50 protein-coding genes and 1 tRNA gene (1 of these 51 cut by a window edge) are annotated in these 56,796 nt (G+C 62.6%); 38 read left to right on the top strand and 13 right to left on the bottom strand.

Features of this window, described 5'->3' with window-relative positions; translation table 11 throughout:
- The 12 genes from rplE to ACFO3E_RS01340 form a co-directional block, all read left to right on the top strand.
- Positions 1-213, top strand: the 3' end of a protein-coding gene (gene rplE / locus ACFO3E_RS01395) for a 50S ribosomal protein L5 (RefSeq protein WP_066525408.1). Its footprint begins 360 nt before the window's first position; the window shows 213 of its 573 coding nt (coding positions 361-573); the start codon falls outside the window, past its left edge; the stop codon is at positions 211-213.
- Positions 214-266: 53 nt separating this feature from the next.
- Positions 267-572, top strand: coding sequence for a 30S ribosomal protein S14 (rpsN, locus tag ACFO3E_RS01390; protein WP_007686564.1), 306 nt, complete (start codon positions 267-269; stop codon positions 570-572).
- 12 nt (positions 573-584) lie between these two features.
- A complete protein-coding gene (gene rpsH, locus ACFO3E_RS01385) occupies positions 585-980 on the top strand; it encodes a 30S ribosomal protein S8 (RefSeq protein WP_066525405.1) in 396 nt (131 codons plus the stop codon).
- Positions 980-1,513 carry a 50S ribosomal protein L6 gene (gene rplF, locus ACFO3E_RS01380; protein ID WP_066525402.1) on the top strand — a complete coding sequence of 178 codons (534 nt, stop codon included), beginning with the start codon at positions 980-982 and terminating at the stop codon, positions 1,511-1,513. The genes rpsH and rplF overlap by 1 nt, the downstream gene beginning before the upstream one ends.
- Position 1,514: 1 nt before the next feature.
- Positions 1,515-1,868: a 50S ribosomal protein L18 gene (gene rplR / locus ACFO3E_RS01375; RefSeq protein ID WP_066525400.1), complete on the top strand. Its 354-nt coding sequence runs from the start codon at positions 1,515-1,517 to the stop codon at positions 1,866-1,868.
- Positions 1,869-1,870: 2 nt separating this feature from the next.
- Positions 1,871-2,599: a 30S ribosomal protein S5 gene (gene rpsE, locus ACFO3E_RS01370; RefSeq protein ID WP_082919562.1), complete on the top strand. Its 729-nt coding sequence runs from the start codon at positions 1,871-1,873 to the stop codon at positions 2,597-2,599.
- 6 nt (positions 2,600-2,605) lie between these two features.
- Positions 2,606-2,782, top strand: coding sequence for a 50S ribosomal protein L30 (gene rpmD, locus ACFO3E_RS01365; protein ID WP_066525397.1), 177 nt, complete (start codon positions 2,606-2,608; stop codon positions 2,780-2,782).
- Between the two features lie 194 nt (positions 2,783-2,976).
- Positions 2,977-3,510, top strand: a complete 534-nt coding sequence (gene rplO / locus ACFO3E_RS01360; RefSeq protein ID WP_066525395.1) for a 50S ribosomal protein L15 — start codon at positions 2,977-2,979, stop codon at positions 3,508-3,510.
- Between the two features lie 187 nt (positions 3,511-3,697).
- Entirely contained in the window at positions 3,698-5,062 is a 1,365-nt protein-coding gene (gene secY / locus ACFO3E_RS01355) for a preprotein translocase subunit SecY (RefSeq protein WP_066525393.1), read from the top strand.
- A gap of 43 nt (positions 5,063-5,105) precedes the next feature.
- On the top strand, positions 5,106-5,762 hold the full coding sequence (locus ACFO3E_RS01350) for an adenylate kinase (protein WP_066525391.1): 657 nt from the start codon (positions 5,106-5,108) through the stop codon (positions 5,760-5,762).
- 43 nt (positions 5,763-5,805) lie between these two features.
- Positions 5,806-6,348 (top strand): SRPBCC family protein, encoded by a 543-nt coding sequence (locus tag ACFO3E_RS01345; protein WP_066525389.1) that lies wholly within the window; start codon positions 5,806-5,808, stop codon positions 6,346-6,348.
- Between the two features lie 98 nt (positions 6,349-6,446).
- Positions 6,447-7,487 (top strand): acyltransferase family protein, encoded by a 1,041-nt coding sequence (locus tag ACFO3E_RS01340; protein WP_066528832.1) that lies wholly within the window; start codon positions 6,447-6,449, stop codon positions 7,485-7,487.
- Between the two features lie 91 nt (positions 7,488-7,578).
- On the opposite strand, the gene ACFO3E_RS01335 is transcribed toward ACFO3E_RS01340, so the two are convergent.
- Entirely contained in the window at positions 7,579-8,313 is a 735-nt protein-coding gene (locus ACFO3E_RS01335; protein WP_066528826.1) for a CsgG/HfaB family protein, read from the bottom strand.
- 243 nt (positions 8,314-8,556) lie between these two features.
- Between ACFO3E_RS01335 and lepA the strand changes: the two genes are divergently transcribed.
- The 4 genes from lepA to ACFO3E_RS01315 all read left to right on the top strand — a co-directional run bounded on the left by lepA (position 8,557) and on the right by ACFO3E_RS01315 (position 11,909).
- Positions 8,557-10,362, top strand: coding sequence for a translation elongation factor 4 (gene lepA, locus ACFO3E_RS01330; RefSeq protein ID WP_380801884.1), 1,806 nt, complete (start codon positions 8,557-8,559; stop codon positions 10,360-10,362).
- A 56-nt stretch (positions 10,363-10,418) separates the two neighbouring features.
- On the top strand, positions 10,419-10,625 hold the full coding sequence (locus ACFO3E_RS01325) for a hypervirulence associated TUDOR domain-containing protein (RefSeq protein WP_066525379.1): 207 nt from the start codon (positions 10,419-10,421) through the stop codon (positions 10,623-10,625).
- A 54-nt stretch (positions 10,626-10,679) separates the two neighbouring features.
- Positions 10,680-11,066, top strand: a complete 387-nt coding sequence (locus ACFO3E_RS01320) for a PH domain-containing protein (RefSeq protein WP_066525376.1) — start codon at positions 10,680-10,682, stop codon at positions 11,064-11,066.
- A 144-nt stretch (positions 11,067-11,210) separates the two neighbouring features.
- Entirely contained in the window at positions 11,211-11,909 is a 699-nt protein-coding gene (locus ACFO3E_RS01315) for a hypothetical protein (RefSeq protein ID WP_380801880.1), read from the top strand.
- A 2-nt stretch (positions 11,910-11,911) separates the two neighbouring features.
- Here the strand turns inward: ACFO3E_RS01315 and ACFO3E_RS01310 are convergent, their stop codons facing one another.
- Genes ACFO3E_RS01310 through rnd form a run of 3 tightly spaced genes read right to left on the bottom strand, consistent with a single transcriptional unit; the run spans position 11,912 to position 13,781 of the window.
- Positions 11,912-12,307 (bottom strand): DUF1801 domain-containing protein, encoded by a 396-nt coding sequence (locus ACFO3E_RS01310; RefSeq protein ID WP_066525374.1) that lies wholly within the window; start codon positions 12,305-12,307, stop codon positions 11,912-11,914.
- Between the two features lie 2 nt (positions 12,308-12,309).
- On the bottom strand, positions 12,310-12,603 hold the full coding sequence (locus tag ACFO3E_RS01305; protein WP_066525371.1) for an I78 family peptidase inhibitor: 294 nt from the start codon (positions 12,601-12,603) through the stop codon (positions 12,310-12,312).
- 11 nt (positions 12,604-12,614) lie between these two features.
- Entirely contained in the window at positions 12,615-13,781 is a 1,167-nt protein-coding gene (gene rnd / locus ACFO3E_RS01300; protein ID WP_066525367.1) for a ribonuclease D, read from the bottom strand.
- 128 nt (positions 13,782-13,909) lie between these two features.
- Between rnd and aspS the strand changes: the two genes are divergently transcribed.
- The 5 genes from aspS to ACFO3E_RS01275 all read left to right on the top strand — a co-directional run bounded on the left by aspS (position 13,910) and on the right by ACFO3E_RS01275 (position 19,719).
- Entirely contained in the window at positions 13,910-15,694 is a 1,785-nt protein-coding gene (gene aspS / locus ACFO3E_RS01295) for an aspartate--tRNA ligase (RefSeq protein ID WP_066528824.1), read from the top strand.
- A 114-nt stretch (positions 15,695-15,808) separates the two neighbouring features.
- The gene (locus tag ACFO3E_RS01290; RefSeq protein ID WP_066528823.1) at positions 15,809-16,591 is read left to right on the top strand and encodes a polyphosphate kinase 2 family protein; all 783 of its coding nucleotides are present in this window, start codon (positions 15,809-15,811) and stop codon (positions 16,589-16,591) included.
- An 87-nt stretch (positions 16,592-16,678) separates the two neighbouring features.
- Positions 16,679-17,998, top strand: a complete 1,320-nt coding sequence (locus ACFO3E_RS01285) for a methyl-accepting chemotaxis protein (protein WP_380801876.1) — start codon at positions 16,679-16,681, stop codon at positions 17,996-17,998.
- Positions 17,999-18,075: 77 nt separating this feature from the next.
- The gene (locus ACFO3E_RS01280; protein ID WP_066525361.1) at positions 18,076-18,261 is read left to right on the top strand and encodes a hypothetical protein; all 186 of its coding nucleotides are present in this window, start codon (positions 18,076-18,078) and stop codon (positions 18,259-18,261) included.
- A gap of 108 nt (positions 18,262-18,369) precedes the next feature.
- On the top strand, positions 18,370-19,719 hold the full coding sequence (locus ACFO3E_RS01275) for a S41 family peptidase (protein WP_066525359.1): 1,350 nt from the start codon (positions 18,370-18,372) through the stop codon (positions 19,717-19,719).
- Positions 19,720-20,131: 412 nt separating this feature from the next.
- Here ACFO3E_RS01275 and greB read toward each other — a convergent pair whose 3' ends face one another.
- A complete protein-coding gene (gene greB / locus ACFO3E_RS01270; RefSeq protein WP_380801872.1) occupies positions 20,132-20,614 on the bottom strand; it encodes a transcription elongation factor GreB in 483 nt (160 codons plus the stop codon).
- A gap of 88 nt (positions 20,615-20,702) precedes the next feature.
- On the bottom strand, positions 20,703-22,739 hold the full coding sequence (locus ACFO3E_RS01265) for a lytic transglycosylase domain-containing protein (protein ID WP_380801869.1): 2,037 nt from the start codon (positions 22,737-22,739) through the stop codon (positions 20,703-20,705).
- 154 nt (positions 22,740-22,893) lie between these two features.
- Here ACFO3E_RS01265 and dapA point away from each other — a divergent pair, with 154 nt between their 5' ends.
- From dapA to recA, 6 genes are all read left to right on the top strand, one after another.
- Entirely contained in the window at positions 22,894-23,772 is an 879-nt protein-coding gene (dapA, locus tag ACFO3E_RS01260; RefSeq protein WP_066525358.1) for a 4-hydroxy-tetrahydrodipicolinate synthase, read from the top strand.
- Between the two features lie 45 nt (positions 23,773-23,817).
- A complete protein-coding gene (smpB, locus tag ACFO3E_RS01255) occupies positions 23,818-24,300 on the top strand; it encodes an SsrA-binding protein SmpB (protein WP_066525357.1) in 483 nt (160 codons plus the stop codon).
- Positions 24,300-24,893: a DUF2062 domain-containing protein gene (locus ACFO3E_RS01250; RefSeq protein WP_066525355.1), complete on the top strand. Its 594-nt coding sequence runs from the start codon at positions 24,300-24,302 to the stop codon at positions 24,891-24,893. Before smpB ends, ACFO3E_RS01250 begins: the two co-directional genes overlap by 1 nt.
- A 45-nt stretch (positions 24,894-24,938) precedes the next feature.
- Entirely contained in the window at positions 24,939-27,365 is a 2,427-nt protein-coding gene (locus tag ACFO3E_RS01245; RefSeq protein ID WP_066525353.1) for a hybrid sensor histidine kinase/response regulator, read from the top strand.
- Positions 27,366-27,446: 81 nt separating this feature from the next.
- The gene (locus ACFO3E_RS01240) at positions 27,447-27,803 is read left to right on the top strand and encodes a response regulator (RefSeq protein WP_066525352.1); all 357 of its coding nucleotides are present in this window, start codon (positions 27,447-27,449) and stop codon (positions 27,801-27,803) included.
- Between the two features lie 101 nt (positions 27,804-27,904).
- Complete coding sequence (gene recA, locus ACFO3E_RS01235) at positions 27,905-28,978, top strand: recombinase RecA (protein ID WP_066525351.1); 1,074 nt, start codon at positions 27,905-27,907, stop codon at positions 28,976-28,978.
- 156 nt (positions 28,979-29,134) lie between these two features.
- On the opposite strand, the gene ACFO3E_RS01230 is transcribed toward recA, so the two are convergent.
- Positions 29,135-30,484, bottom strand: coding sequence for a sulfotransferase domain-containing protein (locus ACFO3E_RS01230; RefSeq protein ID WP_082919560.1), 1,350 nt, complete (start codon positions 30,482-30,484; stop codon positions 29,135-29,137).
- Between the two features lie 162 nt (positions 30,485-30,646).
- Between ACFO3E_RS01230 and ACFO3E_RS01225 the strand changes: the two genes are divergently transcribed.
- The 4 genes from ACFO3E_RS01225 to ACFO3E_RS01210 all read left to right on the top strand — a co-directional run bounded on the left by ACFO3E_RS01225 (position 30,647) and on the right by ACFO3E_RS01210 (position 37,122).
- A complete protein-coding gene (locus ACFO3E_RS01225; protein WP_066525348.1) occupies positions 30,647-31,450 on the top strand; it encodes an ImuA family protein in 804 nt (267 codons plus the stop codon).
- Positions 31,350-32,942 (top strand): Y-family DNA polymerase, encoded by a 1,593-nt coding sequence (locus ACFO3E_RS01220; protein WP_380801863.1) that lies wholly within the window; start codon positions 31,350-31,352, stop codon positions 32,940-32,942. Before ACFO3E_RS01225 ends, ACFO3E_RS01220 begins: the two co-directional genes overlap by 101 nt.
- Positions 32,939-36,550 carry an error-prone DNA polymerase gene (locus ACFO3E_RS01215; protein WP_380801860.1) on the top strand — a complete coding sequence of 1,204 codons (3,612 nt, stop codon included), beginning with the start codon at positions 32,939-32,941 and terminating at the stop codon, positions 36,548-36,550. Before ACFO3E_RS01220 ends, ACFO3E_RS01215 begins: the two co-directional genes overlap by 4 nt.
- 110 nt (positions 36,551-36,660) lie before the next feature.
- Entirely contained in the window at positions 36,661-37,122 is a 462-nt protein-coding gene (locus tag ACFO3E_RS01210) for a GFA family protein (protein ID WP_066525341.1), read from the top strand.
- Here the strand turns inward: ACFO3E_RS01210 and ACFO3E_RS01205 are convergent.
- Both ACFO3E_RS01205 and ACFO3E_RS01200 read right to left on the bottom strand, forming a co-directional pair.
- The gene (locus ACFO3E_RS01205; RefSeq protein ID WP_380801857.1) at positions 37,116-41,327 is read right to left on the bottom strand and encodes a translocation/assembly module TamB domain-containing protein; all 4,212 of its coding nucleotides are present in this window, start codon (positions 41,325-41,327) and stop codon (positions 37,116-37,118) included. The genes ACFO3E_RS01210 and ACFO3E_RS01205 overlap by 7 nt on opposite strands.
- Positions 41,327-43,429, bottom strand: coding sequence for an autotransporter assembly complex protein TamA (locus tag ACFO3E_RS01200; protein WP_066525334.1), 2,103 nt, complete (start codon positions 43,427-43,429; stop codon positions 41,327-41,329). The genes ACFO3E_RS01205 and ACFO3E_RS01200 overlap by 1 nt, the downstream gene beginning before the upstream one ends.
- Before the next feature lie 131 nt (positions 43,430-43,560).
- Here ACFO3E_RS01200 and recJ point away from each other — a divergent pair, with 131 nt between their 5' ends.
- The 5 genes from recJ to ACFO3E_RS01175 all read left to right on the top strand — a co-directional run bounded on the left by recJ (position 43,561) and on the right by ACFO3E_RS01175 (position 47,776).
- Positions 43,561-45,327 carry a single-stranded-DNA-specific exonuclease RecJ gene (recJ, locus tag ACFO3E_RS01195; RefSeq protein ID WP_380801854.1) on the top strand — a complete coding sequence of 589 codons (1,767 nt, stop codon included), beginning with the start codon at positions 43,561-43,563 and terminating at the stop codon, positions 45,325-45,327.
- 101 nt (positions 45,328-45,428) lie between these two features.
- Positions 45,429-45,503, top strand: a tRNA-Glu gene (locus tag ACFO3E_RS01190).
- A gap of 68 nt (positions 45,504-45,571) precedes the next feature.
- Positions 45,572-46,372, top strand: coding sequence for a histidine phosphatase family protein (locus tag ACFO3E_RS01185; protein WP_380801851.1), 801 nt, complete (start codon positions 45,572-45,574; stop codon positions 46,370-46,372).
- The gene (locus ACFO3E_RS01180) at positions 46,369-47,262 is read left to right on the top strand and encodes an NAD(P)H-hydrate dehydratase (protein ID WP_380801849.1); all 894 of its coding nucleotides are present in this window, start codon (positions 46,369-46,371) and stop codon (positions 47,260-47,262) included. The genes ACFO3E_RS01185 and ACFO3E_RS01180 overlap by 4 nt, the downstream gene beginning before the upstream one ends.
- Before the next feature lie 46 nt (positions 47,263-47,308).
- Positions 47,309-47,776, top strand: a complete 468-nt coding sequence (locus ACFO3E_RS01175; RefSeq protein ID WP_066525326.1) for an MgtC/SapB family protein — start codon at positions 47,309-47,311, stop codon at positions 47,774-47,776.
- A 6-nt stretch (positions 47,777-47,782) separates the two neighbouring features.
- On the opposite strand, the gene rlmN is transcribed toward ACFO3E_RS01175, so the two are convergent.
- Positions 47,783-49,042, bottom strand: coding sequence for a dual-specificity RNA methyltransferase RlmN (gene rlmN, locus ACFO3E_RS01170; protein ID WP_066525323.1), 1,260 nt, complete (start codon positions 49,040-49,042; stop codon positions 47,783-47,785).
- 133 nt (positions 49,043-49,175) lie between these two features.
- The gene (locus ACFO3E_RS01165) at positions 49,176-49,646 is read right to left on the bottom strand and encodes a hypothetical protein (protein WP_066525320.1); all 471 of its coding nucleotides are present in this window, start codon (positions 49,644-49,646) and stop codon (positions 49,176-49,178) included.
- Between the two features lie 169 nt (positions 49,647-49,815).
- Between ACFO3E_RS01165 and dnaN the strand changes: the two genes are divergently transcribed.
- Entirely contained in the window at positions 49,816-50,928 is a 1,113-nt protein-coding gene (gene dnaN, locus ACFO3E_RS01160) for a DNA polymerase III subunit beta (protein ID WP_066525317.1), read from the top strand.
- A 114-nt stretch (positions 50,929-51,042) separates the two neighbouring features.
- On the top strand, positions 51,043-53,652 hold the full coding sequence (locus tag ACFO3E_RS01155) for an EAL domain-containing protein (RefSeq protein WP_066525315.1): 2,610 nt from the start codon (positions 51,043-51,045) through the stop codon (positions 53,650-53,652).
- Between the two features lie 71 nt (positions 53,653-53,723).
- Here ACFO3E_RS01155 and ACFO3E_RS01150 read toward each other — a convergent pair whose 3' ends face one another.
- On the bottom strand, positions 53,724-54,143 hold the full coding sequence (locus ACFO3E_RS01150) for a response regulator (RefSeq protein WP_066525313.1): 420 nt from the start codon (positions 54,141-54,143) through the stop codon (positions 53,724-53,726).
- Positions 54,144-54,205: 62 nt separating this feature from the next.
- Positions 54,206-56,701, bottom strand: coding sequence for a TonB-dependent receptor (locus tag ACFO3E_RS01145; RefSeq protein WP_380801843.1), 2,496 nt, complete (start codon positions 56,699-56,701; stop codon positions 54,206-54,208).
- Positions 56,702-56,796: the final 95 nt, after the last annotated feature.

Below are 56,796 nucleotides of genomic sequence, written 5' to 3'. Positions count from 1 at the left end.
GGTCTCAATCCGAAGAGCTTCGACGGCCGTGGCAACTATGCCTTCGGCATCAAGGAGCAGATCATCTTCCCCGAGATCAACTATGACCGCATCGACAAGGTGCGCGGCATGGACATCATCGTGACCACCACGGCGAAGACGGACGAGGAAGCGCGCGAATTGCTGCGTCTCTTCGGCTTCCCCTTCCCGCTCGAAGAGAAGCAGGCGGCCTGAACGGGTCCCGCTTCTCTCCCAAACGCTAAAAGCTAAGGAAGAGAACTTAAGTCATGGCGAAACTGAGTTCGATCAACAAGAACGAGCGCCGCAAGAAGCTGGTGAAGAAATATGCCGGCCGCTATGCGAAGCTCAAGGCGATCGCGAATGATACGACCGCTGATGACAGCGATCGTCTGATCGCGCGTCTGAAGATGGCGGAGATCCCCCGCAACGGCAACCCGACTCGCGTGCGTAACCGCTGCGAGCTGACGGGCCGTCCCCGGGCCTACTACCGCAAATTCCGTCTCTGCCGCGTGCAGCTGCGTGATCTGGCCAACAAGGGCCTGATCCCCGGCGTCACCAAGTCGAGCTGGTAAGGATCATTTGAGATGGCATTGACCGATCCCCTGGGTGATATGCTCACCCGCATCCGCAACGGGCAGCAGGCGAAGAAGGACAGCGTTGTGTCCCCCGCTTCGAAGCTTCGGGCCCGTGTGCTCGACGTGCTGCAGCGCGAAGGTTACATCCGTGGCTATTCCGAGGAAACGCTCGGCAAGCATCCCGGCCTGCGCATTGAACTGAAATATTTCGAGGGCCAGCCTGCGATCAAGCATGTCGCTCGCGTGTCCAAGCCTGGTCGCCGCGTCTATTCGGGTTCCAAGGAACTGCCGATCGTGCGCAACGGCTTGGGCATCACCATTGTCTCGACGCCTCGCGGCGTTCTGTCCGACGCGGAAGCGCGCGAGCAGAATGTCGGCGGCGAAGTGCTGGCGGAGGTGTTCTGATGAGCCGCACGGGTAAAAAGCCGATTGCCGTGCCTTCGGGCGTGACGGCGTCGATCGAAGGCGGGCTGCTGTCGGTCAAGGGCCCCAAGGGCACCTTGGCGCTGCCGCTGCGCGACGAGATCAGCTACACGATCGAGGACGGCAGCATTCTGGTGAAGCCGGCCAATGACACCAAAGCCGCACGGGCTTTCTGGGGCATGCAGCGCACGCTGATCCAGAACCTTGTCACCGGCGTGACCGAGGGTTTCTCGAAGAAGCTGCTGATCACCGGCGTGGGTTACCGCGCCAACTCGCAGGGCAAGACTTTGAAGCTGCAGCTCGGCTATTCGCACGATGTCGATTTCGAGATCCCTGAAGGGATCGAGATCAAGACCCCGGATAACACCACGGTCGAGATCAGCGGCATTGACAAGCAAAAGGTGGGTCAGGTCGCCGCCGAGATCCGCCGCTGGCGCAAGCCCGAACCCTATAAGGGCAAGGGTATCAAGTACGCCGGCGAGTTCATCTTCCGCAAGGAAGGGAAGAAGAAGTAAGATGGCAAAGCTTTCCCTCTTCGCGCGGCGTCGTCGCCGCGTCCGCACCGCGCTCAAGGCAGTTTCGGGCCACAAGCCCCGCCTCAGCGTCCACCGTTCGGGCCGCCACATCTACGCCCAGGTCATTGATGATGCGCAGGGCAAGACCCTGGCCGCCGCATCGACCCTGGACAAGGACGTGCGTGGTAAGACCGGCGCCACTTCCGAAGCAGCCGCTGAAGTCGGCAAGCGTGTCGCCGCCGCGGCGACTGCTGCCGGCGTCACCCGCGTCGTATTCGACCGTGGTGGCTTCCTCTTCCATGGCCGCGTCAAGGCGCTGGCCGATGCCGCCCGCGAAGGCGGGCTGGAGTTCTGATCATGGCTGACGAAAACGATATCCAGTCGCAGGCGGGCGCTCCCGCTGCTGTCGAGGGCGGCGAAGCCGCACCGACCGAAGGTCGTGGTCCCGGCCGTGGCCGTGGCAACCGGGGTGGCGGTGACCGCAACCGTGGCGAGCGTGGCGGCCGTGGCCGTCGCGACGACCGTCGCGGCAACCGCGACGAGGAGCAGGGCGAAGAGCTGATCGAGAAGCTGGTTCACATCAACCGCGTCTCGAAGACCGTCAAGGGCGGTAAGCGTTTCGGTTTCGCTGCTCTGGTCGTTGTCGGCGACGGCAAGGGCCGCGCGGGCTTCGGCCATGGCAAGGCGCGCGAAGTGCCCGAAGCCATCAGCAAGGCGACCGCTTCGGCCAAGAAGGCGATGGTTCGCGTTCCGCTGAAGGAAGGCCGCACGCTGCACCATGATGGCCTTGGCCATTTTGGCGCGGGCAAGGTGACGGTCCGTTCGGCTCCGGCCGGTACCGGCATCATCGCCGGTGGTCCGATGCGCGCCGTGTTCGAAAGCCTCGGCGTGGCGGACGTCGTGACCAAGTCGAACGGCACGTCCAACCCCTATAACATGATCCGTGCGACCTTCGCGGCGCTGGGCGAACAGACCAGCCCGAAGTCGGTGGCGCAGCGTCGTGGCAAGAAGGTCGCCGACCTTCTGCGTCGCGGTGGCGCCTCGGCCGAAGTCGCGCAGGCTGATGCCGAAGCGATTGCGGAGTAAAGCGACATGGCGAAGATCAAGATCAAGCAGATCGGTTCGCCGATCCGCCGCCCTGCCGACCAGAAGAAGATTCTGATCGGCCTGGGCCTCGGCAAGATGCATCGAGTGGTGGAGTTGGAAGACACGGCGGAAGTCCGCGGTGCCATCAAGAAGCTGCCCCATATGGTGCAGGTGGTCGACTGACCCCTTGCCTCTCCCGCGTGCGGGGGAGGCAGCGAGACTTGGGTCCGCAGGGTGGGCCTTGGTTGCAGCGGTGAGGGCAGAAGCCCTCTCCCGCTTCGGCTAACCAGCAAGCTGGCAAGCCTCCATATCCTCTCCCGCGTGCGGGAGAGGATTACGTGTTTTCAGCGCGAACATAGCGAAAGCGAGTGCACATCATGAAGCTTAACGAACTCAACGACAATGCCGGCGCCCGCAAGGGCCGGATGCGCGTCGGCCGCGGTATCGGCTCGGGCAAGGGCAAGACCGCCGGTCGCGGCCAGAAGGGTGCCAAGGCACGCTCGGGCGTCGCCATCAACGGCTTCGAGGGCGGTCAGATGCCGCTCCACATGCGTCTGCCTAAGCGGGGCTTCAACAACATCTTCGCCAAGGATTACGCGATCGTGAACCTGGGCGCGCTGCAGAAGGCGATCGACGCCGGCAAGCTGGACGCCAATGCGACCATCGACCATGCGGCGCTGAAGGCTGCTGCTTTGTCGCGCGGCGGCAAGGACGGCGTCCGTCTGCTCGGCAAGGGCGAGCTGACCGCCAAGGTCAACCTGCTCGTCTCCGGAGCTTCGAAGGGCGCCATCGAGGCGGTCGAAAAGGCTGGCGGCAAGGTCGAAGTGATTGAGGTCGTGCCGGCGGCCGAGAAGGCAAAGGCCAAGAAGGGCACCGCCCTGGCTGCGAAGAAGGCCGCCAAGAAGGGCTGAGCCGACTTCCGAGGCTTGCAAGCATGACCCCGCTGTCCGATATGGGCCGGCGGGGTCATCTGTTTCAGGGAAGCTTTGTCGCGTGAAGCGCAACTCCCCGTTCGACAGGGCGGATCGCGCTCGCTAATGGGTTAGCGATTCACGCCGGGCCGTGACTCCGGCAAGAGTGTTTTGAAGGGCAGCCACCATGGCATCGAGAGCCGACCAGCTCGCATCCAATCTCAGCCTGGCGAAGTTCAGCCAGGCGACCGACCTCAAGAAGCGCCTGTGGTTTACGCTGGGCGCGCTGATCGTCTTCCGCTTTCTGAGCTTCGTGCCGCTGCCGGGCGTCGATCCGACCGCGCTGTCTCAGCTCTACAAGCAGACGAATGGCGGTATTCTCGACATCTTCAACACCTTCTCGGGTGGTTCGCTCTCACGCATGAGCTTGATCGCGCTCGGCGTGATGCCATACATCACGGCGTCGATCGTGGTTCAGCTCGCCGCCTCCCTTTCGCCGCAACTCGCGGCGATCAAAAAGGAAGGTGAAAGCGGCCGCAAGAAACTCAACCAATATACGCGTTACGGAACGGTCGGCCTGACCGCCGTCCAGGGCTATTTCATCGCTGTGGGCCTGGAAAGTTTCGGCGCGCAGTCGGGCGTTCAGGCCGTGGTCGATCCCGGCTTCCTATTCCGGATCGCGGCGGTCATCTCGCTGATCGGCGGCACGATGTTCCTGATGTGGCTGGGTGAGCAGATTACCTCGCGTGGCATCGGCAACGGCGTCAGCCTCATCATCATGGCGGGCATTGTCGCGCAGCTGCCTGTTACGCTCAGCAACCTGTTCAAGTCCGGCAGCGAAGGGTCGATTTCTGGCCTGTTGATCGTACTGGTCATTGCGATGGCCGTTGGCCTGATCCTGCTGATCTGCTTCATGGAGCGCGCGCAGCGCCGGGTGCTGATCCAATATCCCAAGCGCCAGACGCGCCAGGGATTGATGCAGGCCGATCGCAGTCATCTGCCGTTGAAGGTCAACACGGCCGGCGTGATCCCGCCGATCTTCGCAAGCTCGCTGCTGCTGATGCCGCTGACCATTTCGCAATTTGCCGGCCAGACCGTGGCAGGCGAGAGCAGGCTTGGCGACTTCGTGCTGACGCTCAATCAGTATCTGTCGCACGGCAGTCCCGTCTATATGGGGCTCTATGGCCTCGGCATCGTGTTTTTCTGCTTCTTCTACACGGCGGTTGTGTTCAATCCGGAAGAGACGGCCGATAATCTGAAGCGCAACGGTGGTTTCATTCCTGGCATCCGTCCTGGCAAGAACACGGAAAATTATCTGGATTATGTTCTGACCCGGATCACGGTGATCGGGGCCGCTTATCTGGCGATTATCTGCCTGGTGCCGGAATTTGCCATCGCGCGGGCGGGCATTCCCTTTTATCTCGGCGGCACCAGCCTGCTGATCGTCGTTAACGTTACGGTCGATACCGTGACGCAGATCCAGAGCCATCTGCTGGCTCATCAATATGGCGATCTGATCAAGAAGGCCAAGCTGAAGGGTCGCCTGCGCTAAAGGCGCATCACGTCAAGGCGCAAGAACAGGGGAGTATGCGCGCATGAATATCATTCTGCTGGGTCCTCCAGGAGCGGGTAAGGGCACGCAGGCCAGCCGTCTGGTTGAGAGCCGCGGCATGGTGCAGCTATCGACCGGCGACATGTTGCGTGCCGCCGTAAAGGCCCAGACGCCGATCGGCCTCAAGGCCAAGGCAGTGATGGAAGCGGGCGAGCTGGTTTCGGACGAGATCGTGTCCGGTATCATCGGCGAGGCGCTGGATGGTCTGACCGCCGGAACCGGTGTGATCTTCGACGGCTATCCGCGCACCGAGGCGCAGGCCCATTCGCTCGACGCCATCCTCGCGGATCGCGGCCGGACGTTGGATCATGTCATCGAACTCGACGTCGATGAGGACGCGCTGGTCGAGCGCATCACCGGCCGCTTCACCTGCGCCAGCTGCGGCGAAGGCTATCATGACAGCTTCAAGCAGCCGAAGGTCGAAGGCGAGTGTGACAAGTGCCACGGGCACGATTTCAAGCGCCGTCCAGACGATAATGAAGAAACCGTGCGGACCCGCATGGCTGAATATCGCGCCAAGACCGCGCCGATCCTTCCCATCTACGAAGCGCGCGGCATCGTGTCGCGGGTCGATGGCATGGCTGACATGGACGATGTGACGGCCGCGATTGCCGCGATATTGGACAGCAGCAAGTCCTGAGCTACTCTCCCCTCCCCGAACATGATTGGGGGAGGGGGCAGCCATGCGACGAATTTTCTCCGCGATCAGCGCTTTTGCCTTGTTAGGCGCGTCCGCCGCACATGGGGCCGTGACGTCGATCAAGGACAGCGGCTTCGCGATTGAAAACAGCGTCGAAATTGCTGCAGATGCCCAGAGCGTTTACGCGCTGCTCGCGGCCCCGGATCGCTGGTGGAGCAGCGCACACACCTATAGCGGCGTTGCGGGAAATCTCACCCTGGAGCCGCGCGCTGGAGGCTGTTTCTGTGAGCGCCTGCCGGGCCCCGGTGGCTCCTCCGGCAGCGTTGAACATGCCCGCGTCATTTTTGCCGCGCCCCATAAGCAATTGCGTCTATCGGGAGCCTTGGGACCGTTGCAGGCGGAAGGCGTCATGGGAACGCTCGATATCACCATTACCCCGACGAAGAAGGGCGTTCGGGTCACGGTGGGTTATGTGGCGGGCGGCTATGTACGCATGGGCATGGCCCCGATCGCGCCGATGGTGGATAAGGTTCTCGGGGAACAGCTTGCGCAGCTGAAACGGGTAGCAGAGGTTCGTAAGCCTTAGGTCCACCCAGCTGCTCCGCAGCACATGGAAATGCCATTCTGTTTCCGATTGGCGGTCATTTTAACGATTGATTGCTGTTTGATTGCTATTCCCGCCGGGTGAGTGGACCGCCTCATCGAACCCGCCTGTCGGAATTGGACGCCTTGCGCGGGATCGGCGCTCTCTGCGTGCTGGTTTTCCATTATTCGACGCGCTTTCATGAGCTGTTTCCGCAGGCAGCGCATGTGCCGTTCAGCTTCCCGGGAGGCAATTACCGGGTATTGCTGTTCTTCACGATTTCCGGCTTTGCCATCTTCTTCACGCTCGATCGGATTGGCAGCGTCGCCGACTTTGTAGTGAACCGCGTTGCGCGGCTCTACCCCGCCTATCTCGTCGCGATGCTGCTGACGCTGTCCGTCGAATATCTCGCCAAAGCGTCCCAATTGCTGATTGGCCCTGCAGCGATCCTGGCCAATATCACCATGCTTCAGGGCTTTGCCTTCTTGCCGGAGGTGGATGGGGCCTATTGGACGTTGACGGTCGAGATCGCCTTTTACTTCTGCATGATCGCCCTGTGGAAATGGGTGGGGATGAAATGGCTGGAACCCATGCTCGCGCTTTGGCTGGTGCTGCGCGGGATCTACGGGTTCTGGCCGGACATGCCCGAACGCATCGTGATGCTCTTCGTGCTGCGCTATGTGCCGTTTTTCGTCATCGGCATGCTGTCTTATCGCGTCTGGGCGGGGCGACGCCGCTGGCGGCAGCAGATGCCTTATGCAGTGCTTGCGCTGTTGTCCGTTGCCGCGATGGAAAGCTGGGACGTGACGCTGATCGCCTGCCTGCTGCTGGCGGGCTTCGCCGCGCTGATTGCCGGCCGCCTGCGGTGGATCGCGGCGCGGCCGCTGCTGTGGATTGGCGGCATCAGCTATTCCTTCTACCTGATCCACCAGCATGTGGGCTTTGTCGTGATGCTGAAGCTGGCGGAGCTGGGTTACAGCCCATGGATCGCGTTTTCGACGGCCTTCCTCGTTGCCCTGACGCTCGGAACCGCGATCAATCGCTTGGTCGAGCGGCCCGTTGGCGAAGCTATTCTGGCCTGGTGGCGCAGGCGGCGTGAGAAGGTCAGGATACCGGGCGAGGTGGCGGTAGATCCCACCTGACCCGCTAAAGAAGTCGGCGCACCCCAGCCAATCGAAGACACAAAAAAGGGCGCCGCCTCTATCCGGCAGCGCCCCTTCCTGATCACTGTTCTTACTGCGCGCGCGGAGCCGCCGCAGCAGCATTGGCGGGCAGGCCGCCCAGCTGCGTGACAAGCTTGGTATAGGCGTCGAGATAGGCGAGCACGATGACCTGGCCGATCTCCGTATTCTGGTAACCGCTGCCGCCGGCGGCCGCAAAACCGCCCCACCAGCCGCCACCCGCGCCGCCGCCGAAGCCGATATCGGTCTTGCGGGCGTAGCCCTCGGTCAGCGCCTCTTCCTCGGTCGTGCGGGCGTTCACGATCGACAGCGTGACGTTGGCTTCTTTCTTCTTGATGTTGAGTCCGCCCAGGACCGCGCCGCCAAAACCGCCCATCAGGCCGCCCAGCATGCCGCCGACATTGCCACCGCCCGAATTGCGGTTGGAAGAGACGATGTCGGGCTCCAGATAATAGTCGGCGGCCTTCACCTGGCCCCGACCCAGGTTGGAGCCGGCCTGGAGCTCGCCCGAATCAGCCATGGCGCGTTCCATCGCGCGGCTTTGCATGGCGCGACCGCGGTTGACGAGACCGAAGCAGCCAGACTGCTGGATGAACACCTTCAGGATCGCCTCCGGGCTACCCAGGTTCAGCTCACGCCACCACTGATTGTCCGGCTCGACGATAGCGACGGTGCCGATGCGGCGGGTGCAGCGTGGGATTTCCTGGGTGGCGCGCTCCTGTGCGCGGCGGCCGGACGAAGCCCCCTTGGTAGTGCCATCCTTATACGTCTTGCCGGACGAACTCATGTTCGTCTGCGCACTTGCCGCGATCGGCGTCACCGCCACCGACACCGTAACGAGCAGCGCGGAAACCGTCTTCAACATTGCCCCAATTCCCCTGTTTGTGCGGATGAAAAGCCATTTCTGATTATGATGCGAGCCCGCGAAGAACAAGCGGCCTTTAGCATAGCCCACCGCTCTTGCCTACAGACGGCGCGCGCCCTTCGCTGCACTGCTGACAGGCCGGCAAATGGCTGCTAGGGCGCGGCCATGACCGACCTCTCGCATATCCGCAATTTCTCGATCATCGCCCATATCGACCATGGCAAATCGACGCTGGCCGACCGGCTGATCCAGCGCACCGGGGGCCTCACCGACCGCGAGATGAGCGCGCAGGTGCTCGACAATATGGATATCGAGAAGGAGCGCGGCATCACCATCAAGGCGCAGACCGTGCGTCTCGACTATGTCGCGAAAAATGGGGAAACCTACGAACTCAACCTCATGGACACGCCGGGCCATGTGGACTTCGCCTATGAAGTGAGCCGGTCGCTTGCCGCGTGCGAAGGCGCGCTGCTGGTCGTCGACGCCGCGCAGGGTGTGGAAGCGCAGACGCTGGCGAACGTCTATCAGTCGATCGAGCATGATCATGAGATCGTGCCGGTACTCAACAAGATCGACCTGCCCGCTGCCGAGCCGGAAAAGGTGCGCGCGGAAATTGAGGAAGTGATCGGCCTCGACGCATCCGAAGCGGTGCTGGCGAGCGCGAAGTCCGGCATCGGCATCGACGAGGTGCTCGAAGCCATCGTCGCCAAGATCCCGCCGCCCAAGGGTGATCGCGACGCTCCGCTGGAAGCGATGCTGGTCGATAGCTGGTATGATCCTTATCTCGGCGTCGTCATCCTGGTGCGCGTCGTCAACGGCGTCATCAAGAAGGGCCAGAACATCAAGTTCATGATCGGGGGCACGGAGCATCTGATCGATCGCGTTGGTTGCATGCGGCCCAAGATCGAAGCGCTGCCGGAACTGGGGCCCGGAGAGATCGGCTTCATCACCGCGCAGATCAAGGACATCAGCCAGACCCGCGTCGGCGACACGATCACAACGGTCAAGAATCCGGCCAAGGCGCCGCTGCCAGGCTTCAAGGAAGTGCAGCCGGTGGTTTTCTGCGGCCTCTTCCCGGTCGATGCCAATGATTTCGAAAAGCTGCGCGACAGTATCTCCAAGCTTCGCCTCAACGACGCCAGTTTCTCCTTCGAAATGGAAACGTCGGCGGCGCTCGGTTTCGGCTTCCGCTGCGGTTTTCTGGGCCTGCTCCACCTGGAGATCATCCAGGAGCGGTTGACCCGTGAATATGATCTCGACCTCATCACCACCGCGCCGTCGGTGGTCTATGAGATGCACATGAAGGACGGGACGGTGCGCCATCTGCACAACCCGGCCGACATGCCCGATCCCAATCATATCGAGATGATCGAGGAGCCGTGGATCGAGGCGGTGATCTATTGTCCTGACGAATATCTCGGCTCGATCCTGAAGCTCTGCCAGGACCGGCGCGGCATCCAGAAGAACCTGACCTATGTCGGCGGGCGCGCCCAGGTGACTTACGAGCTGCCGCTCAACGAAGTGGTGTTCGACTTTTACGATCGCCTGAAATCGATCAGCCGGGGCTATGCGAGCTTCGACTATCACCAGATCGGCACGCGCGAGGGCGACCTCGTCAAGATGAGCATCCTCGTCAACAATGAGCCGGTCGATGCACTCAGCATGATCGTTCACCGCAGCGCCGCCGAAGCGCGCGGGCGGCATATGTGCGAGCGGCTGAAGGACCTGATCCCCCGCCATCTGTTCAAGATTCCGATCCAGGCAGCGATCGGCGGCAAGGTGATCGCGCGCGAGACCATCGCGGCGATGCGCAAGGACGTGACCGCCAAATGCTATGGCGGCGACATCACGCGTAAGAAGAAGCTCCTCGAAAAGCAGAAAGAGGGCAAGAAGCGGATGCGCGAATATGGCAGCGTCCAGATTCCGCAGGAAGCCTTCATCGCCGCGCTCCGTATGGGCGACGAAAGCTAGGGCCACGCGCAACCTGCGTCATGCTGCTGGGTTCTCGTTCGTGAGGAGGATGCAGCATGAAGCAGGAACCCAAGCCCGGTGACAAGGTAAGTTGGAAAAGCCATGGGAGCGAGGCGCATGGCAAGGTTGTGAAGAAGCAGACCAGCCCTACGCAGATCAAAGGGCACAAGGTTGCGGCGTCAAAGGATGATCCGCAGTTCATCGTCGAAACCGGCGATGGCAAGCGCGCCGCCCACAAAAAGGATGCGCTAGCCAAGGATTGACGCAGGCACGCCATCCATGATCATGTCCGGCTGCATCTTTGGACGGGGCGACTGATGAGTGAAGCGTGGCTGTATGACGAGCATCCTGCGATGTTCCGCGCGCATCCTTTTCTGTTCATTCTGCTGCTGATATCGGTTGTCGGCCTGCTCGCGATCGGCGTGTGGTGGCTGCGGGCCAAGGGTGAGCGGTTGGCGCTGTCCGACCGCGAAGTGCTGATGGAGCGCGGTCTGCTGTCGAAGCAGCGGACGGAGATTGCGCTGTCGAGCATCCGGAGTGTGCGCATCACCCAGACTTTCGGTCAACGCATCTTCGACGTTGGCAATGTGGAGCTTTTCAGTGCTGGCGACATTGCGGAAATTGCGATCAAGTCCATGCCGCGCCCTGGGCGCATTCGCAACATAGCAGCATCCCGCAATCTGGACCTGCTGCCGCAGCGCTGATTCGCAATCCTACTTGACTTCGCGCCAATTATTTTAACGATGTACAGATGAAGGGCCTGCCAGAGCCCCGACATGGGAAGGACGCCTCCAGGGTAACGCCGATCCGCAATGAAGCGGGGCGGCGCTGCAAGGGGATTTTCGTCCATGAGCTTGCCCGTGATGCCGCCGTTGCCTTTGCTTTCGAGCCAGCAGCGAGAAGATATCCGGCAGGCATGCGGCTTCGCCTGCGTCCGTTGCGGCGTCACCATCTACCGCTATCTGCGATTGCCCGAAAGCAACGGCGCGACGTTGCTCTGCCCCACATGCCATGGGTTGGTGGAGGAGGGGCGGCTGACATCCACGCAGGTGCACAGTTTTCATACCAATCCGGTGGTGCGGCAGCGCCATTTCGCCCGCGACCGCCTGCCTTTTTCGCCTGAGCTGCCGACCCTGATCCTGGGCGGCTCGCGGCAGTTGCGTGACACGCCCATTCCTCTGACGCTGGATGGCGAGCCGATCCTGATCTTCGCGCCGCCCCGGCGCAGCAATGGCGCGACCCGGATCAGCCTGCGCATGGGCGCGGCCGACGGGGCGCCGGTGCAGGTGATCGACGGCAATGAATGGCTGCCAACCGATGGCAGCTGGCACTTTCTGCTCCGAGGCGACCGCTACAGCGTCATGGCGGCGCGCGGCGATGGCATGGCGGTGCTGAGGATCGTGGCGCGCAACCGTATCGCGGTGGAGCATCTACGCACCACGATCCGGGGACGGCGGTTGGAAGTGACGCCCGACTGGTTGGAAATCGATGGGAAGCGCCATGTCGGCCGCGTCGGTGGCGGCACGCTGATCGGGCTGGAGTGCTGAGGCTACGCCTGCCGGCCTGCCTTGCTCTTGGCTGCGTTCAGTTGCGCTGCGGTGCGGATGAGCGCCTTCAGCGCTTCCGCATCGACGTGGTCGCCTTCGTAAATGTCGATCGCGCGTCGGGCATTGCCGTCCAGGCTGGCGTTGAACAAACCTGACGGGTCAGGGAGCGCGGCACCCTTGGCGAAGGTCAGCTTGACCTTGTCCTTGTAAGTCTCTCCGGTGCAGAGGATGCCGCCATGCGACCAGACCGGCACGCCGCGCCATTTCCATTCTTCGACAACTTCGGGCACCGCCGCATGGATCAGGCTGCGGACATGCCCAAGCATGTCGCCGCGCCAATCCGGCAGTTCGCGAATCCGCCCGTCGATCAGCTCCGACGCCGTTGTCCCGCTCTCCATGATCAACCGCACCGCGCCGAAGTGATCGTCATCCCCTCATCATAGCTGACGGTCAGCCGATCCGCGCGAAAGTCCATCGTCATGGCCATCCCCGGCGCACCCCAGCGCAGCGTGCGGGCTCCCGAGGCGGCAAGAAGTTGCGCCCCCACCTCCGCACTTGCCTTCTGTCCGACAAAGCGGTCCAGCCCGTCATTCCGGCACGCCCCTTCGACAGGCTGCGGGCCGGCGGGGCCCTGACCGCCAGCTCCCGAGCAAGCCGCCAGCAGGGCGAAGGGAAGAAGCGCGGCGATCCGCATATCATCTGCTCCTATTCGGTGCGTGTCATCTTGAGGCGCCCGCCCTTGACCGCAAAGGCTAGGCGGCCTTCGACCAGATCAACGGCATCGCGGCCGAATTGTTCGTAACGCCAGCCTTCGAGGATGGAGAGGTCGTCGCGAACCCCCGCCGCCAGCGCATCGATATCATCGGACCGGGCAATCAGCCGCGAGGCCACATTGATGTCGCGCGACCGGATCTTGAGCAGCAGCTTGAGCAAGTCGGCAACCAGCGCGCCGTCCTTCCCCAGGCCGGGGCGCTTGGGATCGCGCTCGGGCATTTCGTCCTTGTCCAGGGGCTGGTGGCTGGCGAGCGCCTGCATCAACCGCGCGCCGATATCATTCGTCTTCCAGGTGGCGGACAGGCCTCGCACCTTGCCGAGATCCTCCTGCGCGCGGGGCGGGTGGCTGGCGATGTCGGCCAGCGTCTCGTCCTTGACGATGCGGCCGCGGGGGAGGTTCTTGTCCTGCGCTTCGATCTCGCGCCAGGCGGCGAGCGCCTTCAGGCGGCCGAGCACATCGGCCTTGCGACTGGCGATGCGGACGCGCTTCCACGCTTCGGCGGGCTCATTCACGTAATTTTCCGCGTCGCTGATCCGCTCCATTTCCTGGTCGAGCCAGTCGCCGCGTCCCGTGCGCTTCAACTCTTCCAGCATCTTCGGGAAGATTTGGATGAGGTAGGTGACGTCGCCGATGGCATAGTCGATCTGCCGCTTGTCGAGCGGACGGCGCGCCCAATCGGTGAAACGCGCGCCCTTGTCGAGTTGCACCCCCAGCCACGCATCGACGAGGTTGCCATAGCCAATCTGCTCGCCCAGGCCGAGCGCCATCGCCGCGATCTGCGTGTCGAATAGCGGATGCGGCGTCTTGCCGGTCAGATTGTAGATGATCTCCAGGTCCTGCCCGCCAGCGTGAAAGACCTTCAGCACATCCTCATTATCGACCAGCAGGTCGAGCAGGGGCGAAAGGTCCAGGCCGGGCGCCTTGGGATCGATGGCGGCAGCTTCATTCTCGTCGGCGACCTGCACCAGGCAAAGGTCGGGCCAATAGCTGTTTTCACGCATGAACTCGGTATCGACCGCGATATAGGGCGATTGGGCGATCCGGGCGCAAAATGAAGCGAGAGTCTTGCTGTCGGTAATCAGCGGATGGATTTGCATATGGTCTTCGATCTTATTATGGGCTGGCCCGCTCCCCGGCGGGCTCGTCGATGTTCGACAAGACCGCCCATAGCGGGGCTGCAACAATTTGTCATTTCCGTAAAACGCAAGCGAAAGACCAAAACGCCATGCACGCCTATCGCACTCATACCTGCGGCGCCCTGACATCGGCCGAAGTTGGTAATGAGGTGCGCGTATCGGGCTGGGTCCATCGCAAGCGCGACCATGGCGATCTGGTCTTCATCGACCTGCGCGACCATTATGGCATGGTGCAGATCGTCACCGAAGTGGACGGTCCGGTGTTCAAGGTGATCGAATCGCTGCGCGCCGAAAGCGTCGTGACCGTGACCGGCAAGGTCGTGGCGCGCGCCAAGGAGGCTGTGAACCCTAACCTTCCGACCGGCGAGATCGAAATCCGCGCGCTGGACGCCGTGCTGCTGTCCGCCGCCGCCGACCTGCCGCTGCCGGTCGCGGGAGAGCAGGAATATCCCGAGGATATCCGCCTGCGTTACCGCTTCCTCGATCTGCGGCGTGAGACGCTGCACGCGAACATCGTCAAGCGGACCAAGATCATCTCCGACATGCGCCGCCGCATGGAAGGGATCGGCTTTACCGAATATTCAACGCCGATCCTGACCGCGAGCAGCCCGGAGGGTGCGCGCGATTTCCTGGTGCCGAGCCGCATCCATGCCGGGAAATTCTACGCCCTGCCGCAGGCGCCGCAGCAATATAAGCAGCTGCTGATGGTGGCGGGCTTCGACCGCTATTTCCAGATCGCGCCCTGTTTCCGCGACGAAGACCCGCGCGCCGACCGCCTGCCGGGCGAGTTCTACCAGCTCGACCTCGAAATGAGCTTCGTCACCCAGGAAGATGTGTGGAACACGATGGAGCCGGTGATCGCCCAGGTGTTCGAACAGTTCGCCGATGGCAAGCCGGTCACCCCCTCCGGCAGCTTCCCGCGCATCCCCTATGATGAAGCGATCCTGAAATATGGCTCGGACAAGCCCGATCTGCGTAACCCGATCATCATCCAGGACGTGACCGAGCATTTCCACGGCTCGGGCTTCGGCATCTTCGCCTCTCTGGTGGAGAGCGGCAGCGTCATTCGCGCGATCCCGGCGCCGGGTGCGGGCGCTGGCAGCCGCAAATTCTTTGACGAGATGAACAACTGGGCGCGGGCAGAAGGCTATTCGGGCCTGGGCTATATCAACATCAAGGATGGCGTGCCCGGCGGTCCCATCGCCAAGAATCATGGCGAAGAACGCACGGCGAAGCTGATCGACGCACTGGGCCTCGGGCCGAATGACGGCGTGTTCTTCGCGGCGGGCAAGGAAAGCCAGGCGGCCAAGCTCGCCGGCCTTGCGCGCATCCGCGTGGGCGAGCAGCTCGACCTGATCGACAAGGATCGCTTCGAACTGTGCTGGATCGTCGATTTCCCCTTCTACGAATATGATGAGGAATCGAAGTCGATCGACTTCGCGCACAATCCCTTCTCCATGCCGCAGGGCGGCATGGACGCGCTGGAACATCAAGACCCGCTGACGATCAAGGCCTATCAATATGATATGGTCTGCAATGGCTATGAGATTGCTTCGGGCTCGATCCGTAACCAGTCGCCGGAACTGATGGTCAAGGCGTTTGAGAAGGTGGGCCTCAGCCAGGCCGATGTCGAGGAACGCTTCGGCGGCCTCTACCGCGCCTTCCAGTACGGCGCGCCGCCGCATGGCGGCATGGCAGCGGGCGTGGATCGCATCGTGATGCTGCTCTGCGGCGCGCACAACCTGCGCGAGATCACGCTGTTCCCGATGAACCAGCGCGCCGAGGACCTGCTGATGGGAGCACCTTCGCAGGCTGAACTCAAGCAACTCCGCGAATTGCACATCCGGGTCGTGGAGCCACAGGCCAAAGCCTGACCGTTACCCGTCATCGCAGCGGAAGCTGGGATCTCCTTCGTGCCGGACTGACTGCGATTTGACTTTTCCTTTGCCCAAGCGTTGCTTGATCGCGACGGAGAAGGAGAAGATCGCATGGCCATCGACCTTGCCGATTATGAGAAGGGCGTAAAACTCAAGGGCGACTATGAGGCCGAACTGGCCGGCCTGCAGGAGCGGTTGGCCAAGATTCAAGTCGCCCACATCATCCATGACCGGCGCAGCGTCATCCTGTTGGAAGGCTGGGACGCGGCGGGCAAGGGCGGGATCATCAAGCGCATGACGGCCGATTGGGACCCGCGCTATTACCGCGTATGGCCCATCGCCGCTCCCACCCCGGAGGAGTGCGACCACCATTTCCTCTGGCGCTTCTGGACCCGCCTGCCCGCGGGCAAGCATATCGCGATCTTCGACCGTAGCTGGTACGGCCGCGTGCTTGTCGAACGGGTGGAAGGCTATTGTTCAAAGGCCGAATGGAAGCGGGCCTATGATGAAATCAATGCCTTCGAGAAACAGCAGGCGGACGCGGGCACCAACATCGTCAAGCTGTTCGTCCACATCACGCAGGAAACGCAGGACGAGCAACTCGCCCAGCGGCTTGATACCCCGTGGAAGCGGTGGAAGACGGGCGCCGATGACTATCGCAACCGGGCGCGGCGCGACGATTATCTGGACGCCATGCACGCCATGTTCGCCAAGACGGACAGCAAATCCGCCCCATGGCATGTGATCGACAATAACAACCGGAAGGCCGGGCGCATCGCCGCGCTGAAATATGTGGCCAAGACGCTTGAGAAGCTGGTGCCGATGGACTTTCCCGAGCCCGACCCCGAAGTGGTGAAGCTCGCAGCGGAGGCATTCGGTTATAAGGCGCTCTGACGAAAAACCGCTAAAAACAGCCATTTGTCATCGAACTGTCATCAAAACCTAACCGCGCGTTTACCATTCAGGCCGTAATCGGCGCTCATGTTTTCGCCCCAGATGCTCGATCCCGCTCCCTCTCTGCCGCGCGCACAAGGCTTGCCCTTTGTGGCTGACAGTCCGGTGATCCGGTTGGGAAGGCCCTTGAGCGAAGCGGTGGACCAGTTTCAGCTCGATCCCGCGCTCCGCCTGCTCCCGGTCCTCGACAGTCAGGGACGGCCCGCAGGGGCGATCTATGAGCGCGACATGCGGCGCATCCTCTTCAATCCTTTCGGCCACGCGCTGTTGCGCAATCCCAGCTTCGGCGGGCGGCTGGACGATCATGTCCGTCCCTGCGCCTGGGTGGAGCGGAGCGCCACGATCGAGGCGCTGATCGACCTCTATGCTGCGCAGGGCCAGGCATGCGAAGGGCTGATCGTGGTTGATGGCGGGCGCTATGCAGGGGTGGTTGGTGGGCAGCTTTTGTTGAAGCTCGCCGCCGAACGTGATGCGCGCGTGGCCATCGTGCGGGCTGAGCGTCTGGAACGGGTGACGCGGGAGAGCGGCAGCTTTCGCCATGATGTCGAAGCACTGATCGCCGATCTCGTCGCCATGGCCGACATGCTGTCGCGTCTGGCGACCGAAGCGGCGGAACGGGCGGCGCATAATGGCGACGCTTCGGCAGGCATGGCGGTGGCGGCCGCGCAGACGGCAGACAATCTTTCCGGCATTGCTGCGTCGGCCAGCGATCTTGGGCTGCTGTTCCAGACCATCGAGGAAGAGGTGCGCGACGCCGGAGCGGCGGTCCGCTCCGCTGTCGAACAGACTCGCCTCGGCTCCGCCCAGACGCAGCAATTGTCGGTGCAGGCGGATGGGATCGGCGAGGTAACCGCGCTCATCGACGCGATCGCCCGCGCCACGGCCACGCTGGCGCTCAATGCCGGGATCGAAGCGGCGCGTGCTGGCGAGGCGGGGCAGGGATTTGCCGTGGTCGCGCGGGAGGTGAAGCTGCTGGCTGGTCAGACACGCGACGCGGCAGCGGAGATCGCTAACCGGATTGAGCATATCCGCGCCACCGTCGGTCATGTGGCGCAGGGACACGCCCTCATGAACTCGGCCATCGCCACGGCGGACCGGCTTTCGGGCTCCGTGTTCGAGGCGGTGGCGCGGCATGGCGCGTTCAGCCGGACGATCGCGAGCAGCGTCGCAGAGGCGGGCGTCTCCAGCGAGCATATCCGGGTCAGCGCGAGCCGTATCAGCGACAATGCCGGGGCGGCGGTGGAGGGCGCGAGCAACATCCGGCATGCCGCCGGTCAATTGGCGCAGGGGGCGCACCGCCTCGATGCGCGCGCGAGCCTTTTTATCCAGGCAATTAGCTTCGACTGACCCCGAGCCAAGAAAACGGCTGGCATGCTGCGGAAATGCGGTTACCTTCGCCTTCCAATAAGAAGGAGAGGAATGCCATGCTCGTCATGTTCGTGGGCGCCGACCGGACCGAAACCGCCATCAATGCTGCGCAGGTCACCTTCGTTTCATCGGTCACGGACGGCACCCGCATCCGCTTTGGCGAAGGGCGCAGCGTGACGGTCTCCGAACCGATCGCCCAGGTGATGGACAGTTTGAACCAGGCGCTCCGGCCTCATGAATAGGGCAGGCAACTCCTAAAGCGGCAGAAAGGCGGTTGGCTCCAGCCATGCTTTGCGTCTGGCTGACAACCCGCCTATACTGGCCGCTTGATGCCAGGACTCAGGACAGCAATGACTTCCAATTTCTTCCGGGGCGCCGTTGCCCTTGGCGCGCTCGCGCTCATCCCCGCCACGACCGCCGCGCTCGCCGATGGGGAAGCCAGCAGCTACAAGGCGCTCGACGAGTTCATGGACGTGTTCCAGAAGGTTCGCAGCGACTATGTCGAGAAGGTCGATGACGAAAAGCTGATCAAGGGCGCGATCGACGGCATGCTCGCCAGCCTCGATCCACACTCCAGCTTCCTCGACGCCCGCGACTTCCAAAATCTGCGCACCCAGACCGAAGGCAGCTATGGCGGCCTTGGCCTGTCGGTCACGCAGGAAGACGGCGCGGTCAAGGTTATCGCGCCGACGCAGGATACCCCGGCCTGGCGTGCGGGGATCAAGGCGGGGGACTATATCACCCATCTCGATGGGCAGCTCATCTATGGCGGAACGCTGGACGAGGCGGTCGACAAGATGCGCGGCGCCGCCGGCACGTCGATCAAGCTCACCATCGTGCGGCCGGGCCGCGACAAGCCCATCGAACTCACGTTAACTCGCGAAATCATTCAGCTAAAGCCCGTAAAGTGGGAAGTGAAGAACAATGTCGGTGTGATCAACATCGTCAGCTTCTCGGCCAATACCGGCGCCGACATGCGCCAGGCGATCCGCAGCATCGATAAATCGCTCGGCCACAAGCCGACCGGCTATATTCTTGATCTGCGCTCCAACCCCGGCGGCCTGCTGGACGAGGCGGTGTCGGTCAGCGACAGCTTCCTGGAGCGCGGCGAAATCGTGTCCCAGCGCGGCCGTCAGAAGGGCGATGTCGAGCGCTATTATGCCAAGCCCGGTGACGACGCGAAGGGTCTGCCGGTCATCGTTCTCGTCGATGCGGGCTCGGCATCGGCATCGGAGATCGTCGCAGGCGCGCTGCAGGACCAGCATCGCGCCCTGGTGATGGGCGAGCGTAGCTTCGGCAAGGGTAGCGTGCAGACGATGCTGCCGCTGAGCAACACGACCGCCCTTAAGCTGACGACGGCGCGCTATTACACGCCGTCCGGCCGCTCTGTGCAGGAAGGCGGGATCGAGCCTGACGTTCGCGTGCCGCAGCTGTCCGATCCCGATTACAAGAACCGGCCGAAGTTCCGCGAAAGCGACCTGCGCCGCCATTTGATCAACGAGATCAAGACGGACAACGCCGCGCTCGAAGAGGATATTAAGGACGATCCTCGCTTCGCCATGACCGCCGAGGAACTGAAGAAGAAGGGCATCGAGGACTTCCAGCTCGACTATGCGCTGAAGACCATCGGCCGGCTGGCGGCGAAGCCGGGTGCCGTGGTGGCGCAGGCGCAGCCGATGATGCGCAAGCCGGCGCGCTAAGCCTGCAGATCAGTATCGGCTTGGGTGGATTGCGGACATAGCCCCTCCCTTCCAAGGGAGGGTTTGATTAGCCGCAAGCAAACAATTTTCCGTCATCCCGGCCTTGAGCCGGGATCCCGCTTCCTCTGGTTGACGGCGTTAACGGAGACCCGTCACCTGTGGCGCATTACCAGCAGCGGACAGGACATTTTTCTCGGGCCATCTTCCAACGAAGCGTGTGTAACCTAATCGCCACAGCCTCCCAAAAAGCATCCTATTTCACCAACAGACCTCGATTTAGCCTGTCCTACATTCCTCCGGCCTGTCTATCCCGCGCCCCTCTTTGAACCGTCAAACTGCTTTCCACGATGCCTACGCGCGCTCGCGCACGCGCGCGCATATGGTGTGAACTTCGGCGGAAAATGGCGGTTTCTTACGCCGGATAGCTGATCGCCATCACCTCATATTCCTTCTCCCCGGCCGGGAGCAGGACGCGGCGCAGATCGCCGATAGCAGCGCCGCGCAAGGCTCGTGCGATGGGCGATCCCCATCCGATCCGCCCCGCACTGGCATCCGCTTCGTCATTGCCCACGATGGTGACGGTGCGATGATTGTCATCCTCGTCCACGATGGTGACGGTCGCGCCGAAGAAGACCTTGTTTTTGTCGGGCTGGTGCCGCGGATCGACGACCTTGGCGTCCTTCATCTTTTTCGACAATCGGCGGAGTTGGCCGTCAATCTCACGCATGCGCTTGCGACCGTAGAGATAGTCGCCATTTTCGCTACGGTCGCCATTGCCCGCTGCCCAGCTTACAATCTCGACGACGCGCGGGCGCTCGACGCCCAGAAGCTGGTCATATTCGGCGCGCAGCTTCGAAAAGCCGTCGGGTGTGATGTAGTTGGGATGGGCGGTCATGGCAGCATAGCCTAGCCCTTCGTGCCGAGCGAAGTCGAGCAACTGTTACGCGAAGTTTCCCGACCCTGCTCGAACGAATGGAAGCGTCTTAGCCCGGCGTCTGCTTGCCGAGATATTTGGACAGCGGCGTGCTGGAGCCGCGAAAACGCGCCCGTTCCGGGTTCATCGCTTCATACACCACGGCGTTTTCCAGAACACGCTGGACATAATTGCGGGTCTCGAAGAGCGGTATCTGCTCAATCCAGCGCAGCATGTCGGCGCCGGGCATGCGCGGATCGCCATTGGAGGCGATCCAGCGGTTCACATTGCCCGGACCCGCATTATAGGCCGCGACCGCCAGCGGGTAGCTGCCGCCATAATAGTTGAGCATCCGCTGGAAATAGGAAGAACCCAGCATGATGTTGTAGCTCGGATCGTTGAGTGAGCTTGGATCATAGCCGAGGCCCAGTTTGCCCGCCTGCTCCCGCGCGGTGCCGGGCATCAGCTGCATCAGGCCGCGCGCGCCCGCATGGCTGACGATCTGCCGGTCGAACTGGCTTTCCTGCCGCGCAATGGCGTGAACCATCGTCCAGTTGGATTGAGCGGTAGGCGGCACCGGCACGCGCGGGAAGGCGCTTTCCCCATAGCCGGTAAGGCCGCTCGACACCGCGCGGCGGCCCACCATGACGCCCATGTCCGGCCGCCCGATGCTTTTCGCCAATTCGGCGGCGAGATAATGGTCGCTGTCGCTGTCGGCATTATTCGCGATGGCGCGAGCAAATTTGCTCTGATCTTCCCAATATCCCATTTGTCCCAGCGCCTTGACGGCGCGGACGACGGAGCGATTGTTGAAGGCCGTCCGCTCAGCGGCTGAAATCTCGACCGGCCGTTCGACGATTGCGGGAGCGGGCACGGGCTTGCCGACACGCTCGAGTGCCAGTTGGCCGTAAAACTGATCTGGGAAAACCGATGCTTGCGCGAAATAGCTGTTGGCAGTTGCCGTATCCCCGGCGGCCAGAGCGGCGCGTCCCGCCCAATAATAGCCCTTGGACTGCGTCTGTGGAGACTTCGCCGCCGTGGCATAGCGGCGGAACATCGCCGCTGCATCGGCAGGACGATTCAAATTGTAAAAAGCAGTAGATCCCGCGAGCCAGGCGAGGCTTGTATAATCGTCGCGTTCCCCAATCGGGCGGCTGGAGATGTCGACGCCAGGAGCATAAGCGTCATCGATCTTGCTGGCGATGCCGTAGGCGAAGCTCCACTGGCTGTCATTGGCGGCTGCGCGCGCCTGCCCCAGCAGCGTCTCATACCATTTCTCGGCATTGCCGGGGCGGAAGGTCAGCGCCGGACGGTTGGCCAAATATTGCCGTGCAGCGATCCAATTGCCGGTGTTGATCAGCCATGTCGCCTTATCGGCAATATAACCTGCGTCAGATACGCCTACGCTCTCGGCGATTTGCATCCGAGCGGCTGCATCGGGCAGCTTCTGGCGGAAGCCGATCCGCGCGTCATAGACGGGGCGGCGCGTTGGCGTCACATAGGCCAGCATTCGCTGCGCCCCTGCGGTGTCATTGCCCCACAACAGCATGTCGGCGCGTTGATCATGATCCGCGCTCGTCCAACTAGAACCGAAGAGCGACAGCAGTCGCGACTCGTCATCGGGGGAGAGCGAGCCACCGACCCATGCGCTACGCGCGGCGATGCGCGCTTCGGCCATGCGCCCCATCTGCACCAGCGCGAGTGCATTGCGCGCATGCCCGGTCGCGGTCCGCGCCGGGAAGCGGGCAAAGAAGGCCGTAACCTGCCGCGGATCATAGCTGTTGGGATTGATGCTGGTTTCCGCCAGCCGCCGCATGCGGTCCTCGCCCGGCCAGCCGGGGTTCGCCAGGATGAAGCTGGCATAGGTGGAAAAACCCAGGCCGTCGCTCTGCTGCAGCGCGCGCCATTGGCTGATCGTGCCGGAGATGGCGGGATCGGACGCAACGCCGATTCGCCCGCTCACTTGGCTCCAGGGTGTCGATTGAGTTGGTGCCGGAGTCGGCTGCACCACTGCACCGGCCGGGTAGGGCGTTGCTGCAGGGTAAACCGGCGCTTCGGTCTGGGCGCTGGCGCCGGCGGTGAAAAGAAGAAGAGCGATCAAAGGCATGCGGACCATTGCTGTTTCAGGGCGGCGAGGTGACAGCCTACTGGACATCATCGCAATTCCATCCTTATCAGGCCATGAATGACGCGCTATAGCGCCACGTCGCCCTCACTCGACAGTGTGCCCCGGAATGCCGGTGAATTGAAGGAGTTTGTTGATGTTTTCCGGGTCCATTCCGGCGCTGGTCACCCCGTTTCGCGACGGGACGGTGGACGAGGCGGCATTTCGCGCCCTCGTGGATTGGCAGATCGAGGAGGGAAGCAGCGCGCTCGTACCCTGCGGCACCACCGGCGAAAGCGCAACCATGACGGTGGAAGAGCATAATCGCGTGGTCGCCATCTGCGTCGATCAGGCGGCGGGCCGGGTGCCGGTGATCGCGGGCTGCGGTTCCAATGACACGCGCATCGCTCTGGAACATATGTTCGCCGCCCAAGCAGCTGGCGCAGACGCCGCGCTGGTCGTCGCGCCTTATTATAACAAGCCGAACCAGGACGGCGTTTATCAGCATTTTGCCTATCTGGCCGAACGCTGCAACCTGCCGATAGTCCTCTACAATGTGCCCAGCCGCACTATCACCGACATCGGCGTTCCGGTGATTCACCGCTTGTCTGAGGAATATCAGTCGATCGTCGGCATCAAGGACGCCACCGGAAATCTGGGGCGGGTCACCGCGCAGCGCCTCGCCTGCCGGGCGGATTTCTGCCAGCTGTCCGGCAATGACGAAACCGCTCTGGGATTCAATGCAATGGGGGGCAAGGGCTGCATCTCCGTCACGGCGAATGTCGCGCCGCGGCTGTGTGCGGAGTTCCAGGCCGCTTGCGCGTCCGGCGATTGGAACGGTGCGCTTGCGCTGCAGGATCGTCTCTACCCCTTGCATGACGCCCTGTTCAGCGATTCTTCACCTGGTCCGGTTAAATATGCGCTCACCCGCGTGCGGTCGGACATGCCCGGTGACATACGTCTGCCGATCACCTGGCCGTCGGAATCGAGCCGCGCGGCGGTTGATCGGGCGCTGGAAATTGCGGGTCTCGTCTAAAAGGGCTGCGGCCTTATATGGTGAAGTGAGTTAGTTAAGAGTCCCATGGCCCGTCCCCGTCCCGAATTGTTCGACAAGAAGAAGATCGTCGCCGAGAACCGGCGCGCGCGCTTTGAATATTTCCTGGAGGATGTGTTCGAAGCGGGCATCGCGCTGCAGGGGACGGAGGTGAAGTCGCTTCGCTTCGGTGAGGGCAACATCGCCGAAAGCTATGCCGAGGTGAAGGGTAACCAGGTTTGGCTGGTCAACAGCAACATTCCTGAATTCAGCCACGGCAACCGTTTCAACCATGAGCCCAAACGCCCCCGCAAGCTGCTGCTGCACGAGCGGGAGATTGCCCGGATGCACGGCGCGGTCGAGCGCAAGGGCATGACGCTCGTTCCCTTGAGCATCTATTTCAACGGCCGTGGCAAGGCGAAGGTCGAACTGGCGCTTGCCAAGGGCAAGAAGACTCACGACAAGCGGGAAACGATCAAGGAGCGCGACTGGAAGCGCGATCAGCAGCGCATCATGAAGGCGCATCGCTGATGGACAACAGGCTCAGCCGCTGGTGGCATGCTCATGCTCCGACGCGCGAATCGCTCGAAGATAATCGTTTCCTCGCCCCCGTGGCCCACCGCGTTTTAGAGCCGTCGCTCTGGCGTTTTACCCGGCGCTCGGTGCCGCGCGGCGTAGCGCTGGGGTTGCTGGTCGGCATCTTTCTGTTGATCCCTGGTATCCAGATTGCCGGCGCGGCGCTGCTGGCACTGCCTTTCCGCGCCAATATTCCGATCGCCGCGGCAATGACCTTCCTGTCCAATCCCGCGACGACGCCGCTCATTCTTTGGGTATCGGTCTATATCGGCAACTGGATGCTGGGGCGGACCGCCGACGCATCGGGTTTCATGGCGCTGGTCAACGATCATGCAACAATTCGTCAGTGGGTCGCATGGCTCTTTTCCGAAGCGGCGCCCGCGATGCTGTTCGGACTCACGCTGATCTCCATCGCGGTGGCGGTTGTTGGTTACTTCATCGCGGATTGGATCTGGCGTCATCGCATGGGCCGGAAATGGCATGCGCGCAAATTGAGGATTGGCAAGGCACCCGAAAGCAGCGCATTGGAAGAAGTCGCTCCCGTCTGACGGCGGCGAAACTGTCCATGCGTTTTCAAGGGGGAAGGCCGGGCCATGGCCTCGCGCGTCAAAAGGGATGAGGAAGCGTGGACAGGCGAAAGCCCATCACGCCTGTCCCTGCCGCTGCTGATCCTGGCTGCGCTGCTATCGGCCGCCCTCGTCATCTATGCTGTCGGGGACCGGGCGCTGGCGGCGGGTTTTGCCGCCATGGTACTGGCGGCTGCGGCGCTGCTCAACTGGTATCGCCGCCTATTTCCTGAAGAAGCCGCCGATCGTGAGGCGATGCCGGACTGGACGGTGGCGCGTGTTGCCGCGGACGCGTCCAACATGGCGATCGCGGTGACGGACCGGGCCGGGCGGCTGGTCTGTGCGAGCGACCTCTTTGGCGAATGGTTTCCCGGTTTTCCCACGCCTCCCAATATCACGGCTGAACCCGGCTTGTCGGAAAGCCTGAGCGCAGCCGCACGTGGTGCGTGGCGGGATGGCGAAGCGCGGGTGGAAGGCATGGCGCAGGGCGCGCTGCGGCTTGATGTGGACATATGCCGCACCGGCCGATCAGAAGATTATCTGCTCTGGCGCTTCACCCCGGTGCGTCAGCCCAATGCCCTCGACGACGTGCACAGGCTGCTGACTGGCGACGCCGGACGGCAAATGGGCGAGGCTGGGATCATGGCGGTCATGATCGGCGGCGAAGGGCGGATCCGCGCCGCGAACGGCGCCTTCCTGTTGCGCGCGGCGGGGCGCATCGACGCGAATATCACGGGGCGTGACTTCGCCGCTCATATGCGTGTGGATGACAAGGGGCGGCTGTTCCTGGCCCGCGAAGAGTCGGGCGGCTTGCCGCTGCGGCTCCTCCAGGTGCCATTGCGGCGAACAACGCAGCCTGCGGGTAATCAGGGGGGTGGCCAGGACGGGCCGATGCTCCTGCTGCTGATCGACGAACCGGCGGGCAGCGCGGGTGGTACGTCGGCGCTATCCTATATCGAAACGCTGCTTTCCTTGCTGCCCTTCGGCCTTGCGATGGCGGACCGTGACGGCCGGGTGCTGTTTCTCAACAGCGCCTTTTCGCGCGCAGCCGGGCTCAAGCGCTCCGACCGGCCCAGCTACCCCGGTGACCTCGTCGTGCGCGAGGACCAGGCGGCGGTCGCTGACGCGGTGCGCCGTTTTGCGGTGGGGCCGCAAATGTCCGGCGACATCGCGATCAGGCTTCGCAACGAGCCGGAAGAACCGACTGCGCTGAGCCTTGCGGGCGTGCGGGGCTTGGGGGAAGCGGCGGTGTTGCTCAGCCTCAAGGACAATAGCGAGGAAAGCAAGCTCAAGCGGCAAGTCGCGCAGGCGACGAAGATGCAAGCGATCGGCCAGCTGGCGGGCGGCGTCGCGCATGACTTCAACAACATCCTGACCGCCATCATCGGCCATTGCGACCTGATGCTGATGCGCCATACGCCAGGCGACAGCGATTATGACGATATTCAGCAGATCAAGTCGAACAGCAATCGCGCCGCGGGTCTGACGCGCCAACTGCTCGCCTTTTCCCGCCAGCAGACGCTGCGCCCGCAAGTCCTGCAATTGCCCGACATTGTGGCGGACGTTTCCAACCTCCTCAAGCGCTTGCTGGGCGAAAGCGTAAAGCTTGAGGTCAGCCATGGCCGTAACCTCGGCGCGGTGCGTGCCGATCCGGGGCAGTTGGAACAGGTGATCGTCAATCTAGCCGTGAATGCGCGCGATGCGATGCCGGAAGGCGGCGTCCTCAATATCCAGACCTATTCCGTTCCGGCGGCCAAGGTGCGGGAGATGCGGCAGGAGATATTGCCTGCCGCCGACTATACGGCGTTGCGCGTGTCCGACACGGGCCTTGGCATCCCGCCCGACATATTGTCCAAGATCTTCGAACCCTTCTTCACCACGAAGGAACTGGGTAAGGGCACCGGTCTTGGCCTCTCGACGGTCTATGGCATCGTCAAACAGTCAGGCGGCTATATTTTTGCGGAATCCGAACTCGGCCGGGGCGCCAGCTTCGTCATTTATCTGCCGGTCTATCAGGGCGCTGACATGGAGCAAGTCCAGCTGTCCAAGGCTCCGGTTAAGCGGAGCGAAACCTGGGGCACGGGAACCGTCCTGCTGGTCGAGGATGAGGATATGGTGCGCGCCGTTGCGGAACGCGCCCTCGCCCGCCAAGGCTATAAGGTGTTGACCGCCAATGATGGCGAACAGGGGCTGGAGGTGCTGGCCGGGAACGAGAAGATCGACCTGCTGATATCTGACGTGGTCATGCCCAATATGGATGGTCCGTCGATGGTCGCCAGGGCGCGAAACAGCCGTCCCGACCTCCCCGTGTTGTTCATGTCGGGCTATGCCGAGGAACAGCTGCGCAAATCGATCGACATCGCCAATGTCGCATTTTTGCCCAAGCCTTTCTCCGTCAGCCAGCTGGCGGAGGCCGCGCGCGACGCGTTGGCGATGCGGCCCGCGGTGGATTGAACTTCTTGAACGATCAAGCGTTTATGCTGGTCGGCGCGCCGATGATAAGATGGCGAGCGTAACGAAAATAGGGGATCGCACATGTCGGACAGCAAGACCATCCTGGTGGTCGAGGATGAAGCGATGATCGGCATGATGCTGGAAGATTATCTCGACACCCTAGGATACCGGTTGCATGCTATCGCTGTGTCGGTTGAAGAGGCGTGCGATCATGCGCGCAGGGGCGGCTTTGACGCCGCGTTGGTCGATTGCAATCTTCAGGGCGAAAAAAGCTGGCCCGTCGCCGACCTGCTTGCAGAAAGTGGCATTCCCTTCATTTTCGCTACGGGCGGCATGGCCGATGATGTCCCGTCGAGCCATTCGGACCGTCCGACGCTGGCGAAACCCTATACGATCGGGGCGGTTGAGCGCGCTTTGACGAAGGTGCTCGCAGTCTAATAGGAAAATTCCGTTCCCCTCTTGTTCTTGAAGAACAAAGGGGATACGTAGTGGCCAAGGCGCCACTGAATCGGCGCTTCCGCTTGACAGGGGATAGGCCGATGACAGCAATGCTCTCACTCATCGATTCCAAGAAGACAGGGACAATGGACAGACAGAAAGCATTGGAAGCGGCCCTTTCCCAGATTGATCGCGCCTTTGGTAAAGGCTCGGCAATGAAGCTGGGCAGCCGCGAGAAGATCGAGATCGAAGCGATCCCGACCGGATCGCTGGGGCTCGACATCGCACTCGGAATAGGGGGCCTGCCGCGCGGTCGCATCATTGAAATTTACGGGCCGGAAAGCTCGGGCAAGACGACGCTGGCGTTGCATGCCATCGCCGAAGCGCAAAAGACGGGCGGCATCGCCGCCTTCGTCGATGCCGAACATGCCCTTGACCCTGCCTATGCCAAGAAGCTCGGCGTCGATATCGACGAGCTGATTGTGTCACAGCCGGATACGGGCGAACAAGCACTGGAGATCGTAGATACCCTCGTCCGCTCCAACGCGATCGACGTTCTGGTGATCGACTCGGTTGCAGCCCTCGTCCCTCGCGCGGAAATTGAAGGCGAGATGGGCGACAGCCATGTCGGCCTGCAGGCCCGTCTGATGAGCCAGGCGTTGCGCAAGCTGACAGGTTCGATCTCGCGCTCCAAATGCCTCGTCATCTTCATCAACCAGGTCCGCATGAAGATCGGCGTCATGTACGGGAATCCGGAAACGACGACCGGCGGCAATGCGCTTAAGTTCTACGCCTCGGTCCGTCTGGACATTCGCCGCACCGGCCAGATCAAGGATCGCGACGATATCGTCGGCAATGCAACCCGCGTGAAGGTGGTGAAAAACAAGGTTGCGCCACCGTTCAAGCAGGTCGAATTCGACATCATGTATGGTGAGGGCATTTCGAAGATCGGCGAGATTCTCGACCTGGGCGTTAAGGCTGGCGTGGTCGAGAAGTCGGGGGCCTGGTTCTCCTATGACTCGGTTCGCATCGGCCAGGGCCGCGAGAACGCTAAGACCTTCCTCAAGGAAAATCCCGAAATGGCCGACCGTCTGGAACGGGCCATTCGCGGCAAGACCGAAGAGGTCGCCGAAGGGATGATGACCGGACCCGAAGCGGAGGATGATGGCGAATAAGCGCGGCAAGCGCCTGCGGTCGGATCAGCCGCAGGACAGTTGCGTGGCTCTGCCCGCCTCTCGTTTCATGCACTGAAAAGGCCCGTCCACGCTTCACCGCGGGGCGGGCCTTTTACCTTTGCGCTGGCGCGGGACAAGGATCGGATTGGGCGCCTGTCATGCCGGCTCAAGATCGGAGGGCGGTTTCTTGGGCATGACCTTGCGGGGCGTTCTGCTCTGTCGGACCGCGAGATTTTTCTTGAGCTTCACTCCCTGCAGGCCCCAGTCACCAAAATGCACCCCCGCCAACAGCGTGAGGAGGCCATACATGAACAAGGTGATCGTAAGCGGTAGCGCCAGAAGAACGTCCAGGACCTGTTCAGTCGGTGTTTCCACAGGGCCCACCCTGTCGATCCCGAACAGGGCGAGGCCATCTTCCAGGGAATGGCCGTCCCATTCTCGCCGGAACAGCCATTCGCCCGCCTCTATGGCCAATATGGGCGGAGCGATGAGCATGGCGGCAAGGCCAATGATGACCATCGCTTCGCTCAGCAGTTGCACCCCGAGATTTGTCAGACGGCGCTTGATCGTGGAATCGTTCGCCGGTTCCTTCGGTGCTGCGAGTGTTGCACTTCCACTCTGTCCGGCAGCAGCGGACGGGTGCGTGTCCAGGAAGCCGTACCGGTCCAGTTTCGTCAGCATGCGCCGGTTCAACTGAGATTTGCAGCTATCCTCTATGAATTTTTGTTGATCAATTGTCAGCTCTTCGCGAAAGCTGTCGGACTGTCCTTTTCTCATCCGCAAGGCATCTGCATCCGATCTGTCATAGACATGACCGGGAATGCCCTGGGCAAGTTCCAATGCCTTCAGTTTTTCAAAAGACGAATTCTCCACGGCATATTGTAGGGCTTGGGTGTTGACCGCTTCACCCAGGAAGTTGAGCAACTTTTCTACTTCTGACGCCGTATGGGCCAGTAGATCCTCATAATATATGATATGATGATCATGCCGTGCGAGGCCAGTTGACCAGCTATTCATATATTTTATGTAGTGCGGCAGGCCCCGGTCTTCATCCACAAGGAAATCGTCAATGTTGCCGCGGAAGGACATCTTGTGCCGCGTGACATGGTGATAATCGGACGTGAGTACCGCCCGCGGATCACGGATCAGAAATATGACCGGAAGCCGGCTGGGCAGGGTCGTTTTGAAGCGCAGATGGGTGGAAGGGATCAAAGGAAAGGAAGCCTCTTCCGATCTGCGGACGAAGGCCGGTATGCCGCGCACAGGATCCAAATCAAAATTCGGCGCAAAGGTGAACATGCTCTGCGTTGTGATCGGAGAATATTCGCGCGACGCGAGGAAATATTGCGCCAAAATAAACCTCAGCCATGTCCTGCCTGACTTCGGATAGGAAGCGAGAAGAGCCGTCGCGGCACTGGATACCAGCCGCAGACTACGGGCTGAAGAAATCCGGCGGGCCAGGAGAGAGGGAGCCTGGGTGAGTGAGGCGATCAGTGGCGTGTCCATAAATATAGATTAGCTTGGCAAGCCGCTGGCGTGTGGAACTTTTCTGGATGATGGCCAAAGTGTGTAACGAAGGTGAAACAGTTTCCTTGCTGTCCTAATCTGCGCTAACTTTATTGACAGGAGGGATGCGACCCCCGAAAAGAACATATAGAGAACATTTATATGGTCGAGTCGGTGAACACGCTTGCAGCCCTCAGGCGGCACATCGCATCGTTGGAAGGAATTCCAGCAACCCAAGAGGGTGCGTGCATCGCAACCGGCCATAGGCCCTTTGACCAGGCATTTCAGGGCGGTCTGGCGCAGGGCCGCATACATGAACTGTTCGGAAATGAGGAAGATGAAGGTGCCACCGCCGGTCTATCCCTGATTCTCGCTCATCTCGCAGCGAACGAGTCTCCTCTGTTCTGGCTGCGCCTCGCAAATGGAGCGGCCGGACAGCCCTATGGCCCCGGCCTTACCGCGCTCGGAATAGATTCCGCCCATTTGTTGATCGGGGTCATGAAAGATGAAGCGCTGCTGCTGCGCGCGGCGGTCGATGCACTGCGTTGCCCCGCATTAGGTGCGCTCGTGATCGAATTGCGAGGGCGCGCCCCGCTCCTGGACTTGACCGCCAGCCGTCGTCTCGCGCTCGCGGCGGAAGCATCAGGGGTTACCGCCTTTCTGCTGCGCATCGGTGGTGATCCGGCGCCCAGCGCAGCTGACACGCGCTGGCGGGTGACGGCTGCGCCTTCCGTGCCACTGGCGGGCAATGCGCCGGGAATGACCGCCTTTGACCTTAGCTTGCTGCGCCGCCGGTCAGGACCCGACGGCATGACATGGCGCCTTGTGTGGAACAGCGACCGGGGCGTGTTTGGAGAAGAATGCGATGAACGCCATAACCGGAGAAGTGACAGTGCGGACTCGCTGTTATCTTGCGCTGTGGTTCCCGTTCCTCCCGCTCGACCGGCTGCGCATCGCGCGGCCTGATCTCTGGACGGCAAAGGGGCAGGATGCCCCCGCTGTCATTGTCGAGACGGTTCGCGGGGCGATGCGGCTCATGGCGTTGGACGCCGATGCGCTGGCGATCGGCCTCAGCGCTGGAATGACGCTGGCCGACGCGCGGGCACGCGAGCCCGATCTGCGAGTGTTCGAAACCGATCCCCATGCCGATCAGGACTGGCTGGAGCGGCTGTGCGACGGCTGTGCCCGCTATACGCCGATCGCTGCGCTGGATCCGCCCCAGGGGTTGATGCTCGACATCAGCGGCTGCGCGCATCTTTGGAATGGTGAGGAAGCGTTGGCGCGTGAGGCGATGGAGCGGCTGGAACGGCACGGCATGCGTGTGCGCCATGCGCTGGCGGGTACACCCGAAGGCGCCCACGCGCTCGCCCGCTTCGCCTCCGTCCCTGCCGCTGACGAGGATGGCGCCCTGCGGCGCCTGCCAATCGAGGCGCTGGGGCTGGAGGAGGAAAGCGCGGTTGCGCTGCGCCGGGCAGGGTTGCGCACGGTGGGAGACCTCGCCGCGCGTCCCGCGCCAACCCTGGCGGCGCGTTTTGGCGAGGAAGCGGTGGATGCGCTTCACCGCCTGCTGGGCCTTGGCCACCGCCCCCTTGCCCCGCGTCGCCCGCGCGCCGCTGTCCGCATTGAACGCCGCTTTGCCGAACCATTAGGCAGCACCGCCTATGCGCTTCGAACCCTGGAGGGAATGGCCGCAGAAGCGGGGGAGCGTCTTGGCGAACGGGGAGAGGGTGGGCGCCGGTTCGAGATATTATTCTTCCGCACCGACGGCCTCGCCTTTCCGCTGCGGGTCGAAACCAGCCTGCCCGTGCGCGATGCGCCTTCCATCATGCGCCTGGTGCAGGAACGGATCGACAGCCTCTCCGACCCGCTCGACCCTGGTTTCGGGTTCGACATGCTGTGCCTCGTCGTGCCCCAGACTGAAAGGATGGCCGCCACCCAGCTGGCGTTGGAAGGCGGAGAAGCGCGTCGCGAGGAAGCGATCGCCGCGCTCATCGATCGCCTTTCCGTCCGTACGGGCCGGGGACGAATCCAGCGTCTCGAGCCGCGCGACAGCCATATTCCCGAACAGGCGCAGCTCGCCTTGCCTGCCGTCGAAAGCCGCATGCCATCCAGTTGGCCGCGTCAGTCCGATCCAGGCGACCCCCCGATGCGCCCCATCCACCTGTTCGATCCGCCCCAACCTTTAGAGGTGATAGCGGAGGTTCCCGACGGCCCTCCGCATCATTTTCGCTGGCGCCGAGGGGCGCATGAAGTCACTCGTTATGAAGGGCCCGAGCGGATCGCACCTGAATGGTGGAAGGCGAAGGATGGCGCCTTGGCGGGTGAAAGCATCGGCCTCACCCGCGATTATTACCGGATCGAGGATGCGCGCGGGCGGCGCTACTGGATTTTCCGCCACGGCCTCTACGGCGCAGAAGCCGCCCATCCACTTTGGTATATCCACGGCCTGTTCGCATGAAAGGCCGGGGCTATCCTGATCCTGCCAAGCCCAAGTCGATCGATCGGCGCGAGTTGAATGTGATCGAGGCGGCGAGGGGGAAGGAGAGGCTGAAGCGGGCCGAGCCTCGGCGACCGGCCAAGGAAGGGCCTGCTTTTGCGGAATTGGTGGCCGCAACCCATTTTTCCCTCTTGCGAGGGGCATCGCATGCCTCCGACATGGTCGCGCAGGCCATCCATCTTGGGCTCACAGGATTGGGCATTGCCGACCGCAATAGCGTGGCAGGTGTTGTGCGCGCGCATGTGGCCCGCAAGCGTGCGCCAGAACTCGCCAAGGCCCGCCTGCTTGAAGCCAAAAAGGAAGCGGGCCAGCCATTGGGGCTTACTGAGGAAGAGGAGCAGGCGTGCAAGACCGATCTGCGGCTGATCGTCGGGGCACGTCTGGTCTTTGCCGATGGCACGCCCGACATTGTCGCTTATCCATCGACGCGAAGAGGCTGGGGTGAACTCACCAAATTGCTGACCAAAGGCAATTTGAAGTCGGTAAAGGGAGATTGCATCCTTAGCTATGAGGAATTGACGGCTTATCTCGACGATCTGCTCTTGATCGTGCTGCCTTATTCCACCGCTACCGAACAGACGGCGCACCGCCGACCCGTGGCTTATGAATATGATGAGAGGCCGTCCAAGGAAGCGATCCGCCAAGGGCATCTAAGCCTCGTCCCTCCACCGCGCCCCGCTGATCTGGAGGCTTTGCTGATCCGGCTGTCCCGTTTGGCGCCGGGCCGCATATGGCTGGGCGCTGCGCTTCGGCGGGATGGGCGTGATGGGCGGCGTCTGGCCCATCTCAAGCTTTTGGGCGAGCGTAGTGGCGTGCCTTTGATTGCTACTATGGACGCGCTTTACGCCAGTCCGGCGCAGCGACCCTTGCAGGATGTGCTGAGTTGCATTCGCGAAGGGACCACTCTCGCCAAGGCGGGGCGTCTGCTCGAAGCCAATGCGGAGCGGCACATCCACGCGCCTGCGGAAATCGCACGGCTGTTTCGAACCTGCCCGGAAGCCGTGGCGGAGACGCGTCGCCTTCTGGATAAAGTGAATTTCACCCTGGATCAGCTAGCCTATGAATATCCCCATGAGCCGGTGCCCGAAGGCTGGACGGCGCAGCAGTGGCTGGAGGAACTTACCCTTTCGGCGGCGCATGCGCGCTATGGTCCCCGTATTCCGCAAGCTGTTCGAAAATTGCTGGATGATGAGTTTCAGCTGATCCGGGATCGGAATTACGCCAGCTACTTCCTGACGGTTCACGACATTGTCGCCTTTGCACGGATGAAAGGCATATTGTGCCAGGGGCGGGGCTCTGCCGCCAATTCGATGATCTGCTTTCTGCTGGGCGTTACATCCGTCGATCCGTTGAAGCATGACCTGCTTTTTTCCCGCTTTGTGTCGGAAAAACGGGACGAGCCTCCCGATATCGATGTGGATTTCGAACATGAGCGCCGCGAAGAGGTCATGCAATATGTCTATGAACGCTATGGCCGCCACCGCGCCGGCATAGCTGCAACCGTCATCCATTATCGTTCCCGCAGTGCAGTGCGGGAAGTGTCCAAGGTTCTGGGCCTCAGCGAAGACCTCGCTTCGCGTCTCTCCTCTACAGTCTGGGGCAGTTATTCAGGCGACATGGGCGATGCACGTATCGTGGAGGCGGGTTTTGCCCTTGATAATCCACAGATGGTGCGGCTGCGGGGCATTGTGAATCAGTTGCTGGAAGCGCCTTTTCCCCGCCACCTGTCACAACATGTGGGCGGCTTTGTACTGACTCAGAACCGGCTCGATGAAACGGTTCCACTGCATCATGCGGCCATGGTGGACCGTAGCTTCATTGAATGGGATAAGGATGACATTGACGCTCTGGGACTGATGAAGGTCGATGTGCTCGCACTCGGAATGTTGAGCTGCATTCGCAAGGCTTATGACCTCATGCGGGCCCATGATCTTGGCGATCATGACCTGACCATCGATCTCAAGTCCGACGATCCGCGAGTTTATGACATGCTGGCTAAGGGCGACAGCATCGGCGTGTTCCAGGTGGAAAGCCGGGCACAGATCAACATGTTGCCGCGGCTGCGGCCGCGCTCCCTATATGACCTGACGGTGCAGGTGGCGATCGTCCGGCCTGGCCCGATCGAAGGGGATATGGTGCACCCCTATCTGCGGCGACGCTGCGGTGAAGAGAAGGTGCAATTTCCATCGCCAAGCCCCGATCATGGCCGTTCGGATGAGTTGAAAACCCTGCTCGGCCATACCTACGGCGTTCCCCTCTTCCAGGAACAGGCGATGAAGCTCGCCATCATTGCCGCCGAGTTCACGCCTGACGAAGCGAACCAGCTCCGCCGGTCGATGGCCACCTTCCGTCAGGTCGGGGGCATGGACAAGTTCCGGGACAAGATGATCCGCGGGATGGTGAGGCGCGGTTACAAGGCGGATTTTGCCGAGCGTTGCTACAAGCAGATCGAGGGGTTCGGCAGCTATGGTTTCCCTGAAAGCCACGCTCTGTCCTTCGCACGGCTGGTCTATGTGTCGGCCTGGATCAAATGCCATCAACCCGCCGTCTTCGCCTGCGCGCTGCTGAACTCCCAGCCCATGGGATTTTACGCACCGGCTCAGATCGTGCGCGATGCGCGCGAGCATGGGGTTGCCGTGCATGATGCCGATGTGAACATGAGCGGATGGGACAACAGCCTCGAACCCTTGTTGCGGTCGCGCGACAGCCGCCGGGGCGAGGGAACCGGACGTGCGCTCGCGCTGCGGCTAGGCTTCCGGCAGATCGATAGTTTTCGCGAAGAGTGGGCAAACCGGCTGGTCGAGGCGCGGGGGCAGGGGCTGTTCACCAGCCTTGAGGATCTGGCGCGGCGGGCGGGGCTGCCTGCTCGGGCGCTGCGGCTGCTGGCCGATGCCGACGCCTGCCGTTCCTTGGGGCAGGACCGGCGGACGGCATTATGGGAAGCGCGGCGGACCCCTTCGAACGAACTGCCGCTGTTCGCCGCTGCCCGAAAGCGGGACCAAGCCGCACGGGAACTGGGTGAGGAGCCCGATGCGAAGCTGCCCGCCATGCCGCTCGCCGAACAGGTTGCTGCCGATTATCAGATGACGCGGCTATCGCTTAAAGGCCATCCAATGCAGTTTTTGCGACCGCTCTTTGATGCGGAAGGCGTGCTGAGCTGCGCGCAGACCAGCGCGGCGAAAAATGGCGCGCTGGTGCGGACCGCCGGAGTGGTGCTGGTGCGGCAGCGGCCGGGCAAGGGCAATGCCGTCTTCATCACGATCGAGGATGAGACGGGGATCACCAATATCCTGCTCTGGGCGCGGCTGTTCGAAATGCAGCGCCGGCCTGTCATGGCCTCGCGATTGATGCTGGTCGAAGGAGAGGTGCAGCGCAGCAAGGAAGGAGTGGTCCACCTGATGGCGAACCGCGTGCATGATCGCACGGCCGAATTGTCGCGCCTGTCCGATGTGCACCGGTCGCACATCGCCCTGTCTCGCGCGGACGAATTCATCCACCCCCAGCACCCGCGCACTTCCGGACATCCCCGCAACGTGCGGATATTGCCCAAATCGCGGGATTTTCATTGAGGATTGGAGGCAGCAGCAAACGATTTTCCGTCCACCCAAATGAGGAAAGGGACGAAATCCGCTACTGCCGCTATTTTGAGGGATCACTCTGAACGCGCAAAGGACAGCCTATGACACTGCCCAACTTTCCTATCGAAGGGGGTTGCCGCTGTGGCCGGATCAGCTTCCGGCTAAGCGAGGCTCCCTGGAGCGAAACCGCCTGTCATTGCCATGGCTGTCAGAAGATGACCGGCAGCGCCTTTTCCACCACCCTCGTCATGCCGTTGAGCGGCTTTGAACTGATCGCTGGCGACACTGTTATCGGCGGCCTTCATGGCGAGCATGTCCATCATCATCATTGCGACTGGTGCAAAAGCTGGGTCTTCACTCGGCCTGCGTCCGATCTTGGCTTTGTCAATGTCCGCGCCACTTTGCTCGACGATGCGAGCTGGTTCGCGCCTTGGATGGAAACGCAGACCGCCGAGAAACTGCCTTGGGCGACCACGGGCGCAAGGGTCAGCTTCGACCGCTTTCCCGCTATGGAAGAATATGAAGGGCTGATCGCCCGTTACCGATCCGAACGGGCTCAATAATCCTTCGAATAACGCAGGTTCGCCGACGATCCCGCATTGGTGCCTGTCTTCGACAGCAGGCTCAGCGTTTTGGACAGCGAGATTTCCAGCTGCGTTGCGGTAAAGCCCTTGGGGTCGGTAATCACCTCCACATAGATATTGTTGGAGATATGCTGCCCCACCGCCAGCGACGTACCACGCCCTGATGCCTCGTCCCCGCTCACGATGCCAATGCGATCGACGCCGGAGGCATTCTGCAACTTGCCCATAGGGTTGAGCCCGCCGCCGCCGCCACGCAGACCATTGAGAGCCGCCGCGAGCTGGATCGCCTGCGTCGCCGACAGGTTCGCGACATTGTCGCCGAACAGGATGCGCGCCAGGATTTCATCCTGCGGCAGGGTGGGCGTCGATATAAAGCTGATGTCGGGCCGCTGCGCCGTCCCGCCGACAGCGATACCGGCTGTCACAGTGTTGATGCGCGTTTCAGCGCGGACCGCCAGCACCGGGTTCATCATCGGCCCGTTGAAGGTGATGACGCCCTGTTCCAAATCGAACTGATGGCCCGAGAAGCTGTAGCGGCCCCGGATCACTTCAATCTTGCCAACGATACGCGGCGCCGTGGTGGTGCCGGTGACCCGCATGTTGGTCTTCCATTCAGAATCGAGCCCCATACCGGTCAGGTAGATTTCATTGTCGGCGCGCACGCGTATGTCGAGTTTCCAGTCGGCTGGCGCAGCTGCGGCCTGCCGTGAGGCGAGCCGCTGGTCGAGCAGGTCGGTGCCTTCACCCTTCCGCCGGACGCCCTGCAATTGCCGGATCTTGGCCCCTCCCTGCCACGCGATGCGATATCGTGTTTCGGGCAACCAAAGGTCGCCTTTTATCAACCCGCCATTGGCTGCGCTGTTGGTGACATTGACGGTCCCGCTTACGACGCTGGTGATCGCTTCGCTGCGAGCGATGCGCGCGCGGTCCAGCTTCACTGCGATTTTCATGGGAAAGCCGCTGTCCGCCGCCAGCCCTACCGAACCGCTCGCCTGCACTGTGCCATCACCCGCCCGGCCCGAGAAATCGCGTATCTCCAGCCGATCATTAGTGAAGCGCCCGTCGAGCCGCATCTGCGTCAGCCGCGTCCCGAACGTCTCATTTTCATAAGTCAGCGCATTTGCCCGGACGATCCCGTTGAGCCGCGGCGCAGTCAGGCGGCCGCTGAAATCGGCAGCAACGGCGATGGGACCGCTCAACTGCTGGTCGGCGAGCCCGGCGAAGGAGAAGAGAACATCGGCAGGCCCTGCATAACGGATGCCTCCGCCCAGCGGCGCAGACTGAAGCTGCTGCGTCCAGCTTGCTCCCGGACCCGGCGGCGCAAACGTTGCGATGAAGCGGCCGAGAGGCGCATTGCCCCGCCGGATGAGGCCCCGCAGGTCGCCGCCCCGGCCGGAAAGGCGGCCCTCCACTGCCATAGAGACGGGGTCCGACACGGCTGTCAGGCTGGAGCGGCGGAATTCGGCGATGGCAAGGCGCGTGGTCGCGGTGGGGAAGGCGCCGCCGCTCTGGGCAAAGTCAAGCGCGCCTGTCGCCTTGCCGCTGATGCCAAGGCCGGGGCTCATCAGGTTCATGATCGCCAGGTCGAAATCCTTGAACCGCGCCTGCAATGCGGTCTGCGCGCCGAAACGCCCGGCCAGATCGACCCGGCCCTGCGGCAGCACAAGCGTTGCCGGCTCCAGCCTATAACCCTGCCGTTCGATCCGGATGATCGCCGGCTGCGCGAAACGGAAGGGGATGTTGCTCGCCTTGCCCTCAATCGCCACCGCATAAAGGGCCGGACGCAGCGCCGCATTCATCGCGATGGAGAAAGGCACCCCGGTCGATCCATCCGCGACCAACTGTGCCCGCCCGCGACCGCCTTGATAATCGATGCGCCCACGCGCTTTCCGCACGACATAGTCGCCATAGGCCGCGTTCGCCATCTGCACATCGGCGGTAATGCGCGGCTGATCGGTCAGCACCATGTTCGCCGTCAGGATCGCGCGGCCGATCACCACCTCTGCCTCGCCAGGCAATTTGGCATTACTCGCGGTTGCGTTGACGGCAACGCCCTGCGCCTTGCCAACGGCCGACAGCCGGGCCGTCCCGTTGATGCCCGACCCGTTCATCGCGAGCTGCCCTGCGAACGGGCCAGCGGCGGTCTGCTGCACGCGGCCATTCATGTCCACGCCAGCGAAGCGCGCTCGCCTTATGTCTATGGTCAGGGGACCCTTTGCCGTGCGGATCAGCACATCGGCGAAGAAGGGGCCATAGGCAGACCCGCCTGTCGCCTCCAGCCGGTAACCAGCCGCTTCGCCATTCAGCTTCGCGACGACGTTGGACAGTTGCACGCCCACATTGGGACGCGGCGCGCGTAGCACGGCCCGTGGACGTTCCATCGTGCCGCGCACGCTCAGCGCTAAGGGGCCATATTGGCGAGATGAAGCGGCGGCATCGAACGTGATCGCGCCATTCGTATCATAGCTGCCCGTCCCCGAATGGACGCGGAAATTGGGTGCTGCGCCTTTAAGGCCCGCGAGAGTGAATTTGCCCTCCGGCGTCATGCCGATGCGCCCGGACATGACCGCATTGCCGCCCAGGAAATCGCGGACCGACGCATTCTCCCATCGCGCCGTCCGCACGCCGAACTTGCCGGACAAGCCCCAACCGCCTTTGGGGCCCGGCACCAGTTCGACGTCCGTGCTCAGGTTGACGATACCTACGCCGTCGATCTTATAGTCGTTCACCCGCCCTTTGAGCGCACCACGATAGATCGCATTGTCAAGGTCAGCGAGCACGATCGCGGTCGCATCCACCCGATCACTGTCGATCTTCAGATTGTCGCTGATAAGCTTGCCTGCGGCATAAGCGAAATCGCCTTTCACGCGCAGATTCTGCAGCAATCCGCCCGCCGCAGCATTGAGCCCCGTCACCCGTCGCGCGGTGGCGTTCACCGGGATGCGGATGCGATCGGCGTCGAGGACCGCCCGGCCCTTGGCCTTCAATCCCTCGATGCCGGTCTGGTCGAAGGCAAGCAGAGCGGCGCTTAGATCATAGTCGATGAAGGGCGTCGCCATCGGCCCGTCCAGGATCACCGACGCGCGAACATCCTTGCCGCGCACCTTTTCCATGATTGCCCCGGGGGTTAGCAGCGCGGCGTCGATCTTGAGACCGCTGAACCTGCTCCGACCCAGATCGATCAGCCCCTGCGCCGTCGCAGCTATCGCGGTAGAACGCAGCGATCCCTTCAGGTTCACCCGTCGTTCGTTCAGTCCCGCGAAAAGGTCGATGCTCAGTGCTGGCGCTGTCAGCCGGTCGATGGTCCCGGCGAAGACCAAGCCCGGCCGCACCGGACCTTTCGCCGTGAAATTGCCGTCCCGCGCCGCCAGCGCGATGTCGGCAAGCTGACCCTTTGGCGATGTCGCAACGATCCGCCCATTCCACGCCTGCCATGTTCCTCGGCCGTCCAGCGTGGCGGTCATGCCATCGGTCAGGCCGCTCATCTTTGCGATCACGCCGCCTTTAGGAGCCGTCAGCGTGCCTTTCATCGCAAGGCGGTTCTGGCCCGGCACCGCGTCGAGCCAGGCTTGCAGACGATCGCCACTGTTGACGACCGCGTCGGCGCTAAGCTGCGCGCGGCCGTCCGCGATATGCGTGACGCCATCGATTGCGATCTCGCGCTTCTGGCCGATGACGGGCCTTGCAAGCACAAACTTTGCGATCTTCATCCGACCGACATCGATGTCCAAATCCGGAAGGATCGGCGCGTTCGGGTCGCTCTTTGTGACGTTGAACTGTGGACTGCGGGCCAGAATCACCAGCGGGCTTTCCAGCAGCCGCACGCTGATATGATTGTTGAGGTAGCGGAACGGGTTCCACACGACATGAACGCGCGGACTGACTGCAAAAGGCCCCTTTGGATCGCGCAGCACCAGGTCATGGATGACCATGTCGCTGTAAACCGAACCTTCGATACGCCCGACCTCGATCGCCATGCCCGATTCCAGCTTGAGGGCCGCGATCTGCCGGATCAGGAATTTCTTGCCCGGCTGGGTGTTCAGGAACAGCAGTAATCCTGCTGCCAGAACGACTAAAGCGACGATCAGGCCAGTCGCGCCCAACACGATCCTTTGCCACAGCGGCCGACCTTGCCGGATCACGATGGTTTCGGCGCCGTCGGTGGGAGGCGTATCTTCTGCCATCAGAATGCCTGCCCGATGCCGATATAGAGGGTGAATTTGGATTCCCCAGGTTGGCGATTAATCGGCATGGCTATGTCGGCGCGGAACGGGCCGAAGTCGGTGTAGAAGCGTCCGCCGACTCCCACACCATAACGGATGTCGGAAAATTTCGGGATCGAACTTTCATAGACCTGGCCCGCATCGACGAAGGCGACCACGCCGTAATTGCCGAAGCGGTAGCGGCCCTCTACCGCGAATTCATTGACTGAACGGCCGCCAATGGGATCGTCATTGACGTCCTTGGGTCCCAATTCCTGATAGCCAAAGCCGCGCACCGAACCGCCGCCGCCCGCATAGACCCGGCGCGAAGGCGCGATCTGGTCGCGGGCCGCGCCGCTGATCGTGCCCAGCCGGGTCCTGCCCGCGATTACCAACGCGTCGGACAGCGGGTAATAGCCGCTAAGGTCGAAGGTCGCGCGCGCATAGGGCGACACATTGCCCTGCAGCGATGCTTCGGGCGAAACGCGCAGGTTGGCGCGAAAACCCTTGGTGGGATTGAGCAGATCGTTCGACCGGTCATAGCCTAGCTGCACCGGCAGCGAGCCGATGAAATAGGTCAGCCTTTCACTTTCCCCCGTCGCTGGATCGATCGTGGTCTTTTCGTTGGAAAGCAGGATCTCCGCGCCATAGGTATAGGTCCAGCGCTTCTGGAAAATCGGCGTCGATTGCCGCGCCCAGCTGATGTTGAGGCCCGCCGTGAAGGCTTCATAGGCATCATATTTCTGATGATTGAGCAGCACGCCTGCCTGGAACGTCTTGTCCCGTTTGCCCGCATTGGAACGGCGGAAGGTGCCCGACACGCCTTGCTCCTGCGTGCCCGCGATCACCTTGGCGATCAGCGCGCCCTCTGGCGGGAAAAGATTGCGGTGCGTCCATGTCGCTTCGGCCCGGAAGCCTTGGCCGGTGCCATAGCCAACCTCGCCTGCCAGAGTGCGCGGCGGCCCGGCTTCCTGCTCGGCATGCAGATCGACATATTCGGTGCCGTCCGGCCCAGGCTCGTTCGTCCGCACCGGATCGACGGTGACACTGGAAAATAGACCTGTCGCAACCAGCGCGCGCCGCAGATCGTCCACCTTGCGGCTGTCGTACAGCTCGCCCGGCTTGAAGCGGCTGATGACCTTCACATGATCGGCGCCAAACGCCAGCTTGGGGCCTGCAGTGGTGATCCCCCGGAAGGAGCCGCGCGGTCCGACCTCTACGGGAAGGGTATAGTCTCCCGTCACGGTGGCGGGGTCGAGCAATATGTCGCGCTCGCCCACCTTGGCGAAAGGATAGCCATTTTCGGGCAGCTTCACGCCGACATTCGCCTCGGCGGCCTCGACGTCGGCTGCGATGATATAATCGCCGGTCTTCAGCAATAGGCTGTCGCGGATGAGACTAGGCGGTACGGTGCGCCCTGCATTTACGACGATCTCTCCGATCTTGTACCGCTTCCCCGGCGTGACGGACAGCACCGCCTTCAGCCCGCCATCGCCGGTCTGATCGAGCGACGCAAGGGCCGCGGCGTCATAATAGCCTTGTGAATAGAGCAGCCGCACGGCCAGCGCTTCATCCTCATGCGCGCGCGCCTGCACCATAGCGGCGGTCTCAGCACGCCCGTCTCCATCAACCAGCGCGGACTCGTCGCGGAACTCGTCCTCCAGCCCCGTCTTGCCGAACCCGTCGATCTCGATGGCATAGCGCACGACGGGTGTCTTCTTGTCTGGATCTGTGGTTGCGACTTGCGCTGGGACAGTGACGCTGTCGAGGGGCGGCAGCGGCTGGGCCAGCTCTGCTTCAGCAGCCGGTTCGGTGGCGGGAGGCAGCTCTGCAGCGCCGCTGGCCTGCGGCATCTGCTGATCGATCCAGCTTTCGATCGACGGCAGCGGTGCGGAAGGGTTGGCGGGGTCGGCTTCGCTCGCCTTGGGAAGACGCGCTTCAAATTCTTCGTCCGGCAGGATCGGCGGCTCCTGCTCGGCCGTAGCGGAACTGGGCGGAGTTTGGGCGTGAAGCGCCAAGGGGGATGCAGCAATCATTAGGACGCCCAAGGCATGCCGGACGCGGTTCGCCTGCCTTGGACCCATCTAAACTTCGCCGCCCCTTTCAGTCCGCCGTGCACGCGCGCGGAAGAGGAATACGCGCAAAAGCGCACTTGGGTTCCGCGCCTCTCGGTGAACCGCTTCCCTCAGTCGCTCGACCCGTCTAGGGATCGGACATGACTGTCGCGCTCAATGTTTCCCGCTCGATCCTTGGACAACCGTGGCGCTGGCGTGGGGCAGGGGCGGACGCGCGTGGACCGGGCTATCTGCCCGACGATCTCGTAACCCAACTGCTTCTGGCCCGGGGCTGTCCGCGCGAGGCTGTCGAGGCCCATCGCAATCCCACGATCCGCCATTTCATGCCGGACCCCAGCCTGTTTCGCGACATGGACCACGCTGCCGAGCGCTTGGCGGACGCCGTTCAAAAGGGCGAACAGGTCCGCATCTTCGGCGACTATGATGTCGATGGCGCGACCAGCGCGGCCTTGCTGATCCGCCTGCTGCGTGACCTTGGCCTTGCAGCGCAGCCCTATATCCCTGATCGGCTGATGGAAGGCTATGGCCCCTCCGGCGAAGCGTTGGTTCGCCTTGCAGGGGAGGGGGCGACCCTGATCGTCACTGTTGATTGCGGCGCGCAGGCTTTTGAAGCGCTCGCCATGGCGAAGGCGGTGGGGGTCGATGTCGTCGTCATCGACCACCACAAATGCGCCGCCGCCCTTCCGGAGGCTTTCGCCCTCGTCAATCCCAATCGCCTGGACGAGGTGGAGGAAGCGGCCGCCCACGGCCATCTTGCGGCCGTCGGGGTCGCCTTCCTACTGGGCGCCGCGTTGATCCGCGTCCTGCGCAGGCGGGGCTGGTTCGGCCAGCGCGCCGAGCCCGCCCTCATGGAACTGCTCGACATCGTGGCGCTCGGCACCGTTGCCGATGTTGCGCAGCTGAAGGGCCTCAATCGCGCCTTTGTCGCCCAAGGGCTGAAGGTCATGGCGAAGCGCCGCAATATCGGCCTCTCCGCCTTGATCGACGCCAGCCGCCTCAGCCGCGCGCCGCTCTGCCACGACCTGGGCTTTGCACTTGGCCCACGCATCAATGCGGGCGGCCGCGTTGGCAAGGCGGATCTGGGAGTGCGCCTGCTTACGACCGAAGACCCGCTGGAAGCCGCGCACATCGCTGCCGAACTCGACCAGTTGAACGAGGAGCGCCGCGCCATTGAAGCGGCTGTCCAGGCTGAGGCGGAGGAGTTGCTAGCCGCGCAGGGCAACCGGGCCGTCGCCGTAATCGCTGGTCCCGGCTGGCACCCCGGCGTGATCGGCATCGTCGCTGGCCGCATCAAGGAGAAAGCCGGCCGCCCGGCCATCGTCATCGCCATTGATGAGGCTGGGACGGGTAAGGGGTCTGGCCGATCCATCTCAGGCGTGGATCTGGGCGCGGCGGTACTGGCGGCGAAGGATAGCGGCTTGCTTGTTGCGGGCGGTGGCCATGCCATGGCGGCCGGGCTGACGGTGGCAGCGGACAAGCTGGACGCCTTTGCGGATTTTCTGGACGAACGGCTCGCCTCGTCAGTCGCGCGCGCCCGTGATGACCGGGCGCTGCTCATCGACGCCGTGCTGGCCCCCGCGGGCATCAATCCGGACTTTGTCGCCGCAATCGAAGCGGGTGGACCCTATGGAGCTGGCTGGCCCGCGCCGCTCGTCGCTGCCGGACCCATGCGCGTGATCAAGGCCGATGTCGTCGGCAACGGCCATTTGCGCGCGATCATGGCGGGTGAGGACGGTCGCTCGATCAAGACCATCGCCTTCCGCCAAGCTGAAACTGACCTTGGCCAGGCAATCCTCGGCGCCCCCCACGATCGCAGACTCTGGGTCGCAGGCCGGGCCAAGATCGATGACTGGGGGAGCCGCCCGGCCGCCGAAGTGCATCTGGAAGACGCCGCCTGGGCAGATTGAGAGATGAGGTCGTTTTTCCTGTCGCAAGGGGGTTGACCGTTGCAGGCTCCCCCCCTAAAGCCGCCCTCGCTTCGCAGCGCTGCCTAAGCGGTTCTGCATGTGGCCCCTTCGTCTAGCGGTTAGGACGCGGCCCTTTCACGGCTGAAACACGGGTTCGATTCCCGTAGGGGTCACCATTTTCTGCGCCACCCTCCCATTGCGAGGTGTTGGCCGTTGGATCAAAGCTGCAGCGCGACCGTTCTTCATGCCTCGGCAAACCCGAAAGGCAGAAGATCACGTGGCGTCCCTCCATTGGCCAAGCCAGCTCATCATCGTCCGTCATGGCCAAAGCGCGGGGAATGTCGCGCGCGATGCTGCGACAGAGGCGCAGGCGGACCGGATCGCCCTTTCCGTGCGTGACGCCGATGTGCCCCTGAGCGCGCTCGGACGTGAACAGGCGCAGGCGCTCGGTCATTGGTTCGCCAGTGCGGCGGAGGATCATCGCCCGGAAATACTTCTCTCCTCCCCCTATCTTCGCGCATTCCAGACGGCGCAGGTTTTCCGCGAAGCCGGAGGTGCCCGCAGCGACGAACCGATCTGCTTTGACGAGCGGTTGCGCGAAAAGGAGTTCGGCATATTGGACGGCCTGACGACTTCAGGCATCCGAAATCTCGAAGCCGCGCAGTTTGAATTTCGCCAGATGCTAGGAAAATTCTATCATCGCCCGCCTGGTGGAGAAAGCTGGTGCGACGTCATCCTGCGGCTGCGGTCGGTCATGGACACCATATCGCTGCACTATGCCGGGCGACGGGTGATGATCTTCACCCATCAAGTCGTTGTGCTGTGTCTGCGCTACATCATAGAGGGGCTGAACGAGGCGGAGATATTGGCGATCGACCGGGCAGGCGACGTCGCCAACTGCGCGATCACCGACTATGTCTATGACCCGTCGCAAGGGCGCGATGGCGGGCTGGTGCTGCGGCGCTACAATGTGACAGCGCCGATGGAAGAAGAGGCGACACCTGTCACTCGCGAGCCTGACGCAATCGCGGGCGCCCGCGGATGATCCCCGCCGATCCGCTCGATATCGAATGGCTGCGCTCGCACCCGCTCCCGATCCTGGAAAGCGATTCGGACAAGAATAGCCGCGGCCGCGTGCTGGTGGTGGGCGGCGCGGAGTTCGTGCCCGGAGCACTACGCCTGACGGGCGAGGCTGCGCTGCGGGCAGGGGCGGGCAAGCTGCAGATGGCGACCGTCAGGTCGGCCGCTATGTCGCTCGGCGTGCTGGTGCCCGAAGCGGCGATGATCGCGCTGCCCGCGCAGGAGGATGGCGAGATCGCCGCAGGTGCTGCCGAAATATTGGCGCCTCTGCTCGCGCGCTGCGACGCGCTGGTCCTTGGTCCCGGCATGAATGTCAGCGCGCAGACAGACGAACTGGTGACGGCGATCCTCGCTGCCGCCGAACCGCATGTCACCACCATTCTTGACGCCGCCGCGCTGACCTCCGCACGGAGTCTGCAATCGCTGATAGCCCGACATGAAGGGCACATCATCATGACGCCGCATCACGGCGAGATGGCGATCCTTACCGGCGAAAGCGCGGAGGCCATCGCCGCCGATCCCGCCGCCATCGCCCGCCGCGTGGCGAGCGACTTTCAAGCCATAGTGGTCCTTAAGGGCGAGCGCAGCGTCATCGCGGGTCCGGACGGCGACTGCCTTTTGCATGAGGGCGGCTGCGTTGGGCTGGCCACCGGAGGCTCCGGCGATGTGCTGGCGGGGATCGTCGGGGGACTCGCTGCACGTGGGACGGAGCCATTGCGGGCGGCGGCGTGGGGAAGCTGGCTTCATGGCCGAGCGGGCCGCGAACTTGCCCGCACCGTAGGACCAATCGGCTTCCTCGCGCGCGAGCTTCTCCCGCTGATCCCCCGCCTGCTAGAGGAGCCCGGCTGCAAATAGCCTTAGTCGTTCCGCATCCGAATTCATCTTTGCGCGTTTGATCGTCATGAGCGACAATTTTTCTATCCTGCCCCATCTTGTTCCGATCGTCATCGCCTACTGCCTGGCCTTGCCTATTGGCTGGAACCGGGAGCAGGCGGAGCGCAGCGCGGGCTTGCGCACCTTTCCCCTTGTTGCGGTCGCCAGCTGCGGTTTCGTCCAAGCCGTTGAGTCCACCATGTCGCATGATCCATCGGCCCTCGCTCGCGTGCTCGAAGGCGTGATCGCTGGCATCGGCTTCCTGGGCGGCGGCGCGATCCTGCAGCAGAAACATTCGGTGAAAGGCACAGCAACCGCCGCCAGCCTGTGGATCACCGGCGCGATCGGGCTTGCAGCGGGGCTTGGCAGCTATGATGTCGCGATCGTTCTAACCGCCTTCACGCTACTGACCTTCTGGGTCATGGCGCCGCTCAAGCCGGAGGAAAATGAACGAGGCGAAGAGGAGGAGATCAGTAAGCCTGGCTCCCCTCGCTGAGTTTGCTTAGCCCAGCGCGGCCTGCTTCTCCGCCGCCAGCCGATCCAGCTCCGCCCGGCTCTTCTTTTCGCTGGCGGACTTGAGCTGCCCGCAGGCCGCCATGATGTCGCGCCCGCGTGGGGTACGTACCGGCGCTGAGATTCCGCCTTCGAACACGATGTCGGAAAAGCGCTTGATCCGCTCCGGCGTCGAACATTCATAGTCGGTGCCGGGCCAGGGATTGAACGGGATCAGATTGACCTTGGCGGGCAGCTTATACTGGCGGAGCAGCCGAACCAGTTCGCGCGCGTCCGCGTCGCTGTCATTCTTGTCCTTGATCATCACATATTCGAAGGTGATGCGCCGCGCATTGTTCGCGCTCGGATAGTCGGCGCATGCCTGGAGCAGCTCTTCGATGCCATATTTCTTGTTGAGCGGCACCAGTTCGTCCCGCACGTCCTTGGTCACGGCATGGAGCGACACGGCGAGATTGACGCCAATCTCCTCGCCCGCGCGCGCCATCATCGGGACCACGCCAGAGGTGGAGAGGGTGATGCGCCGCTTGGACAGGGCCAACCCATCTCCGTCCATCACGACCTTTAGCGCGTCACGCACATGGTCGAAATTGTAGAGCGGCTCGCCCATGCCCATCATCACGATGTTGGTGAGCATCCGGCCATCGGTCGTATATTGCAAGGCGTCGTCGGCTTCATCGTCATTGGCCGATGCCATGCTGCCCTTGGGCCATTCGCCAAGCGCGTCGCGTGCCAGCATGACCTGCCCGACAATCTCGCCTGGCGTCAGGTTGCGCACCAGTCGCATCGTGCCGGTATGGCAGAAACGGCAATTGAGCGTGCAGCCGACCTGGCTGGAAACGCACAAAGTTCCCCTGTCCGCGTCGGGGATGAACACCATCTCATAATCCTGCCCATCGTCGGAGCGCAGCAGCCATTTGCGGGTTCCGTCGCTCGAAACCTGCGCTTCCACCACCTGCGGCCGCCCGACGATAAAGCGTTCCGCCATCCAGCCGCGCATCGGCTTGGCAAGATCGGTCATAGCGTCGAAGTCGGTCTCGCCGCGATGATAGAGCCAGTGGAACAACTGTTTGGAGCGCAGCTTTGCCTGTTTCTGGTCAAGACCCGCTTCCTCGAGCGCGCCTTTGATCTGCGGACGTGAAAGTCCCATCAAATCGACACGCCCATCCTCACGCGGCGTCACCGCACGCGGCACAGGCACAGGATCAATAGCGCCGGGAATCGGCATGAGGGGGCTGACGGATGAATGCATGGCGCGCCCATAGCCGATTTTGGCCGAATTTTAAAGCGGCTGCGTCAGCCCACATTGTCGTCGCTCTAAGCCCTGTCGAACGGCTCTTTTTTGAGGAGGAAGGCTTCGACCAACAAAGGGGGAGGATGCGGTCCTACCGCAACCTTGCACAACCCAGCGCCGCCGCGTCGATCGCCGTGGCCGCGCCACGCAGGATATAGGTATCGGCAAAAGCCCGCCCGTTCGCGCCCTGCGTCTGCACGCTCATGCTGCTGGCCGACCGCATGGCCGCGATGATCGCAGCATCGGCCCGCGCATCGGCTCCCCAGGCATCCGCCTGGCCCGCCACCAGCGCGAAGCGGCGCTCGCCCACGTTCAGGACCACCGGCGCGTCATCAGCTCGAACGCGGCTCAACCGGAAATGCACCTGCCCGCGGACGCGCTGCCGCGGCCAACTGCCCACTGCGGCAAAGCCGTTCCCGGCGCGTCCCACCGGCTTGGAAATGGCATAGCAACGGGGGCTGGACGGATCGCGAAAGGCGCCCCAGGCTTCGAACATGCCCAGCGAATCCCGCGCCGCCGCGGGCGTGGCAACCAGCACCAGCAGGGCCAAATAGCGTCTCATCCACCGTGGCAAAGCGCATCGTGTCCTCTTTTGCAACCCTTGGAGAAGCGAAACGATCAGCAGGCGCTTGCCGCCGCCGCCACAGTGGCTATGAAGGATTATCCATCATTGTCGCCCGGATTCGACCGTCTTCGGGCATTGCGCAGAAAAGAAACGGACAAACAGGGACATGAAGGCCACCATCGAACGCGCAACGCTCCTCAAGAGCCTGAGCCACGTCCAGTCGGTGGTCGAGCGGCGCAACACCATACCGATCCTGTCCAACGTGCTGATCGAAGCGTCGGCCGATGGCGCGATCAAGCTGATGGCGACCGATCTTGACCTCCAAATCGTGGAAAGCATCTCCGCCCAGGTCGAACAGCCCGGTGCGACGACCATTTCCGCCCACACCCTGTTCGACATCGCCCGCAAGCTGCCCGAAGGCAGCCAGGTGTCGCTGCAGGCGGCTGAAGGCAAGATGCTGATCCAGGCGGGCCGTGCGCGCTTCAACCTGTCGACCCTGCCGCGCGACGATTTCCCGGTGATCGCGGAAGGCGACCTGCCGACCAGCTTCGAATTGCCAGCCGAGACGCTGAAGCAGATCATCGACAAGACGCGCTTCGCCATCTCCACCGAAGAGACGCGCTACTACCTCAACGGCATCTATTTCCATGTCTCCGATGAAGGGCAGCCGGTGCTGAAGGCCGCCGCGACTGACGGCCACCGCCTCGCGCGCGTCACTGTTCCTCGGCCTGATGGCGCGGACGGCATGCCGGGCATCATCATCCCGCGTAAGTGCATCGGCGAACTGCGCAAGCTGCTGGACGAGGTCGAAGGCTCGGTCCAGATCACCCTGTCGGCCAGCAAGATCCGCTTTGGCCTGGGCAGCGCAATCCTGACCAGCAAGCTGATCGACGGCACCTTCCCGGATTACAGCCGCGTCATTCCGACCGCCAACGACAAGCTGCTCAAGATCGATCCGCGCAGCTTCGAGGAAGGTGTGGATCGCGTCGCCACCATCGCCACGGAAAAGACCCGCGCGGTCAAGATGACGCTGGACCGGGACAAGATCACCCTGTCCGTCACCAGCCCGGAAAATGGCACCGCGGCAGAAGAAGTCCCCGGCGCGTTCCAGGGCGAAGGCTTCGATATCGGCTTCAACGCGCGCTACCTGCTCGACATTCTCGGGCAGATCGACAGCGAGACGGTGGAATTGCATCTCGCCGATGCTGCTGCACCCACGCTGATCCGTGAAAATGACCGCAGCCCGGCGCTCTACGTCCTGATGCCGATGCGGGTCTAGGTTTAGCTCTTGTCATGCTGAACGCCGTTCAGCATGACGAAGAGATGTCCGCCCGAGCGCGTCGCCAGCGGATAAGGTAAGTTTCTTTCAACATCTGCGCGTTACGCATCGGGCATGGCTCCTTCGCGCATCAAGCTCAACGATACATTGTCCCGCCCGGGCGATCTTGCCGTTGCGCTAGGCTTGAGAGAAGGGGGAACGGAGGTATCCGCCTTCTGGATATCCGGCGCTTTCACCCCCATCGCCCGGCTTTGGCCGCTGATCCTGATGAGCAAGCTGTGCACGATGGCGCTGCTGCACATTCCACTATTTCAGTCCGGCCGTATATCCCATGCGCTGATCCTGACGTTCATGCTGCTGGTCGATGGCCTGTTGATCTTCGGCCCGCGCGGCAACCGCTTCCAAGACCAGCGCCCGCATGTTCAAAAATGGCTGATGCTGTTTGTGGTGCTGCTGTCGGGCATGTCTTTCAGCCTGCTCCTCGGTCCCGCCGAATTTGCTGGCCCTTTGTCGATGTCCCTGGCGGCGGAGGTCGCGGTGGCGCTGCTTGCCGTGTCGGTTTTCGGCGACCGTCGGCTACTGGGCGTCGGCTATTTCCTCGGCACGCTCCTCGTCTCCGCCATCCAGGGTGCGGGTTTCGCGCAGATCGGCCTGCTGCTGAGCTGCATCGCGGTCATGCTGATCGCGGCAGTGCGCCAAGCGACAGCAGACCTCGATCGCGCAATCGCCCTCCATCAGCAGGACCTGCGCGCTCGGCGCTCCGACCGCTTGCTGCAGGAATATGAACAGTCGGGGCAGGGCTGGTTCTGGGAAACTGACCGTCAAGGCTGCCTCACCTATATCTCCCATACGCTGGCGCGAACGCTGGACATTCCCGAAGAGGAACTGGCGGGCCGGCCGATCAGCGACATCGTCTGCGCGGGCGATAATCAGCATGGCGCGGGCGAACGCACGCTGGGTTTCCATCTGTCCGCGCGCACCGGCTTTTCCGATATCCATGTGCGCGCCGCCGCCACCCAGGATGAGCGTTGGTGGTCAATCTCCGGCCAGCCTGTCTTTAATGAATATGGCCAGTTCCACGGGTTTCGGGGCAGCGGCACGGACCTGACCGAAATGCGCCGCAGCCAGGCGGAGGTGAAGCGGCTTGCCCAATTCGACTCCCTGACCGGCCTCGCTAACCGGGTGCAGATGTTGCGGTCGCTGGAGGAGGCGATCGCGGCATCACGCGGGCGGCCCGGCGATTGCGCGCTGATGATGCTGGACCTTGATCGGTTCAAGTCGGTCAATGATACGCTTGGCCATCCTGCCGGAGACGCCCTCTTGCGGCAGGTCAGCCAACGGCTTGAACGTGTCGTGGGCGACCGCGGGTTGGTGGGGCGGCAGGGCGGCGACGAATTCAAGATACTCTTCCCCGGCCGCCACGACCGCGCGCTTCTGGCCCAGTTGGCGCAAACGATCATCAATTCGCTGTCCCAACCTTATACTGTCGAGGGTACGGCGGTGGTCATCGGCGTATCGATCGGCATTTCCGCCTGCCCGCATGACGGCGATACGGCCGACGCGCTGATCCGGAACGCGGACCTCGCCCTCTATGCCGCCAAAGGCGACGGACGCGGCATCCATCGCTTCTATTCCTCAGAAATGCATGCCGACGCGGAAGACCGGCGGAAGCTGGAGGAGGATCTGCGCCACGCCCTCGCGTGCGATGGGTTGCATCTTGTTTATCAGCCGGTCGTGTCCTCGCGGACGGAACGGATCACTGGCTATGAGGCGCTGCTGCGCTGGAACCATCCAGTGCGCGGCGCGATTTCTCCGGCGATCTTCGTGCCGATCGCGGAAGATACCGGTCTTATAGGGCCGATCGGCGACTGGGTGCTGCGTACCGCATGCCGGGACGCGGCGCTATGGGCCGACGACATTCGCGTCGCCGTCAATGTTTCGCCGATCCAATTCGCCAATCCGGGACTTCCCGCCACGGTCATGAGCGCACTCGCCGCTTCGCAGCTTGCGCCCGAACGGCTGGAGCTGGAAATCACCGAAAGCGTGTTCCTGAACGATGATGACGGGACGGATTCGATGTTTGCCCGGCTCAAGGGCATCGGCGTGCGGCTAGCGCTGGATGATTTCGGCACCGGCTATTCCTCGCTCGGCTATCTCAAGAAAGCGCCGTTCGACAAGATCAAGATCGACCAGAGCTTCGTACGCGGGGCGGTGATCAATGGCAGCCGCAACAGCGCGATCATCAAGGCGATCGTCAGTCTGGCCGAAGCACTTGGCATGGACACGACCGCCGAAGGCGCGGAAACGCAGGACGAACTGGCTCTTATCCGCCAGCTGGGCTGCAGTCATATCCAGGGCTATGTCTATGGCCGCCCGCTGGAGGCTGGCGAAGTGATGCAGCGGCAAAGCAGCCACGGCGCCGTTCCCTTGATCGAAGGTTTCCAGTCCAGCCGTCCCGAACGCAAGACCATGTTGCGCACGGTCGCCGTGCATCATGAAGGCAATGCTTACACCGGACGCATCCGCAATATCTCCTCGACGGGCGCGCTGGTCGAAGGTCTATGGCATGTGCCTGCAGGGGCGCTGATGGCCATTGAGTTCAACGAGGGTCTGAGCGTCAACGCAGTGGTACGCTGGTCCCGCGACGATCGCATGGGCGTGGAATTCACCGGCAGCATCGACATCGCCGCCGCCTGCTCCATGCCCCGGTCGCTCGCTTCCTGAGCCGATAGGGTAACCGAGCACAAAAAAAAGGGCCGCAAAACGCAGCCCCTTGTTCCTTATGACCCTTTGGTTCAGGCGGCGATGGCAATCCCCTCCGCCTGCACCGCGCCGCGGGCGACATCCTTCACCAGTGCGATGAAGCGCGCTGCATCCCGCGCGATCATCGCCTTGTTGAAGCAAGCGGCCGCACCGCGTTCGAGCGCTTCCACCATGATCGGCGCGCCGTCGCGCATCAGGCTTGACAACATGATCACGGGGCACGGCGCAATGTCCATGATCTCGTCCAGAATGGTCAGGCCATCCCTGCCCGGCATGGCGACGTCCAGCGTCACCACATCGGGCTTTTCCAGGCTGATGAGGTCGATCGCTTCCTCGCCATCCCGCGCAATGCCCACCACTTCGAAGCGGCAGTCGCGCTCCAGCAGCGTCTCGATCATCGCGCGGATGGTGAGCGAGTCATCGACCACCACAATCCGTATCGGCTTTGCCATAGATTCCTCCGACCCTTTTTCTCATGTTCATAACGGATCGGAAATGGAGACATTTAGCCGGTTCAGAAGAACAGCTTGCGGAAGGAGATGCTGATCGTCCGGCCCAACGGATCGAGATAACCCTGCTGATAGCGCAGCGGCGTCACCCCAGTGGCATCGGTCACCTCCCGGCGCGTGTTGAAGATATTGTCGATGCCGATCGACACGCGCGCACCGCGCAGGAAAGGATGGTTCTTCACCAGCGAAGGCATCTGCCCCAAATTGGCGAAGAGACGCAGGTTCGCCGTCGCCAGGCTTCCGAAGTTCAGCCGTGATGTGCCGCCCAGCGCGCCATCGACATGCGTGCCGCTTTCCCAATCGACGCTCAGCCGCGCGCCCAAGCCATTATTGCTGTAGCCCACGCGCGCTTCGACCTCATGCCGCGGCTGGCCGCCCGACGATCCGGTCGCATCGCCATTCAGCAGGTCGAGTTCGGGCACTCCGGGCGCGATCAGAATGCTCTCCGTGAAATGCCACGTGTGATAGAGGCTGAAGCTCAGCCGTCCGCCGCCACCGCCGCGTCCGCCGCCAAAGCCGCCTGGTCCGCCGAAACCACCGCCCGGCCGTCCACCGCCGCCGCCCGGCCCGCCAAAGCCGCCTTCACCATGCGCCCGATCGCCGCTGTCCTGACTTAGCGCGGGCGCGCCGTCCTGACCGCCCTGGCCCTGTGTCTGGCTTTGACCCTGACCGTCGCGGCGTCCCCCGCGATTGCCGAACAGGCCGCGCAAGTCCTGCAATTCCTTGGGCCGATCCTCCGGCTTCGCACCTGCCGCCCGCCACGCCTCAACCAGCTTTTGGATGCGCGATTTCAAGGGGAATGAAAGGTCAAAGCCCCAACGCAATTGTTCGCTCTGCGATCGGAGATAATTGACGGGAGAAGCCCTGATTTCCGTCAGCCGCTGGTCTGTGTCGCGCAGGAAACGGTCGGGGAAGGCCCCTTCGATCGCCGGAGTGGGCTCGGGAAAAGCCGCAATCGGGTTGGCCGTCCGGCTGTTGAGATAGGTCGCGGTCAGCGTCAGGTTAGGCTTATCGAACGGCTTCACTGTCGCGCTCAGGCGAAACTGATCGCGCACACTTTCTTTCAGCAGCGCATTGCCACCCGTAACCCGGGTTACGAACACGGTCTCTCCGGTGCGGTAGTCGAACACCGGCACATTGTCGGTCCTGACCTCCGGATCGGTAAGCTGGTTGCCGGTCGGCGCCGCGCGGTCCTGGTTCGCGGATACAAGCAGTTGAACCGCCGGGATAGGCCGCCAGCGCATCCCGTAGCCGAGCGTGGACAGCGTGCCGAAATCGGAAAGTTCCTGCGCCGCAGCGTTGAGAGTGATGCCGATGTCGCCGACCCCGCCCAGCACGCCTCGCGCCTTGCTGGTGATCGGCATGTCCAGGCTGACCTGACCGCTGGCGATCTGCCGGTCATAATCATTGTTCCGCTCGACTCCATTGCGGATCGACCAGCCTTCAAAGCCATTGGCAGAGGCGCCTACGCGGACGGAACTGGTCACCGTGCCGGCGGGCAGGTCAAACAGCGGCCCGGACAGCAGCAAGTCCCCGGTCACGGCCTGCGACCGCGCGCTTGCCCGGTCGATCGAAGCCGACCTTTCGGTGCGGGTGCGTGTGTCCGACACATCGCCGTTGCCGGTGAAGGACCATTGCCATCCCTTGCCCAGCAGGCCGTTGAAGGTCAGGCCCACATGACCCGTGGTTCCACGAACCTGCTGATCCAGGGCGTTCTCCCGCAGGAAATCGCGATAGAGCGGTCCGTCGCCAAGCGGCGCTGCCAACGCGGCGGCCGACAACCCTTGCAGCGTATCATTGTCCGACAATTCCACGCGGCCATTGACCGTCATCGACACTCCGCCAAGTGCACGAGCATAGGTCGCATTGGCGGACACGCTTTCCGTCGCGGGACTCAGGGTGCGGAAATGGGTTAGGTCGATAAAAGCAGGACCGCTCATCGGCCGGTCGATATTCCGTTCGCTCTCCAACAGCGCGGCGGCGTTGCTATATTTGAGGTTCAGCGTGAAACGATTGTCGCCGCGGATACGCAGCAGGCCCGCCTCGGCAGAGCCATTTTCCCGCCCGCCATCGGTCGTTGTGCCCGCCCGCAGATCGGCCAATTCCGCACGGAAACGCTGGCGCAGCACGATGTTGGCGACCTTCTGCATCGGCGCATAGCCATAGGACAGCGCCACCTGTTCAGGCAGGATATCGACGCGGGCCACCGCTTCGGACGGAATATCCTGAATCTCGGAAAAGCTGGAGATGCGTTTTCCGTTCAGCAACACGACGGGCGTGCCGTTGGTCTGCGCCGAAAGCTCGCTGATCATCTCCGATATGGATGTGACGCCAAGCGCACGGACATCGGCGGCGGACAGTTGCTGCTCGGGCTTGATGTTGCCGATCACGGAGCCGCGCTGCGGCTGGCCGGTGACGATGATTTCCTCACCTTCCTCCTGCGGCGCATCGGTCTGCGCCATCAGCGCTGCGGGCGAAGCGCCCATCGTCAGAAATAGCATCAGCGAAGCCGATCGGCGCACGAAATACCCCTTTGGAAAAAGCAGAACCTTACCCGTCTGTCGTTAGAGGCGAGTTGTCTCAAAATATTGGCAGC

The sequence above is a fragment of the Sphingobium tyrosinilyticum genome, from assembly GCF_042654265.1.
Lineage (GTDB): Bacteria > Pseudomonadota > Alphaproteobacteria > Sphingomonadales > Sphingomonadaceae > Sphingobium > Sphingobium tyrosinilyticum.
The sequence above is the reverse complement of the archived record's forward strand: the minus strand, read 5'-3'. Positions and strand labels throughout refer to the sequence as shown.

Bases quoted from the DNA above. Each gene is read 5' to 3' on its own strand.
- smpB (WP_066525357.1), top strand. From the start codon at position 23,818: ATGGCCCGTCCCCGTCCCGAATTGTTCGACAAGAAGAAGATCGTCGCC.
- recA (WP_066525351.1), top strand. From the start codon at position 27,905: ATGACAGCAATGCTCTCACTCATCGATTCCAAGAAGACAGGGACAATG.
- ACFO3E_RS01220 (WP_380801863.1), top strand. From the start codon at position 31,350: ATGAACGCCATAACCGGAGAAGTGACAGTGCGGACTCGCTGTTATCTT.
- rplF (WP_066525402.1), top strand. From the start codon at position 980: ATGAGCCGCACGGGTAAAAAGCCGATTGCCGTGCCTTCGGGCGTGACG.
- ACFO3E_RS01315 (WP_380801880.1), top strand. From the start codon at position 11,211: ATGAGCTTGCCCGTGATGCCGCCGTTGCCTTTGCTTTCGAGCCAGCAG.
- ACFO3E_RS01175 (WP_066525326.1), top strand. From the start codon at position 47,309: ATGAGCGACAATTTTTCTATCCTGCCCCATCTTGTTCCGATCGTCATC.
- ACFO3E_RS01265 (WP_380801869.1), bottom strand. From the start codon at position 22,739: ATGCCTTTGATCGCTCTTCTTCTTTTCACCGCCGGCGCCAGCGCCCAG.
- rpmD (WP_066525397.1), top strand. From the start codon at position 2,606: ATGGCGAAGATCAAGATCAAGCAGATCGGTTCGCCGATCCGCCGCCCT.
- rnd (WP_066525367.1), bottom strand. From the start codon at position 13,781: ATGCAAATCCATCCGCTGATTACCGACAGCAAGACTCTCGCTTCATTT.
- dapA (WP_066525358.1), top strand. From the start codon at position 22,894: ATGTTTTCCGGGTCCATTCCGGCGCTGGTCACCCCGTTTCGCGACGGG.
- ACFO3E_RS01185 (WP_380801851.1), top strand. From the start codon at position 45,572: ATGCCTCGGCAAACCCGAAAGGCAGAAGATCACGTGGCGTCCCTCCAT.
- ACFO3E_RS01345 (WP_066525389.1), top strand. From the start codon at position 5,806: ATGCGACGAATTTTCTCCGCGATCAGCGCTTTTGCCTTGTTAGGCGCG.
- greB (WP_380801872.1), bottom strand. From the start codon at position 20,614: ATGACCGCCCATCCCAACTACATCACACCCGACGGCTTTTCGAAGCTG.
- ACFO3E_RS01305 (WP_066525371.1), bottom strand. From the start codon at position 12,603: ATGCGGATCGCCGCGCTTCTTCCCTTCGCCCTGCTGGCGGCTTGCTCG.
- ACFO3E_RS01275 (WP_066525359.1), top strand. From the start codon at position 18,370: ATGACTTCCAATTTCTTCCGGGGCGCCGTTGCCCTTGGCGCGCTCGCG.
- ACFO3E_RS01150 (WP_066525313.1), bottom strand. From the start codon at position 54,143: ATGGCAAAGCCGATACGGATTGTGGTGGTCGATGACTCGCTCACCATC.
- ACFO3E_RS01285 (WP_380801876.1), top strand. From the start codon at position 16,679: ATGTTTTCGCCCCAGATGCTCGATCCCGCTCCCTCTCTGCCGCGCGCA.
- ACFO3E_RS01215 (WP_380801860.1), top strand. From the start codon at position 32,939: ATGAAAGGCCGGGGCTATCCTGATCCTGCCAAGCCCAAGTCGATCGAT.
- recJ (WP_380801854.1), top strand. From the start codon at position 43,561: ATGACTGTCGCGCTCAATGTTTCCCGCTCGATCCTTGGACAACCGTGG.
- ACFO3E_RS01205 (WP_380801857.1), bottom strand. From the start codon at position 41,327: ATGGCAGAAGATACGCCTCCCACCGACGGCGCCGAAACCATCGTGATC.
- ACFO3E_RS01280 (WP_066525361.1), top strand. From the start codon at position 18,076: ATGCTCGTCATGTTCGTGGGCGCCGACCGGACCGAAACCGCCATCAAT.
- rplO (WP_066525395.1), top strand. From the start codon at position 2,977: ATGAAGCTTAACGAACTCAACGACAATGCCGGCGCCCGCAAGGGCCGG.
- ACFO3E_RS01225 (WP_066525348.1), top strand. From the start codon at position 30,647: ATGGTCGAGTCGGTGAACACGCTTGCAGCCCTCAGGCGGCACATCGCA.
- lepA (WP_380801884.1), top strand. From the start codon at position 8,557: ATGACCGACCTCTCGCATATCCGCAATTTCTCGATCATCGCCCATATC.
- ACFO3E_RS01245 (WP_066525353.1), top strand. From the start codon at position 24,939: ATGGCCTCGCGCGTCAAAAGGGATGAGGAAGCGTGGACAGGCGAAAGC.
- rlmN (WP_066525323.1), bottom strand. From the start codon at position 49,042: ATGCATTCATCCGTCAGCCCCCTCATGCCGATTCCCGGCGCTATTGAT.
- ACFO3E_RS01210 (WP_066525341.1), top strand. From the start codon at position 36,661: ATGACACTGCCCAACTTTCCTATCGAAGGGGGTTGCCGCTGTGGCCGG.
- ACFO3E_RS01350 (WP_066525391.1), top strand. From the start codon at position 5,106: ATGAATATCATTCTGCTGGGTCCTCCAGGAGCGGGTAAGGGCACGCAG.
- ACFO3E_RS01240 (WP_066525352.1), top strand. From the start codon at position 27,447: ATGTCGGACAGCAAGACCATCCTGGTGGTCGAGGATGAAGCGATGATC.
- ACFO3E_RS01200 (WP_066525334.1), bottom strand. From the start codon at position 43,429: ATGGGTCCAAGGCAGGCGAACCGCGTCCGGCATGCCTTGGGCGTCCTA.
- aspS (WP_066528824.1), top strand. From the start codon at position 13,910: ATGCACGCCTATCGCACTCATACCTGCGGCGCCCTGACATCGGCCGAA.
- ACFO3E_RS01320 (WP_066525376.1), top strand. From the start codon at position 10,680: ATGAGTGAAGCGTGGCTGTATGACGAGCATCCTGCGATGTTCCGCGCG.
- ACFO3E_RS01230 (WP_082919560.1), bottom strand. From the start codon at position 30,484: ATGGACACGCCACTGATCGCCTCACTCACCCAGGCTCCCTCTCTCCTG.
- dnaN (WP_066525317.1), top strand. From the start codon at position 49,816: ATGAAGGCCACCATCGAACGCGCAACGCTCCTCAAGAGCCTGAGCCAC.
- ACFO3E_RS01325 (WP_066525379.1), top strand. From the start codon at position 10,419: ATGAAGCAGGAACCCAAGCCCGGTGACAAGGTAAGTTGGAAAAGCCAT.
- ACFO3E_RS01290 (WP_066528823.1), top strand. From the start codon at position 15,809: ATGGCCATCGACCTTGCCGATTATGAGAAGGGCGTAAAACTCAAGGGC.
- rpsN (WP_007686564.1), top strand. From the start codon at position 267: ATGGCGAAACTGAGTTCGATCAACAAGAACGAGCGCCGCAAGAAGCTG.
- ACFO3E_RS01145 (WP_380801843.1), bottom strand. From the start codon at position 56,701: ATGCTATTTCTGACGATGGGCGCTTCGCCCGCAGCGCTGATGGCGCAG.
- rpsE (WP_082919562.1), top strand. From the start codon at position 1,871: ATGGCTGACGAAAACGATATCCAGTCGCAGGCGGGCGCTCCCGCTGCT.
- rpsH (WP_066525405.1), top strand. From the start codon at position 585: ATGGCATTGACCGATCCCCTGGGTGATATGCTCACCCGCATCCGCAAC.
- ACFO3E_RS01165 (WP_066525320.1), bottom strand. From the start codon at position 49,646: ATGAGACGCTATTTGGCCCTGCTGGTGCTGGTTGCCACGCCCGCGGCG.
- ACFO3E_RS01310 (WP_066525374.1), bottom strand. From the start codon at position 12,307: ATGGAGAGCGGGACAACGGCGTCGGAGCTGATCGACGGGCGGATTCGC.
- ACFO3E_RS01180 (WP_380801849.1), top strand. From the start codon at position 46,369: ATGATCCCCGCCGATCCGCTCGATATCGAATGGCTGCGCTCGCACCCG.
- ACFO3E_RS01250 (WP_066525355.1), top strand. From the start codon at position 24,300: ATGGACAACAGGCTCAGCCGCTGGTGGCATGCTCATGCTCCGACGCGC.
- ACFO3E_RS01335 (WP_066528826.1), bottom strand. From the start codon at position 8,313: ATGAGTTCGTCCGGCAAGACGTATAAGGATGGCACTACCAAGGGGGCT.
- ACFO3E_RS01155 (WP_066525315.1), top strand. From the start codon at position 51,043: ATGGCTCCTTCGCGCATCAAGCTCAACGATACATTGTCCCGCCCGGGC.
- rplR (WP_066525400.1), top strand. From the start codon at position 1,515: ATGGCAAAGCTTTCCCTCTTCGCGCGGCGTCGTCGCCGCGTCCGCACC.
- secY (WP_066525393.1), top strand. From the start codon at position 3,698: ATGGCATCGAGAGCCGACCAGCTCGCATCCAATCTCAGCCTGGCGAAG.